Origin of the sequence: Curtobacterium sp. MCBD17_030, from assembly GCF_003224255.1 — a bacterium.
GTDB lineage: Bacteria > Actinomycetota > Actinomycetes > Actinomycetales > Microbacteriaceae > Curtobacterium.
This window is the reverse complement of sequence record NZ_QKLI01000009.1, coordinates 1-56,228: the sequence shown is the minus strand read 5'-3', so window position 1 is coordinate 56,228 and position 56,228 is coordinate 1. Positions and strand designations below refer to the sequence as shown.

General features: G+C 71.9%; 55 protein-coding genes and 1 pseudogene (1 of these 56 running past the window's edge). 32 read left to right on the top strand and 24 right to left on the bottom strand.

From position 1 onward, the window contains the following. Positions 1-1,051 carry the 5' portion of a M81 family metallopeptidase gene (locus DEI89_RS09860; RefSeq protein ID WP_110903879.1) on the bottom strand. Its footprint begins 491 nt before the window's first position, so 1,051 of the gene's 1,542 nt are visible here — the first part of the coding sequence; the start codon lies at positions 1,049-1,051; its stop codon lies beyond the left edge, outside the window. Beyond that, complete coding sequence (locus DEI89_RS09855) at positions 1,044-2,228, bottom strand: ROK family protein (protein ID WP_110903878.1); 1,185 nt, start codon at positions 2,226-2,228, stop codon at positions 1,044-1,046. The genes DEI89_RS09860 and DEI89_RS09855 overlap by 8 nt, the downstream gene beginning before the upstream one ends. A gap of 239 nt (positions 2,229-2,467) precedes the next feature. Between DEI89_RS09855 and DEI89_RS09850 the strand changes: the two genes are divergently transcribed. The 7 genes from DEI89_RS09850 (at position 2,468) to DEI89_RS09820 (ending at position 10,206) form a co-directional block, all read left to right on the top strand. Beyond that, positions 2,468-4,264, top strand: a complete 1,797-nt coding sequence (locus DEI89_RS09850; protein ID WP_110903877.1) for a peptide ABC transporter substrate-binding protein — start codon at positions 2,468-2,470, stop codon at positions 4,262-4,264. A 90-nt stretch (positions 4,265-4,354) separates the two neighbouring features. After that, on the top strand, positions 4,355-5,314 hold the full coding sequence (locus tag DEI89_RS09845) for an ABC transporter permease (protein WP_110903876.1): 960 nt from the start codon (positions 4,355-4,357) through the stop codon (positions 5,312-5,314). Between the two features lie 58 nt (positions 5,315-5,372). Next, entirely contained in the window at positions 5,373-6,269 is an 897-nt protein-coding gene (locus DEI89_RS09840; protein ID WP_110903875.1) for an ABC transporter permease, read from the top strand. Next, positions 6,266-7,981 carry an ABC transporter ATP-binding protein gene (locus tag DEI89_RS09835; RefSeq protein ID WP_110903874.1) on the top strand — a complete coding sequence of 572 codons (1,716 nt, stop codon included), beginning with the start codon at positions 6,266-6,268 and terminating at the stop codon, positions 7,979-7,981. The genes DEI89_RS09840 and DEI89_RS09835 overlap by 4 nt, the downstream gene beginning before the upstream one ends. Next, positions 7,978-8,922 carry an ROK family protein gene (locus DEI89_RS09830; protein WP_110903873.1) on the top strand — a complete coding sequence of 315 codons (945 nt, stop codon included), beginning with the start codon at positions 7,978-7,980 and terminating at the stop codon, positions 8,920-8,922. The genes DEI89_RS09835 and DEI89_RS09830 overlap by 4 nt, the downstream gene beginning before the upstream one ends. A 56-nt stretch (positions 8,923-8,978) precedes the next feature. Beyond that, complete coding sequence (locus DEI89_RS09825) at positions 8,979-9,695, top strand: phosphatase PAP2 family protein (RefSeq protein WP_110903872.1); 717 nt, start codon at positions 8,979-8,981, stop codon at positions 9,693-9,695. Positions 9,696-9,747: 52 nt separating this feature from the next. Then, positions 9,748-10,206, top strand: coding sequence for a MarR family winged helix-turn-helix transcriptional regulator (locus DEI89_RS09820; protein WP_110903871.1), 459 nt, complete (start codon positions 9,748-9,750; stop codon positions 10,204-10,206). On the opposite strand, the gene DEI89_RS09815 is transcribed toward DEI89_RS09820, so the two are convergent. Next, positions 10,184-10,642: an iron chaperone gene (locus DEI89_RS09815; protein ID WP_110903870.1), complete on the bottom strand. Its 459-nt coding sequence runs from the start codon at positions 10,640-10,642 to the stop codon at positions 10,184-10,186. The genes DEI89_RS09820 and DEI89_RS09815 overlap by 23 nt on opposite strands. Before the next feature lie 53 nt (positions 10,643-10,695). On the opposite strand from DEI89_RS09815, the gene mgrA reads away from it, so the two are divergent. The 3 genes from mgrA (at position 10,696) to DEI89_RS09800 (ending at position 14,439) form a co-directional block, all read left to right on the top strand. Next, on the top strand, positions 10,696-11,739 hold the full coding sequence (mgrA, locus tag DEI89_RS09810; RefSeq protein ID WP_110903869.1) for an L-glyceraldehyde 3-phosphate reductase: 1,044 nt from the start codon (positions 10,696-10,698) through the stop codon (positions 11,737-11,739). 99 nt (positions 11,740-11,838) lie between these two features. Then, positions 11,839-13,017, top strand: a complete 1,179-nt coding sequence (locus DEI89_RS09805; RefSeq protein WP_220034523.1) for a Fic family protein — start codon at positions 11,839-11,841, stop codon at positions 13,015-13,017. A 198-nt stretch (positions 13,018-13,215) separates the two neighbouring features. Next, a complete protein-coding gene (locus tag DEI89_RS09800) occupies positions 13,216-14,439 on the top strand; it encodes an MFS transporter (RefSeq protein ID WP_110903868.1) in 1,224 nt (407 codons plus the stop codon). A gap of 92 nt (positions 14,440-14,531) precedes the next feature. Here DEI89_RS09800 and DEI89_RS09795 read toward each other — a convergent pair whose 3' ends face one another. The 12 genes from DEI89_RS09795 to DEI89_RS09740 all read right to left on the bottom strand — a co-directional run bounded on the left by DEI89_RS09795 (position 14,532) and on the right by DEI89_RS09740 (position 27,337). Further along, the gene (locus DEI89_RS09795; RefSeq protein ID WP_110903867.1) at positions 14,532-15,047 is read right to left on the bottom strand and encodes a GNAT family N-acetyltransferase; all 516 of its coding nucleotides are present in this window, start codon (positions 15,045-15,047) and stop codon (positions 14,532-14,534) included. A 49-nt stretch (positions 15,048-15,096) separates the two neighbouring features. Continuing rightward, positions 15,097-15,777 (bottom strand): response regulator transcription factor, encoded by a 681-nt coding sequence (locus tag DEI89_RS09790; RefSeq protein WP_258366460.1) that lies wholly within the window; start codon positions 15,775-15,777, stop codon positions 15,097-15,099. Then, positions 15,774-17,126 carry a sensor histidine kinase gene (locus DEI89_RS09785; protein ID WP_110903865.1) on the bottom strand — a complete coding sequence of 451 codons (1,353 nt, stop codon included), beginning with the start codon at positions 17,124-17,126 and terminating at the stop codon, positions 15,774-15,776. The genes DEI89_RS09790 and DEI89_RS09785 overlap by 4 nt, the downstream gene beginning before the upstream one ends. Before the next feature lie 4 nt (positions 17,127-17,130). After that, positions 17,131-19,068, bottom strand: a complete 1,938-nt coding sequence (locus DEI89_RS09780; protein WP_110903864.1) for an FtsX-like permease family protein — start codon at positions 19,066-19,068, stop codon at positions 17,131-17,133. Further along, the gene (locus DEI89_RS09775) at positions 19,065-19,832 is read right to left on the bottom strand and encodes an ABC transporter ATP-binding protein (protein WP_220033201.1); all 768 of its coding nucleotides are present in this window, start codon (positions 19,830-19,832) and stop codon (positions 19,065-19,067) included. The genes DEI89_RS09780 and DEI89_RS09775 overlap by 4 nt, the downstream gene beginning before the upstream one ends. Positions 19,833-19,957: 125 nt before the next feature. Then, complete coding sequence (mnhG, locus tag DEI89_RS09770) at positions 19,958-20,323, bottom strand: monovalent cation/H(+) antiporter subunit G (RefSeq protein WP_110903862.1); 366 nt, start codon at positions 20,321-20,323, stop codon at positions 19,958-19,960. After that, positions 20,320-20,715 carry a sodium:proton antiporter gene (locus tag DEI89_RS09765; protein WP_181421579.1) on the bottom strand — a complete coding sequence of 132 codons (396 nt, stop codon included), beginning with the start codon at positions 20,713-20,715 and terminating at the stop codon, positions 20,320-20,322. The genes mnhG and DEI89_RS09765 overlap by 4 nt, the downstream gene beginning before the upstream one ends. Next, positions 20,712-21,293: a Na+/H+ antiporter subunit E gene (locus DEI89_RS09760; protein ID WP_110903861.1), complete on the bottom strand. Its 582-nt coding sequence runs from the start codon at positions 21,291-21,293 to the stop codon at positions 20,712-20,714. The genes DEI89_RS09765 and DEI89_RS09760 overlap by 4 nt, the downstream gene beginning before the upstream one ends. Next, positions 21,290-23,023 (bottom strand): Na+/H+ antiporter subunit D, encoded by a 1,734-nt coding sequence (locus tag DEI89_RS09755; RefSeq protein WP_110903860.1) that lies wholly within the window; start codon positions 23,021-23,023, stop codon positions 21,290-21,292. Before DEI89_RS09755 ends, DEI89_RS09760 begins: the two co-directional genes overlap by 4 nt. Continuing rightward, the gene (locus DEI89_RS09750; RefSeq protein WP_110903859.1) at positions 23,020-23,502 is read right to left on the bottom strand and encodes a Na(+)/H(+) antiporter subunit C; all 483 of its coding nucleotides are present in this window, start codon (positions 23,500-23,502) and stop codon (positions 23,020-23,022) included. Before DEI89_RS09750 ends, DEI89_RS09755 begins: the two co-directional genes overlap by 4 nt. Continuing rightward, positions 23,499-26,369, bottom strand: a complete 2,871-nt coding sequence (locus tag DEI89_RS09745; RefSeq protein ID WP_110903858.1) for a Na+/H+ antiporter subunit A — start codon at positions 26,367-26,369, stop codon at positions 23,499-23,501. Before DEI89_RS09745 ends, DEI89_RS09750 begins: the two co-directional genes overlap by 4 nt. A 164-nt stretch (positions 26,370-26,533) precedes the next feature. Next, positions 26,534-27,337 (bottom strand): SDR family NAD(P)-dependent oxidoreductase, encoded by an 804-nt coding sequence (locus DEI89_RS09740; protein WP_110903857.1) that lies wholly within the window; start codon positions 27,335-27,337, stop codon positions 26,534-26,536. A 52-nt stretch (positions 27,338-27,389) separates the two neighbouring features. Between DEI89_RS09740 and DEI89_RS09735 the strand changes: the two genes are divergently transcribed. From DEI89_RS09735 to DEI89_RS09715, 5 genes are all read left to right on the top strand, one after another. Beyond that, positions 27,390-28,010, top strand: a complete 621-nt coding sequence (locus DEI89_RS09735) for an SDR family oxidoreductase (RefSeq protein ID WP_110903856.1) — start codon at positions 27,390-27,392, stop codon at positions 28,008-28,010. Positions 28,011-28,083: 73 nt separating this feature from the next. Beyond that, on the top strand, positions 28,084-28,713 hold the full coding sequence (locus DEI89_RS09730; protein ID WP_110903855.1) for a DedA family protein: 630 nt from the start codon (positions 28,084-28,086) through the stop codon (positions 28,711-28,713). 69 nt (positions 28,714-28,782) lie between these two features. Next, entirely contained in the window at positions 28,783-29,685 is a 903-nt protein-coding gene (locus DEI89_RS09725) for an SMP-30/gluconolactonase/LRE family protein (RefSeq protein WP_258368836.1), read from the top strand. Positions 29,686-29,702: 17 nt separating this feature from the next. Further along, positions 29,703-30,854 (top strand): 23S rRNA (uracil(747)-C(5))-methyltransferase RlmC, encoded by a 1,152-nt coding sequence (gene rlmC, locus DEI89_RS09720; RefSeq protein WP_110903853.1) that lies wholly within the window; start codon positions 29,703-29,705, stop codon positions 30,852-30,854. 335 nt (positions 30,855-31,189) lie between these two features. Next, positions 31,190-31,882 carry a transglycosylase family protein gene (locus DEI89_RS09715; protein ID WP_110903944.1) on the top strand — a complete coding sequence of 231 codons (693 nt, stop codon included), beginning with the start codon at positions 31,190-31,192 and terminating at the stop codon, positions 31,880-31,882. Positions 31,883-32,009: 127 nt separating this feature from the next. Here the strand turns inward: DEI89_RS09715 and DEI89_RS09710 are convergent, their stop codons facing one another. Together DEI89_RS09710 and DEI89_RS09705 are read right to left on the bottom strand one after the other, a co-directional pair. Beyond that, on the bottom strand, positions 32,010-33,029 hold the full coding sequence (locus DEI89_RS09710; protein ID WP_110903852.1) for an LCP family protein: 1,020 nt from the start codon (positions 33,027-33,029) through the stop codon (positions 32,010-32,012). Between the two features lie 76 nt (positions 33,030-33,105). Then, complete coding sequence (locus DEI89_RS09705; RefSeq protein ID WP_110903851.1) at positions 33,106-33,525, bottom strand: MarR family winged helix-turn-helix transcriptional regulator; 420 nt, start codon at positions 33,523-33,525, stop codon at positions 33,106-33,108. Positions 33,526-33,611: 86 nt separating this feature from the next. Here DEI89_RS09705 and DEI89_RS09700 point away from each other — a divergent pair, with 86 nt between their 5' ends. After that, positions 33,612-35,747, top strand: coding sequence for an efflux RND transporter permease subunit (locus DEI89_RS09700; RefSeq protein WP_110903850.1), 2,136 nt, complete (start codon positions 33,612-33,614; stop codon positions 35,745-35,747). 12 nt (positions 35,748-35,759) lie between these two features. Next, complete coding sequence (locus tag DEI89_RS09695; protein WP_110903849.1) at positions 35,760-36,410, top strand: GntR family transcriptional regulator; 651 nt, start codon at positions 35,760-35,762, stop codon at positions 36,408-36,410. Between the two features lie 12 nt (positions 36,411-36,422). Here DEI89_RS09695 and DEI89_RS09690 read toward each other — a convergent pair whose 3' ends face one another. Further along, positions 36,423-37,259 (bottom strand): YdcF family protein, encoded by an 837-nt coding sequence (locus tag DEI89_RS09690; protein WP_181421578.1) that lies wholly within the window; start codon positions 37,257-37,259, stop codon positions 36,423-36,425. Positions 37,260-37,396: 137 nt separating this feature from the next. Between DEI89_RS09690 and DEI89_RS09685 the strand changes: the two genes are divergently transcribed. The 3 genes from DEI89_RS09685 to DEI89_RS09675 are packed head-to-tail and all read left to right on the top strand — an operon-like array spanning position 37,397 to position 40,356. Further along, on the top strand, positions 37,397-38,902 hold the full coding sequence (locus DEI89_RS09685) for an LCP family protein (protein ID WP_258366326.1): 1,506 nt from the start codon (positions 37,397-37,399) through the stop codon (positions 38,900-38,902). Between the two features lie 60 nt (positions 38,903-38,962). After that, positions 38,963-39,577 carry a sigma-70 family RNA polymerase sigma factor gene (locus tag DEI89_RS09680; protein WP_181421576.1) on the top strand — a complete coding sequence of 205 codons (615 nt, stop codon included), beginning with the start codon at positions 38,963-38,965 and terminating at the stop codon, positions 39,575-39,577. Next, a complete protein-coding gene (locus DEI89_RS09675; protein WP_110903845.1) occupies positions 39,574-40,356 on the top strand; it encodes an endonuclease/exonuclease/phosphatase family protein in 783 nt (260 codons plus the stop codon). The genes DEI89_RS09680 and DEI89_RS09675 overlap by 4 nt, the downstream gene beginning before the upstream one ends. Before the next feature lie 3 nt (positions 40,357-40,359). On the opposite strand, the gene DEI89_RS09670 is transcribed toward DEI89_RS09675, so the two are convergent. Then, a complete protein-coding gene (locus DEI89_RS09670; protein WP_146236734.1) occupies positions 40,360-41,103 on the bottom strand; it encodes a hypothetical protein in 744 nt (247 codons plus the stop codon). 136 nt (positions 41,104-41,239) lie between these two features. Between DEI89_RS09670 and DEI89_RS17355 the strand changes: the two genes are divergently transcribed. Together DEI89_RS17355 and DEI89_RS09665 are read left to right on the top strand one after the other, a co-directional pair. Continuing rightward, a complete protein-coding gene (locus DEI89_RS17355) occupies positions 41,240-41,446 on the top strand; it encodes a hypothetical protein (protein WP_146236733.1) in 207 nt (68 codons plus the stop codon). A 99-nt stretch (positions 41,447-41,545) separates the two neighbouring features. Continuing rightward, positions 41,546-42,457: a glucose 1-dehydrogenase gene (locus tag DEI89_RS09665; RefSeq protein WP_110903843.1), complete on the top strand. Its 912-nt coding sequence runs from the start codon at positions 41,546-41,548 to the stop codon at positions 42,455-42,457. A gap of 108 nt (positions 42,458-42,565) precedes the next feature. Here DEI89_RS09665 and DEI89_RS09660 read toward each other — a convergent pair whose 3' ends face one another. Beyond that, positions 42,566-42,886, bottom strand: a complete 321-nt coding sequence (locus tag DEI89_RS09660; RefSeq protein ID WP_110903842.1) for a hypothetical protein — start codon at positions 42,884-42,886, stop codon at positions 42,566-42,568. Positions 42,887-43,089: 203 nt separating this feature from the next. Between DEI89_RS09660 and DEI89_RS09655 the strand changes: the two genes are divergently transcribed. Together DEI89_RS09655 and DEI89_RS09650 are read left to right on the top strand one after the other, a co-directional pair. After that, positions 43,090-43,782 (top strand): TetR/AcrR family transcriptional regulator, encoded by a 693-nt coding sequence (locus DEI89_RS09655; protein WP_110903841.1) that lies wholly within the window; start codon positions 43,090-43,092, stop codon positions 43,780-43,782. Positions 43,783-43,892: 110 nt separating this feature from the next. Beyond that, positions 43,893-44,087 (top strand): DUF2795 domain-containing protein, encoded by a 195-nt coding sequence (locus DEI89_RS09650; RefSeq protein ID WP_110903840.1) that lies wholly within the window; start codon positions 43,893-43,895, stop codon positions 44,085-44,087. A 181-nt stretch (positions 44,088-44,268) separates the two neighbouring features. On the opposite strand, the gene DEI89_RS09645 is transcribed toward DEI89_RS09650, so the two are convergent. Further along, positions 44,269-44,709, bottom strand: a complete 441-nt coding sequence (locus DEI89_RS09645; RefSeq protein WP_110903839.1) for an OsmC family peroxiredoxin — start codon at positions 44,707-44,709, stop codon at positions 44,269-44,271. Between the two features lie 213 nt (positions 44,710-44,922). Further along, positions 44,923-46,739: pseudogene (locus DEI89_RS09640) on the bottom strand (gamma-glutamyltransferase family protein). A gap of 279 nt (positions 46,740-47,018) precedes the next feature. On the opposite strand from DEI89_RS09640, the gene DEI89_RS09635 reads away from it, so the two are divergent. The 5 genes from DEI89_RS09635 to DEI89_RS09615 all read left to right on the top strand — a co-directional run bounded on the left by DEI89_RS09635 (position 47,019) and on the right by DEI89_RS09615 (position 52,102). After that, entirely contained in the window at positions 47,019-48,179 is a 1,161-nt protein-coding gene (locus tag DEI89_RS09635) for a peptidoglycan DD-metalloendopeptidase family protein (RefSeq protein ID WP_110903838.1), read from the top strand. Between the two features lie 42 nt (positions 48,180-48,221). Beyond that, positions 48,222-48,863 carry a DNA alkylation repair protein gene (locus tag DEI89_RS09630; protein ID WP_146236732.1) on the top strand — a complete coding sequence of 214 codons (642 nt, stop codon included), beginning with the start codon at positions 48,222-48,224 and terminating at the stop codon, positions 48,861-48,863. A gap of 79 nt (positions 48,864-48,942) precedes the next feature. Further along, the gene (locus tag DEI89_RS09625; RefSeq protein ID WP_110903836.1) at positions 48,943-49,773 is read left to right on the top strand and encodes a cytochrome c oxidase assembly protein; all 831 of its coding nucleotides are present in this window, start codon (positions 48,943-48,945) and stop codon (positions 49,771-49,773) included. A gap of 101 nt (positions 49,774-49,874) precedes the next feature. Next, the gene (locus DEI89_RS09620) at positions 49,875-51,080 is read left to right on the top strand and encodes a zinc-dependent alcohol dehydrogenase (RefSeq protein ID WP_110903943.1); all 1,206 of its coding nucleotides are present in this window, start codon (positions 49,875-49,877) and stop codon (positions 51,078-51,080) included. Continuing rightward, on the top strand, positions 51,077-52,102 hold the full coding sequence (locus DEI89_RS09615) for an NAD-dependent epimerase/dehydratase family protein (RefSeq protein WP_110903835.1): 1,026 nt from the start codon (positions 51,077-51,079) through the stop codon (positions 52,100-52,102). The genes DEI89_RS09620 and DEI89_RS09615 overlap by 4 nt, the downstream gene beginning before the upstream one ends. 219 nt (positions 52,103-52,321) lie before the next feature. Here DEI89_RS09615 and DEI89_RS09605 read toward each other — a convergent pair whose 3' ends face one another. Continuing rightward, positions 52,322-52,789 carry a MarR family transcriptional regulator gene (locus tag DEI89_RS09605; protein WP_309146518.1) on the bottom strand — a complete coding sequence of 156 codons (468 nt, stop codon included), beginning with the start codon at positions 52,787-52,789 and terminating at the stop codon, positions 52,322-52,324. Positions 52,790-52,986: 197 nt separating this feature from the next. On the opposite strand from DEI89_RS09605, the gene DEI89_RS09600 reads away from it, so the two are divergent. From DEI89_RS09600 to DEI89_RS09590, 3 genes are all read left to right on the top strand, one after another. Beyond that, positions 52,987-53,634 carry a hypothetical protein gene (locus DEI89_RS09600; RefSeq protein ID WP_110903833.1) on the top strand — a complete coding sequence of 216 codons (648 nt, stop codon included), beginning with the start codon at positions 52,987-52,989 and terminating at the stop codon, positions 53,632-53,634. 95 nt (positions 53,635-53,729) lie between these two features. Beyond that, positions 53,730-54,614: a S26 family signal peptidase gene (locus DEI89_RS09595; RefSeq protein ID WP_110903832.1), complete on the top strand. Its 885-nt coding sequence runs from the start codon at positions 53,730-53,732 to the stop codon at positions 54,612-54,614. After that, complete coding sequence (locus tag DEI89_RS09590) at positions 54,611-55,462, top strand: LamG domain-containing protein (protein WP_110903831.1); 852 nt, start codon at positions 54,611-54,613, stop codon at positions 55,460-55,462. Before DEI89_RS09595 ends, DEI89_RS09590 begins: the two co-directional genes overlap by 4 nt. Positions 55,463-55,701: 239 nt before the next feature. Here the strand turns inward: DEI89_RS09590 and DEI89_RS17665 are convergent. After that, on the bottom strand, positions 55,702-56,228 hold a 527-nt coding region (locus DEI89_RS17665), incomplete at its 5' end, for a hypothetical protein (RefSeq protein ID WP_181421574.1).

Genomic DNA, 56,228 nt, shown 5'->3' with positions numbered 1-56,228 from the left:
GGACGCTGGCGTAGAGGACGACCGGGCCGTCGGCGCTCCGGAACTCGTCGCGGGCGAGCAGCTGCGTCAGACCCCAGGTCATGTCGCCCGAGCCGCCGGCGGTCGGGTTGTCGCCGGAGTCGGAGACGAAGTACGGGCGTGCGGCCCCGGGGGCGAGAGCGGCGGCCAGGCACTCGTCGAACGACCCGGTCGGTGCGACGAAGGCGAAGTCCTCGCGGGCGTCCCAGAACGCCCGGGCGAGCCGCTCGGCACCGGCGGCGACGGCGTCGGTGTCCCACCCGGTGACGACGGTGACGGCACGGTTCCGCGGCTGGTCGGCCCAGGCGTACCCGACCCAGATCGCGGCGTCGAGGACGCCCTCGCCTCGCTCGACGTCGGCCACCTGCGCGTAGACGGTGGCCGCGGGCTCGATCCGGGTGGAGGTCTTCTCGCCCGGCAGCAGGACCGGGATCGGGATCCACGCCTTCACCGGGCGCTGTGCCCCGACCGGGCGGGTGGTGAGCACGTCGACGAGGTTGCGGACCGCGCGCTCCTTCGTCTCGAGGGCGTCCTCGTGCGGGGCCATCCGGTAGCAGGTGATGAGGTCGCACTGGTGGGCGAGCTCCCGCGACACGTTGCCGTGCAGGTCCATCGACGCCGAGACGACCACGTCCGGCCCGACGACCGCGCGGATCCGCTCGAGCAGCGTCGCCTCGGCGTCGTCGAGCCCCTCGACCACCATCGCGCCGTGGATGTCATACCACAGGCCGTCGATCGTGGTCTCGGCGGCGATCGCGGACAGCCGGTCGGTGATCTCGGTGCTGAGCTCCTCGAAGGACTCGCGGAGGACCACGCCACCCGGCAGCGCGTGCCCGATCAGCGCACCGCGGAAGTCGGCCCGCTCGGCCATCGGTGCGAGGAAGTCGTAGCGCGCGACCACGTCGTCGCCGCGGTCCGGGTGGAAGGCGGCGGCCGGGGTGCGGGTCGGCGTGAACGTCGACGTCTCGATGGCCAGGCCGGCGACGGCGATGACCGGACGACGGGTGCCGGCGGTGGTTCCGGTGTCAGACACGGGTGCTCCTGTTCCTGGTGGTGCGCAACGGGACGGGGGTGGACAGTTCCTCGAGCGACGCCGCCAGGCCGCGCTGCAGGGCGAACTGGCCGGCCCCGACGAGACCGGCGTCGGCCCCGAGCGAGGCGCGCTCGATGGCGAGGTGCTGCGTCACGAGCGGGTGGCAGCTCTCGTAGAGCTGGCTCCGCACGGCGGCGACGAACGGGTCGAGGGTGGAGAGGATGCCGCCGAGGGAGACGGCGTCCGGGTTGAAGAAGTTGACGTTGGCGGCGAGCACCTCGCCGAGGTACCGCCCGGCCAGGCGGACCGCGCGGGTCGTCTCCGGGTGCGCCTCCGACGCCAGCCGGACCACGTCCTGCGTGGAGCTGACGTCCACGCCGGCTTCGCGGAGGATCCGGACGAGTGCGGCGCCGGACGCCACCGTCTCGAGGCAACCGGTGTTGCCGCACGAGCACGGTGTGTCGCCGGCGGCGTCGATGCGCACGTGCGTGATGTCGCCCGCGGCACCGGTGGAGCCGCGGTAGAGGTGGCCGTCGATGATGATCCCGGCGCCGATCGCCGACCCGGCCTTCACCGTGATCGCCTGGCGTCGGGTGGACGGCTGCACGGTCTGCTCGCCCGCGGCCATGCAGTTCGCGTCGTTGTCGATCGCGGCCGGTACCCCGAAGTGCTCCGTGAGCCACGCGGCGACCGGGAAGCCGTTCCATCCGGGCATCCGGCTCGGCAGGTCGACGACGCCCGCCTCGATGTCGACCGGGCCCGGGAGGCTCAGCCCGACCCCGCGCAGTCCGTCCCGTCCGCGTTCGGTCACCAGGGCGTCGAGGAGCTCCGCGAGAGCCGCCAGGCCGGCGGTCGGACCGTCGGCGAGCGCGAACGGGACGGTCGAGACGGACTCGAGCGCGCCTCCCGGCAGGACGATGCCGATCCGGACGTGACCGCCACCGAGGTCGGCGGCGACCGCGTACTCGTCGGTGCCGCCGATCCGGAGGACCTTGCGGGGCCGGCCGCCGGTGGAGACGTCGGTGCCCTCCTCGGCGAGGATGCCGTGCGTGAGGAGCTGACCGACCACGTGGGACACGGTCGAGGGGGCGGCGCCGAGCACCTGGGCGATCTCGGTGCGGCTCGACGCCTGTCCGCTGGCGATGAGTTCGAGCACGCGCGAGCTGAGGTCCGGCACGACTTTCTCCAATCGGCGTCAACCGGGCGCGGTGACCGCCCGACGTCACCGAGCCTACGGGGCAGAAGTGTCGGTCCGCGCTTTCCGCCGTTCCGCAGAAACAGACTATTTACACGAGAACGTTTGTTTTTCCAACGACTTCGGCCATTGACTGTGCACGTGCCACCGGGGCCTGGTCCTGGTCGCACTCCCGTCCCTCCACCACGCCGACGATGGCGTCCTCGCGCAAGGAGACATGCATGACCAAGCCCCGTCGCTGGGCCCTCCTCACCGGAGCCGCGCTCGCGGTGAGCGCACTGCTCGCCGGGTGCTCCGGGGGCGGTTCCGCCACCACCGGCACGAAGTCCGACGAGATCGACTACGCGCTGCCGGCCAACTTCACGCCGAACTGGATCCTGCCGATCGGCACCGCCGCGCACCTCAACACGAACAACGGCTCCATCGCGCAGTCGCTGTACGAGCGCCTCATCGCCTACGACGGGTCCACCGGCAAGATCGGCTGGGACAAGCCCGGGTCCGTCGCCACCGCGGCCGACTTCGCCTCGGACAGCAAGAGCGTCACGATCACGCTCGGCGACCGGCACTGGTCCGACGGTGAGCCGATCACGAGCCGCGACGTGGAGTTCTGGTTCAACCTGATCAAGGCGAACGCGAAGGACTGGGGCTCGTACTCCGAGGGCAAGGCGCCGGACAACTGGACGTCCTTCACGACCGTCGACGACACGCACTTCACGATCGCGTTCGACAAGGCGTACAACAAGGACTGGATGCTCGCCAACCAGCTGAGCTACATCATCCCGCTGCCCCAGCACGCCTGGGACAAGACCAGCGCCTCCGGCAAGGTGACCGACGCCGACCGCACCGCGACCGGAGCGAAGCAGGTCTGGAAGTTCCTCAACACCGCCGCGGGCAAGATCGCCGACTACGACTCCGACGACCTGTGGAAGACGATCTCCGGCCCCTACGGCCTGTCGTCGTTCACCACCGCCGGCAAGGTCCAGCTCACCGCGAACCCGAAGTACGACGGGGGCGAGAAGGCATCGATCAAGACGGTCAACCTGCTGCCCTTCACCACCGCGGACGCCGAGACGAACGCGCTGCGCTCCGGTGCGGTCGACTACGGCTACATCAACGCCACCGACCTCGACCAGAAGGACTCCTTCACGTCGAAGGGCTACGAGGTCGACCCGTGGACCGGCTGGGCGATCACGTACATGCCGTACAACTTCAACAACCCGGACATGGGCGCCGTCTTCAAGCAGCTGTACGCCCGCCAGGCCGTGCAGATGTCGATCGACCAGGAGTCGCTGTCGAAGGTCGTCTTCAACGGCACCGCCACCTCGACCTACGGGCCGATCCCGCAGGCGCAGGAGTCCGACTACGTCTCCGACGTGCAGAAGGACAACCCGTACCCGTTCAGCACGAAGCAGGCCGCGGCGCTGCTGACGAGTCACGGCTGGACGAAGCAGGGCGGCACCATGGTCTGCACCGACCCGGGCACCTCGTCCAGCCAGTGCGGCGAGGGTGTCGCCGAGGGTACGAAGTTCGCCATGAAGGTGCTCTCGCAGTCCGGCTCGACCGTCACCGACAACATGATGAGCGCCATCCAGTCGTCCCTGGAGAAGACCGGCATCGGCTTCTCGATCAAGACGGCCCCGGTGTCGAGCGTCCTGTCGCAGACCCCGACCTGCACCGCCGACGAGTCCAGCTGTGACTGGGACCTGTCGTTCTTCGGCACCGCCGGCAGCTGGTACTTCCCGGCCTACCCGACCGGTGAGTCCCTGTTCTCCACCGGCGGTTCGGCGAACTTCGGCAGCTACTCGAACAAGCAGGTCGACTCCCTCATCGACGCGACGACGACCTCCACCGACGCGAGCGCCGTGCAGGACTACAGCGCCGCGGTCGCGAAAGACCTGCCCGTGATCTGGCTGCCGAGCCCGGACTACCAGATCTCCGTCAAGAAGAGCGGCCTGACCGGGTTCGACCAGGACTCGCTCGCCAACTTCCACCCCGCGCAGTGGAAGTGGAGCAAGTAGCCCACTGAGCCCCCTCCGGAGGCGCGGTGCGGGTCCGACCCGCACCGCGCCTCCCGGGAGTCCCGTCAGCATCCGACCAACGGAAGCAGCATGACCACTGCCCTCTACCTCACCCGCCGCGTCCTGCAGGCGCTCGCGGTGATCCTCATCGTCACCGTCGTGGTGTTCTGCCTGCTGCACGCGCTGCCCGGCGGACCCGCCCGCGGCGTGCTCGGCGTCTCCGCGACGCCCGCCCAGATCGCCGCGTTCAACCAGGCGCAGGGCCTCGACCAGTCGCTGCCCGTGCAGTACCTCCGGTTCCTCGGACGGTTGCTCACCGGTGACCTCGGCACCTCGTACACGCTCAACGAACCGGTCTCGCAACTGATCCAGGAGCGCATCCCGAAGACCCTGGTCCTCACCGGACTCTCCGCCGTGCTCGGGATCGTCATCGCGATCCCGGTCGGCATGTGGCAGGCAGCCCGACGCAACGGAGCGATCGACTACGCCGCCACCGCACTGGCGTTCGTCTTCTACGCGACGCCCGCGTTCTTCCTCGGCCTCGTGCTCATCATCGTGTTCAGCCAGCAGCTGCCGTGGCTGCCGTCGCAGGCGCCGAGCGGCACCACCCTCGCCGAGGTGTTCCAGCAGCCGGCCGGACTCGTCCTGCCGGTGCTCACCGGCGCCCTCGCGATGATCGCCGTCTTCAGTCGCTACATGCGGGCGGCGACGCTGGAGAACCTGCAGGAGGACTACGTCCGCACCGCCCGAGCCGGCGGTTCGTCGACGGCGACGATCCTGCGCCGGCACGTCTTCCGGAACTCGCTGACGCCGGTCGTGGCGATGCTCGGCTACTACCTGCCGGTGCTCTTCGGTGGGGCGCTCGTCACGGAGCAGCTGTTCAACTACCCCGGCATGGGGCTGCTGTTCTGGAACGCGGCGCAGACGTCGGACTACCCGACGCTGCTCGGCTGCGTGCTCGTGATCTCCATCGCGACGGTGATCGGCACGCTCCTCGCCGACGTCGCACAGTCCCTGATCGATCCGCGAGTGAAGGCAGGCCGCGCATGACCACCGTCCAGTCCCTGATCGACACGTACCGGACGAGCGCCGTGAAGGCAGGCCGCGCATGACCACCGTCCAACTCGCCCCCGAGACGCCCGGCGCCCCCGTCACGGTCGCCGCGACCGGCTTCCGGCTCGCCGCCCGCCGGTTCCGGCACAACACCCTCGCCGTGATCGGCCTGGCCGTGCTCGTCCTCATCGTGCTGTTCTGCTTCGTCGGACCCTTCCTGTACCCGACCGACCAGACCCACACCCTCCTCGAGCAGGCGAACCAGCGCCCGAGCGGCGCCCACCTGCTCGGCACCGACGCGGTCGGCCACGACGTCCTCGGCCGCCTGATGTACGGCGGCAAGGTCTCGCTCATGGTCGGCATCGCCGCCGGGATCCTGGCCACCGTCGTCGGCACACTGTGGGGCTCCGTCGCCGGGTACGTCGGCGGTTGGGTCGACGCCGTGATGATGCGCGTCGTCGACGCCGGCATCGCGATCCCGGCGCTGTTCATCCTGCTCGTCATCTCGGCGATCACCACCCCGGGCGTCTGGGGCCTCATCGTGATCCTCGGGTTCGTGTCCTGGCTCGTGCCCTCCCGGCTCATCCGCGCCGAGACCCTGACGCTGAAGAACCGCGACTTCGTGCTCACCCTCCGCGCCATCGGCGGCTCGCACGCCCGTGCCGTCGGCCGGCACCTGCTGCCGAACTCGGTGTCGACCATCGTCGTGGCCGCGACGTTCCAGGTCGCCGACGCGATCCTCCTCGTCGCCTACGTCTCGTACCTGGGCCTCGGCGTGCAGCCGCCGGCCACGGACTGGGGCGGCATGCTCTCGGCGGGACTCACCGCCGCCTACTCCGGTCGCTGGTGGCTGATCGTGCCGCCGGGACTCGCCGTGATCCTCGTCGTCTGTGCGCTCAACGCCGTCGGCGACGGACTCCGGGACGCATTCGACGTGAAGGGCCGCGGATGACCGCCACCGAACCGATCCTCGCCGTCGACGACCTGGGGGTGCACTTCAGCACCGAGTCCGGCGACGTGCACGCCGTCCAGGGCGTCTCCCTGGCCGTGGCCCCCGGCGAGACCCTCGCCCTCGTCGGCGAGTCCGGCTCCGGAAAGTCCACTGTCGCGCTGGCCGCGATGGGGCTGCTCTCCGGCAACGCGACCGTCACCGGCAGCGCGGTCGTCGACGGCCGCCAGGTCGTCGGTGCGCCGGAACCCGAGCTCCGACGGCTCCGTGGACGAACGGTCTCGATGGTGTTCCAGGAGCCCGCCACCGCCCTCGACCCACTCACCCGCGTCGGGGCGCAGATCGCCGAGGTCATCCGCAACCACCGGCAGGTGTCCGCCGCAGCCGCCGCGACCGAGGCCGTCGACCTGCTCCGCCGCGTCGGCATCCCCGCTCCGGAGGAGCGTGCCAAGGCGTTCCCGTTCCAGCTCTCCGGCGGGCAGCGACAGCGCGTCGTCATCGCGATGGCGATCGCCAACGAGCCGGCGCTCCTCATCGCCGACGAACCGACCACCGCGCTCGACGTCACCGTGCAGGCCGAGATCCTCGAGCTGCTCCGGGCGCTCGCCGTCGACACCGGTACCGGGGTACTGCTCGTCACCCACAACATGGGCGTCGTCGCGGACTTCGCCGACCGGGTCGCCGTGATGCTGCAGGGTTCCATCGTGGAGACCGGCGGCGTCGAGGACGTCCTGCTCCGGCCGCAGCACGAGTACACCGAGCGGCTGCTGGCCGCGGTGCCGCGCCTCCAGACCGCCGCGTCGGTCGCCGACGGCTCGGCCGACGCACGCCCGGCCATCGTGGACCGGCCAACGTCCGCCGACGATGCGGACGGGAGGCCCGGCACGCCCCCGGTGGTCGACCTGCGCGACGTCTCGGTCACCTTCGGTCGCGGCGCCCGCGCGGTGCACGCCCTGCGCGGCATCGACGTCACCGTGCACGCGGGGGAGACCGTCGGCCTGGTCGGCGAGTCCGGCTCGGGGAAGTCCACCGCCGCCCGCGTCGCCCTCGGACTCGTCCGCCCCACCGCCGGCAGCGTCCGGCTCTTCGGCTCGGACCTCCGCCGTACCCGTGGACGGGACCGCCTGGCGCTCCGTTCCGGCATCGGCGTGGTGCTGCAGGACCCGGTGGCGTCCCTCGACCCGCGGATGTCCGTCGGCGAGTGCATCGCCGAACCGCTCGCCATCCACCGGCGGCGGACCTCGGCCGCCGACCGTCGTCGCCGCGTGGACGAGGTCCTGGACGCCGTCCGCCTGCCCCGCACCCTGGCCACCCGGGCTCCCCGGGAACTCTCCGGCGGGCAACGCCAGCGGGTCAGCCTGGCCCGGGCGCTCGTGCTCGACCCCCGGCTGCTCGTCGCCGACGAACCGACCAGCGCGCTCGACGTCAGCGTGCAGGAGGCCGTGCTCGAGGTCCTCACCGACCTGCAGGCCGACCTGGGCTTCGCGTGCCTGTTCGTCTCGCACGACCTCGCCGTCGTGCAGCAGTTCGCCGAACGGGTCGTCGTGATGCGTGCCGGCGCGGTCGAGGAGCAGGGCCCGACCGGCTCGACGCTCCTGCACCCCACCACGGACTACACCCGACGGCTGCTCGCCGCCGTGCCGGTCCCGGACCCGGTGGTGCAACGACAGCGTCGGACCGAGCGCCTGGCCTCCCTCGCCGCGGTGACCCCGTGACCGCGGAGGTCGTCGCCGGCATCGACGTCGGCGGGACGAACACGAAGGTCCTCCTCGCCACCACCGACCTCGAGGTCCTCGACCGCATCGACCTGCCGACGCCTGCGCACGACGGCGGCGACGCGATCCTCGACACGGCCGAGGCGGCGGTGCGGTCCCTGCTCGACCGGCACCGGGCCTCCCTGGCGGGTGTCGGGGTCGGGGCTGCCGGTGTCGTCGACGCGACCACGGGCACGGTGCTCGTCACCGCGAACTCGTTCACCGGCTGGGCCGGGTACGGCGTCACCGACGCCGTCACCGCACGGCTCGGGGTGCCGGCGACGCTCGACAACGACGTCAACGCGTTCCTGCTCGGCGAGGTCGCCACCGGCGCCGTCGCGGGCGAGTCGGACGTGCTCGGCATGACGCTCGGGACCGGCGTGGGCGGTGCGCTCGTCCTGGGTGGCTCGCTGTTCGGCGGACCGCACGGTGCCGCGGGGGAGATCGGCCACGTGCCCGGCTTCGGCGACACCCCCTGCACCTGCGGGCAGCGCGGACACCTCGAGACCGTCGCGGGCGCCCGCGGGATGGCGGACCGCTACGCCGCCAGCACCGGCCGACGACTGGGCACACACCAGGTCGCCGAGGCCGCACGAGCCGGGGACCCGGACGCGCAGGCCGTCTTCGCGACCGCGGGGTGGGGCGTCGCCCGTGCCGTCCTGCTCACGGCGGGGATCCTCGACGTGACGACGGTCGTCATCGGCGGTGGTGTCGCACGGTCGTGGGACCTGCTCGCGCCGGCCGTCGCCGTGGCACTGGCGGACGAGCCGCCGGTCAGCGGGGCGGCCATCCGGGTCGAGCAGTCGGCGCTCGGGTCGGACGCTGTGGCGCTGGGGGCGGCGGCGCAGGTGCGGCGGCTCGTCGTCAGAGGGGCGGTCGAGGCGGGGCTGAGCGCTCTCTGATCTGCCGGGGCCGGACTCTCGGCACGGCAGCAGTGCGCCGGCTGGAGGATGAGCGGATGACCGACGCGCCCGCCCTGACGCCTGCCCGCCGGGAGCGCACGTCGACCGGCATCCTCGTGCGCACGCCGTACCCGCTCGCGACGCTCGCGATCGCCCTCGGCACCGTGATCGTCATCACGATCGTCGGGTTCGTCCTCGGCGACGTCGACTTCGGTCTCGCGCACGCGCTGAACACCCTGCACACCGGGGGGTTCGGGGCGTTCACGTCTGCGGTCTACCACGTGATCAGCCCCGCCCCGGCGATCGGCGTCACGATCATCGTCACCGGGGTGGTCTGGGCCGTGCAGCGCGACGTCCGCCCGGCGGCCGCGTTCGCCGGGACGGTCGCGATCACCTGGGTGCCATCGGACCTCGTCAAGGAACTCGTCCAGCGCCCCCGCCCGGACACGTCGCTGCTGCCGCACCCGTTCGCCACGCAGCCCGACCCCTCGTACCCGAGCGGGCACACCGTCTTCATCGTCGCCATCGTCATCGCCCTGACGTGGGTGCTCCGCGACACCCGATGGCACACCCTCGCGGTGACGCTCGGCACCGTGGTCGTCGTGGTGGTCGTGCTGTCGCTCACCATCGACGCCGTGCACTACCCGACCGACACCGTCGCGTCGGTGGTGTGGGCGCTCGCCGTCGCGCCGGCCGCCCGGCTCGTCTGGGTGGACTGGGCGATGCCGCGCATCGCCGTGCTGCGGCGCCCGGCGCTCACCGCACGGCACTGAGCGCCGTCCGTCGCCCAGCAGGCTGTCCGTCGGCGCGGGTTACGGTGCGGGGATGACCTCCCCGACCTCCGACGACGCGTTGGCCCGGCTTGCGGACGTCGTCCTCAGCGTCGCGCGGGAGCTCGACCCGACCGGGCCGCGCGCGGTCGACGTCGTGCCACTGACCGGTACCGAGGTCCTGGTGATGCGCTGGGTCGACACGAACCCCGGGATGACGCCGAGTGCCACGGCGGACGCGACCGCGCTCCGGCGGAGCAACCTCAGCGTCGCGCTCGGGTCGCTCGTCGCGAAGGGCATGGTCGAACGCCGTAGGCACCCGGACGACGCCCGGACCGCACAGCTGTTCCCGACGGCGCTCGCGGCCGAGAACATCGGTGTGCTGCGGGCCCGGTGGGCGGACGCGCTCCGGACAGCGCTCGGGGCGCAGGGCATCGACGCTGCCGCCGTGGTGTCCGCCGTCGGCCTGCTCGAGCGGATCGAGGCGGGGCTCAGGCCGTCGCGCGACGGATGAGCTCGGCGACGGCCTGCTCGTCGGCGCCGGAGAACTCCGGCGTCACCGCGAACGAGGTCGGCCAGAACGACCCGTCGTCCAGCGTCGCCGGGTCCTGGAACCCGAGCGTCGAGTAGCGCGCCTTGAACTTCCCCGCGTCCTGGAAGAAGAACACGACGGCGCCGTCCTTCGCGTACGCGGGCATGCCGTACCAGAGCTTCGGTGCCAGGTCGGGAGCAGCCTCGAGCGCGATCCGGTGGATCCGTTCGGCCAGACCCCGGTCGGGCTCGGGCATCGCGGCGATCTTGTCGACCACGGCCTGGGCGTCCAGCGCCGCCTTCTCGGCCTTCGTCGTCCCGCGTTTCCGGCTGGCCTTCACCTCGGCCGCGTGCTCGCGCATCGCAGCACGCTCCTCGGCGGTGAAGGTGGTCTCGGGCGCGTCGTCGCGTGCTGCCATGGGTGCTCCCTCCTCGGTGCAGCCCACGGTAGCGCCGTGGCAGGCTCGGGTCCATGACCTACATCGCTGCCGACGACCGCTACGACTCGATGACCTACCGGCGGACCGGGCACTCGGGCCTCGACCTGCCGCTGCTCTCGCTGGGCTACTGGCACAACTTCGGCGACGACGTCCCGTTCGAGACCCAGCGAGCGGTCAGTCGCCGGGCGTTCGACCTCGGCATCACCCACCACGACCTGGCGAACAACTACGGCCCGCCCTACGGTGCCGCGGAGCTGAACTTCGGCAAGCTCATGCGCGAGGACTTCGCGCCGTACCGTGACGAGATGGTGGTCTCGACGAAGGCCGGCTGGGACATGTGGCCCGGCCCCTACGGCCAGGGCGGCGGCTCCCGCAAGTACGTCCTCGCCTCGCTCGACCAGTCCCTCCGCCGTACCGGGCTGGACTACGTCGACGTCTTCTACTCGCACCGCCTCGACGCCTCCACCCCGCTCGAGGAGACCATGGGCGCCCTGCACACGGCCGTCCAGCAGGGCAAGGCGCTCTACGTCGGCATCTCGTCCTACGACGCGGACCGCACCCGTCAGGCCGCCGCGATCCTCCGCGACCTCGGTACGCCGCTCCTCATCCACCAGCCGTCCTACTCGATGCTGAACCGCTGGATCGAGACCGAGGGGCTGCTCGACGCGGCCGGCGAGCTCGGGTTCGGTGTGATCGGGTTCACCGCCCTGGCGCAGGGGCTGCTCACCGGCAAGTACCTCGACGGCGTGCCCGAGGGCTCGCGTGCCGCGGCCGGGAAGTCGCTCGACCCCTCGTCGATCACGCCCGAGGTCGTCGAACACCTCCGTGCGCTCAACGCCGTCGCCGAGTCGCGCGGCCAGACGATGGCGCAGCTCGCCCTGGCCTGGGCCCTGCGGGACGAGCGGGTCACCTCGCTCGTGATGGGTGCCTCCCGCGTGGAGCAGCTCGAGGACAACGTCGCCGCGCTCGCGAACACGACGTTCTCGGACGACGAGCTCCGCATCATCGACGAGCACACGGTCGGCATCACCGACGTCGACCTCTGGGCGGGGGCCCGCTCCGGCGAGGTCTCCTGACCCGAGCCGGCCCGACGGAAGTGTCACCAGCGGGGCACGAGTTCGACACTTGGTAGGCTAAGTGTCGAACTCAAGCCCAAGCAGTGACAGGAGGACGACATGGGATGGCCCGCCGTCGACTCCGAAGAGCTGTGGTTCGAGTCCCGGTACGCCGGATTCGGCGTCGCCGCGAGCCGACGATCCAGCGTCGGGCATGCGTACAGCGCTGCCGTCCCGCCGCTCATCGTCGACCTCGACCCGGTGATGTCGTCCGCGACGGCCGCCGTGGTCGACGATGCGACGGAGGCCCTGGTCCGCTTCGATGCGGGCCTCGGTGGCGAGATCGCTGCGTTCGCGCCGCTCCTGATGCGCTCCGAAGCCGCGGCTTCGTCGCAGATCGAACACCTGACCGCGAGTGCGCGAGCCGTCTTCACCGCTGAGCTCGGCGACACGTCGCGGCAGAACGCTGCACAGATCGTCGCCAACACGCGTGCGATGCAGGCGGCGCTCGACCTGGCGGACGAACTCACGCCGGAGACGGTCCTCGCGATGCACGCCGCGCTCCTCCATGGCGACCCGCACCACGACGCCGGAGCGTGGCGGGACGAACCGGTCTGGATCGGACGGGCCGCGGACAGTCCGCGGGGTGCGGAGTTCGTCGCGCCCCGAGCCGACCGCATCCCGGCGCTGATCGACGACGTCATGCGGTTCGCGCGGCGGTCCGACCTACCACGGCTCGTCCAGATCGCCGTCGCGCACGCGCAGTTCGAAACGATCCACCCGTTCACCGACGGCAACGGCCGGACCGGGCGGGCGCTGATGCAGGCGATGTTCCGCGGAACCGGACTGACGAGGAACGTGACCATCCCCGTCTCCGCCGGCCTGTTGACCAACACCGCTGGGTACCACGCAGCCCTCGACTCGTACCGCGCGGGTGACGTCGAGGCGATCGTCCTCGCCACCGCCGAAGCGTGCTTCCGAGCGGTGCACAACGCCACGGTCCTGGTGGACGAGGTGCACGCGGTGCGTGAGCGCTGGCGGGAGACGGTCCGGTCCCGGAGCGATTCCGCAGTGTGGCGCGTCCTCGAGGTGATCGCCCGTCAGCCGGTCGTCACCGCGGCGACACTGGGAGTCGAGCTCGGGCCGTCCGTGAACGTCTACCGGGCCCTCGACACCCTCATCGCGGCCGGCGTGCTGCAGGCGAAGTCCGAGTACTCGCTGCGTTCGCGGGTCTACCGCAGTGACGATGTCCTCCGCGCCCTCGACGCCTTCGCGGCTCGCGCCGGCCGCCGCGGCTGACGGCTGCGCTCGCTCTGACGGAGGAGCGCCGGACGGGAGGCTCGGTGCCGGACCCTGGGTGAGCCTCCCGTCCGGCAGGTACAGTGGACGGGCAAACCAGTAACAACCGTGTATCTACCGGACGCCGGCACCCCGGCGGACAGCGGCGGCACCCGATGGGTCCGCTCCACACGTGGGCCGAGAAGGCACACCCCCACCATGCTCCAGGCGCGTTCCTCCGGCGCTTCCCTGATCGCCCTCGCCGGGCGGTCCTACTTCCCCATCGCCTTCGTGGCGCGACTGCCGTTCGCGATGATGGTCGTCGGCGTGCTGACGCTCGTCGTCGCCGCGCGCGACTCGGTCGCCCTCGGTGGCATCAACTCGGCCTCGGTCGGCATCGGCTCGGCGTTGTTCGGGCCGCTCGTCGGCGCCGCCGCGGACAAGTACGGGCAGCGCGCCGTGCTCGTGCCCGTCGGCCTGGCCAACGCGGTCCTGCTCGGCGCGCTGCCGTTCGTCGTCCAGAGCAGCGCCCCGGACCTGGCCGTCCTGGCGATGTCGTTCCTCATCGGCGCGAGCGCCCCGCAGGTCGCGCCGATGTCCCGCACCCGGCTCGTCGCCATCATCCGGAACCGGATGGAACCGAAGCGGCACGAGCGGGTCCTCAGCGGCACCATGGCGTACGAGTCCGCCGCGGACGAGACCGTCTTCATCGTCGGACCGTTCCTGGTCGGCGTCCTCGCGAGCGCCATCGCGCCGTGGGTCGCCGTCGCCGGTGCCTCGGTCCTGACGTTCGTGTTCGTCACCGCGTTCGCCCTGCACCCGACCGGTCGCCTGACCCTCGGGCATGCGTCCGACCCGCGTCCGGCGCCGGCCCGGCAGCTCCTGCGGCCCCGACTGGTGGTGGTCGTCGTCGGCATCCTCGGCATCGGGTTCTTCTTCGGGTCGACGCTGACCGCGCTGACCGCGTTCATGGCCGACCACGGCGGGTCGTCGCGAGCCGGGTTGCTCTACGGCCTGATGGGCATCGGCTCGGCCGGGCTCGCGCTCGGCTCGGCGGCGTTCCCGCGGGCCTTCCGGCTCGGTTGGCGGTGGCTGCTCTTCGGCGTCCTGCTGCTCGGGTCGGCGATCGTCTTCGCCACCGCGGACTCCGTGCTGGCGGTCGGGATCGTCCTCGCCGTGATGGGGATCGGCATCGGCCCCACCCTCGTCACCCAGTACAGCCTGGGCTCGGATCGGTCGCCGGTGGGCCGTTCGGCGACGACCATGACGATCCTCGGCTCGGCGGTCATCGTCGGGCAGTCGATCGCGAGTGCGGTCGTCGGTGAGGTCGCCGAGCGTGCCGGCACCCCGGCCGCGATGGCGTTCCCGGCGATCTCGGCCGCGATCGTCGTGCTGGCGGGCTTCGCCAACCTGGTGCTGTCCCGCCGGGAAGCGGTGCGCTGACGACCGCGGCGCCATCGTCGGACGTGCGGCTCAGGGTCGACGCCTCCGGTGGCCGTCCGATGTGCATCGGCGCGGAGACCGTCCATCACGGTTCACTGCAGACTCTTCACGAGCTCCAGTTCCTCGCCGGCGGGCGGCAACGGGTAGGGCAATCGCCGACCGGTCGGCGTGAATCCCCGACGGCGGTAGAAGCCGATGGCTCGCGGGTTGTCCTCGTGCACGTGCAGGAAGAGCTGCTGGCCCCGCTCACGTGCCCAGTCCTCCACCGCGTCGAGGAGCGCGTCCGTGACGCCGACGTCCCGGCCTCGTGAGTCGGGATCCACGAAGACGCCGATCAGGAGGGGCGCTTCGTTCTCGATGCGACCGCCCATGATCCCGGCCCACGTGCCGGTCGACGTGTCGACGGCGACGAACCACGCCGTTCCGTTGTCGGCTCCACCGCCGGCACGTCGACGCCACTCGTCGTCACCGACCTGCTGAGCTCCCTCGAGGGTCTCGAGGAAGGCGAGCGGCGTGTCCGCGAGCATCCGGAGGCGTAGGTCACGGAACTGCTGCCAGTCGCTGCGGCTGCTGCGGACGATCGTGAAGCGTTCGGTCGGTGGAGTCATCCGGGATTCCCTTCGGGCAGCGCTGTGACCTCGTTCGAGGCGTCCTCGTTCACACTCCTCCTGCTCGGAGCCACGCGAGGACGGCGAGCACCCGACGATGCCCGTCGGGGGTCGGCTCGAGATCCAGCTTGGCGAAGATGGAGCCGATGTGCTTCTCGACGGAGGCGATCGCGAGCCCGAGCCGATGCGCGATCGCCTGGTTGGTGTGCCCCTCCGCGATGAGGCGGAGGACGTCCCGTTCGCGCGGAGTCAGGCGTTCGATCGGATCGGTGCGTCGGGTGAAGAGGCGCTGGACGATCTGTGGGTCGAGGACCAGACCGCCACGGGCGACCCGGACGACGTCCGCCTTGAGTTCGTCGATCGAGGAGATGCGGTCCTTCAGGAGGTACCCGATGTGGTGTTCTCCGGTGGCGAGGAGTTCCCGGGCGTAATCCAGTTCTGCGTACTGGCTGAGCAGCAACACGGCCACCTCGGGGTGCTCGGTCCGGATCCGTACCGCAGCCCGGAGACCTTCATCGCGGAACGTGGGTGGCATCCGGACGTCGAGGACGGCAACGTCGGGCCGGACCGTCCCGAGATCGGCGAGGAGGCTGTCCGCGTCCCCGTACGAGCCGGCAACGGCGAACCCGGCCTCTTCGAACAGACGGACGGTGCCTTCCCGGAGCAGGAGCGAGTCTTCCGCGAGGACGAGGCGCAACTGGTGGGGAGGTGGTTCTTGTCCGAGGGTCACGACGCCAGGGTAGGGGTCTCGTCCGGGTCGGCATCCTGCGGGATCGGGATCGTGACGAGGACCTTGGTCGGGCCTCCCGGAGGGCTGCTGATGGAGAGGGCTCCCTGCAGGCCTTCGACGCGAGCACGCAGGCCGCTGAGCCCGTGCCCCTCGTCCATCAGCGCGCCGCCGTGGCCGTCGTCACGGACCTCGAGCTCGAGGTTCCCGTCCGACCCTGCAACTGCTCGGAGCTCCACGGCCCTGGCATCGGCGTGCTTGGCGACGTTGGTGACGAGTTCGGAGAGGATCGCGTACGCGCTCCTCTCGATTGCCCCGAGACCGGGGCCCGCGTCGTCGAGGCGGACCTCGGCTGTCGTCGGTACCACGCTGTCGTCCGCGAGGGACCGGATCGCGGCTGCGAGACCACGGTCTTGGAGGATCGGTGGGGCGAGTCCGCGCGAGAGGTTCCGGATCGTCTCGAGCACCGCTTTCGCGCGTTCGAGCGACTCGGCGACCAGTCGTTCCGCTGCAGGGGTGTCGTCCGGGAGGCGGCGGAGGGCGATGGCGAGGTCGTACTGCAGTCGGAGGAGTTGCTGCTGCGGGCCGTCGTGGATGTCCCGTTCCAGTCGACGGAGTGAGGCGTCCTCGGCCAGGAGGGCAGCACGACGACCGGATTCGGCGCGTTGGGCGCCGCGCAGGAGCCGGGCGTTCTCCCGTTCGCCGAGCAGGAGCGCGGCGAGGCGTAGGTGCGCCGCCGTCAGGACGTGCAGGACGAGGGGGAACGTCACGACGAGGGCGAGCCCCCAGAGGACCATGACGACCGGGCGCACGACGAGCCCCGTCCACTGACCGCTGTCGCCGATGCCGGCAGCCACCCGTGCGAGCCAGACGTCGTCCTGCTGGGTGACCAGCCCGCCCCACGCGGGGAACGTGACAGCACCGATGGCGGTGGCGCCCCACGCGACCGTCGCCACCCATGTGGCGACGGCCAGCGGGAAGGTCGCCAGCGTGTGAGCCGTGTACGCCCAGTTCCGGGTGTCGCCGAGCGGTGCGGTGATGCGCAGCCACGGCCCCGTCGCGGTTCCTCCCCGCGGGGAAGCGGTGCCGATCGTCCAGTCCGGGGGACTCGGAACGGAGCCGACCTGTGCGGCGCGGCGGCGCGCGACGGTCCCCAGGAGCCCGCCGAGCCGGACCGTCTGCGCGAGCAGCGGCAGCCCGACCCACACGATGCTCAGTCCGAGTCCCAGGCACAGCAGCGGTACCACGACAACGAAGCCGACGAGGTCGACCGGGAGCGCCGTGATGAGGTACCAGGCGCGTCGGGGTGCACTCTGCCATTCGCTGACGTACGGCTGTGGTCGGTTCGTCATGCACTCATCCTCGCGCCGACAGGAGTGCGGCGGGCTGCTGCCGGGTTGCGACGGCCGCGGCGACCAGCCCAGCGACTCCGGTCAGGACGAGACCTCCCGCACCCGCCGCGATCACGAGTGGCCACGGGATGTCCAGCGTCGCTGCTCCGGTGGCCTGCGCTGTTCCCATGAGCACGGCGAACACCGTCATCACGCTCGCAGTGAGGGCCAAGCCCACGGCCGATCCGGCGACCAGGAGCGTCTCGAGAGCTGCCGCTGTCAGGACCTGGGCTCGGGTCATGCCGCTCGCTCGCGCAACCGCGAACTCCTGGCGTCGGCCTGACGCGGCGATGGCGACTGCGTTGAGGATGCCGATGACCGCGTACAGGGCACCGACGGCCATGACGACGACCAGGACCTGCGCGTTCTGGTCCTGACCAGCGGAGCCGGTTTCCGTGACCCACGTGCGCATGTCGGTCACCGAGCCGAGGTCAGCGAGCGCAGCACTGACTGCACGACGATCCGCTCCGGACCGGATCTCCACGAAGGTGGTGGCCGGGCTGGCCTCGAGGATGTCCGCCGGCACGAAGTCCCGTCGTACGACGATCCCGACCTGCCCAGCGCTGCCTGCTGGAACCGGAGTGCCGAACCGGACCGACCCGAGGTGACGGTCGCCGATGCTGACCGTTCCTGCATCTCCCAGCCCCAGCCCCGCGGCACCAGGTCCGGGTGCAGCAGCGGTACGGCCGAGGTCCTGGAGTGCCTCCCGAGCTCCGGGATGTGCGGTGGCGAACGTCCCGGGGTCCATCACGAGGGCTTCGGTCGTGATCGGCAGGGCGGTGCCCGCCAGGTCTTCCGGCATGCCCGAGATCGATGACCCGGACGGCTGGATCCGCACCGGCACCGTCCACTCGGTGGACGCGCTCACCACCCCCGGGATCGTCCCCGGGTCTGTCGCGAGCGAGCCGCTGCTCTCCAGCACCAGGTCGGCGTGCGTGCCGCGCGCGATCTGCGCGGTCGCCGCGTCGGTGAAGGACGACATCGCGATCGGCTGGCTCAGGACCAGCGCCAGCAGGACGATGAGAGGTGTGGCCGTGGACGCTGACCTGCTCCGGGCATCCCGGAGGTTCGCGAAGGCGAGGACACCGACGGCCGAGCGAGGGCGGGGGAGGATCGTGGCCACGACCGGCACGAGCGCGGGAGCCGTCATCGTGATCGCGAGGGCGGCGGTGATGCCGGCGGACATGGCCATCGCCTGCCCTCCTGCGAGGCCGCCGGCGGGTGCCAGCACCACCAGGGCGACGGTCGCCGCGGAGAACCCGAGTCCTGCGGTCCATCGTGCTCTCGTCATCGGTCGTGCTGCTGCACCCACCGCCCGGACGGCGTCCAAGGGTTCGATACGGGCGGCGCGGCGTGCAGCGACGGTGACTCCTGCGAACGCGAGACCGACACCGAACGCCACGGACGCGGGGACGATCCACACCTGCCAGACCGGGGCGAACCCCTGCGGCACGAACCCGGCATCGACGAGCATGCGCGTCTCGATCTGCATCAGCCCGACGCCGGCCGGAACACCGATGGCGGCTCCCAGGAGACCGAGGATGAGTGCCTCGCCCCGGAGCATCCGTCGCACTTGCCCGACCTCGGCACCGACGATCCGCAGGAGAGCGAGGTCTCGTCGTCGCTCGTCCACCGAGAAGGCGAACGTGGAGGCGATGATGAAGACAGCCAGGAATGCGGCGAAGCCCAGGGTGACCGAGACCACGGTCACCGCGACGATGGTGCTGCCGTCGAACCGTGCCTGGGTCAGCGCGTCAGCGCCAGCAGGAGGCTGCATGCCGAGGACGGACAGCAGGAGCAGCAAGGACGCCTGGACGAGTCCGACACCGAGCGCAACGGTCACGACCGCGCCGACGTAGGTCTGCCAGCGCTCGCGGAAGCCTCGCAACGCGATCCCGTTCATCGTCCCGTCTCCAGGGACACGAGGCGGCTCGCGATCGCCGATGCGTCGGCGCCCACGAGGGAGTCGACCAAGCGCCCGTCACGGAGGAACACCGTCGAGTCAGCGGCAGCGGCAGCGGCAGGATCGTGGGTGACCATCAGGATGGTCTGTCCCGCGTCGGTCATCTCACGCATCATGGCGAGGACCACCCGCGCGGCACCGGAGTCGAGAGCACCGGTCGGCTCATCCGCGAACAGGACCTCGGGTGCGGTGATCATCGCACGGGCGATCGCGACACGCTGCTGCTGACCTCCGGACAACTCCCGTGGCCGGTGACCCGCTCGCTCGCCGAGGCCGACCCGTGTGAGAGCGTCGCGGATCATCTGCCGCGACGGGCGTCGTCCCGCCAACTCCAGAGGCAGGGCGACGTTCTGTTCGGCTGTGAGTGATGCGATGAGGTTGAACGTCTGGAACACGAAGCCGATGCGGTTCCGGCGCAACAGCGTGCGCTCGTGGTCGTCTGCCTCGGTGATGTCCGTCCCGCCGAGGACCACCCGACCGGAATCGGCCCGGTCGAGGCCGGCGGCGATCTGCAGGAGCGTGGACTTCCCCGAGCCGGAAGGGCCCATGATCGCGGTCCACGTGCCCTTCGGCAGTTCGAGGGTGACGTTCCGCAGTGCGGTGACACTGGCTTCACCGGTGCCGTGTGTGCGTGTGACGTCGAGCAGCGCGAGGGCGGTGTCGCTGTCGACCTGGGGAGGGGCGGTTGCCGTGGTGGTTGTCATGCCCCTCATCACACTCATCGCGAGGGTCCTGGAACAGCGTGCGGGCTGGGCATCGACCCCCTGGCCATCCGGGGGGTGGGACGGACCGCGTCGAGTGGGAGCCGGGAGGCCTTCGACGTGATCTGTCACGTCTCGGTGTCGTCGACCAGCAGGTCCTCGTGCCGGTAGTCGCCCGAGCGCAGTCCAGCGCGGGCGATCATGTGCGTCGACACCGGCACGAGTGCGAGCTGGAACACCATCGCCGGGATCACCATCCACAGCACGGACCAGGTCGACACCGCGACGACGACAGCCGCCAGGCAGCAGGCGAGACCGAGGACCTGCGGCTTCGACATCGCGTGCAGTCGGACCAGCGGGTCGGGGAACCGGACGATGCCGATCGCCGCGCCGAGCGACAGCGCAGCCCCGACGAGCAGCAGCGCGAGGGCGATCCACGCCCGGATGCCGGCGTCGTCGAGGAATGCCTGGAGCATGTCCGTCATCTCGGTCATCGCTGCCCTCCCGCGCTGTGATCGGGCTCGTCCTGACCGCCGACCGCGGCCTCTCCGTCTGCTGCCTGCACGGCGTGCTCCGGGGTGGTCGCGTCCATGCCCTCGTCGTCCGGGTCGGTCGACGGGGTGACCGCGCGCGCGACGGCGACGGTCGCGAAGACGCTCGTCGCGGCGATCACGACGAGCACCGGCACGGCACTCGCGTCCTGGCGGACGACGATCGACGCGGCGATCACGAGCAGGACGGTGGTGAGCACCATGTCGGACCCGATCATCCGGTCGAGGATGGTGGGGCCGCGGACGATCCGGCCGACCGCGAGGACCAGGGTCGCGCCGAGCAACGCCAGGACCAGGGCGATCCCGACCGCCATGACGACGACGGCGGCGCTCACCGGACCACCTCGGGCAGCGGTTCGGACAGCTCGGAGACGTCCTGCGCTGAGCCGATCGCACGGATCACGAGCGCCTCGATCCGGTGCGCTTCACGTCGGGCGGCGTCCACCTGCTCGATGCGCTCGGTGTCGAGCACGTGGAGGAGCAGGCGTCGGCGGCGCAGGTCCTCGTCGATGACGTAGGAGCCGGGGACGAGTGAGATCGCGATGGTGGACAGCGTGAAGGTCATCTCCGACGTGGTGTGCAGTTGGACGAGGACGATCGAGCTCGTCCGGACCCCTCGTGGCCGGACCGCGACCCAGGCGACCCGGAACGACGCGAGCACGACGTACCCCGCCCAGACGAGCAGGAACCAGACGACGTGCACGATCGAGAACCGTGCCGACAGCGGGACCGGCGGCAGCGGCAGCGACTGGGTGACGAGCAGCGCGACGACGACGCCGCAGAGCAACGTGAGCGGTGTCCAGTTCCCCCAGAGCAGCGCCCACAGCACCGTGAGCCCGGTGACGAGCGGCACGTCGTAGCGCCACGCCAGCGCCATCCGGCGGGCGTTCGTGAAGCGTCGGGCGTCGGTCATCGCGCCTCACCCCCGAGCACGGCCTGCACGTAGCGGTCGGGCGACTCGAGGGACTCGGCGGCGCGGGTCGCGTACCCGTAGAGCGGCCCGGCGAGGACGGTGAGGGCGACCGACCCGAGGACGGCGATGGTGGTCACGACGACGAGCATCGGTGGCAGCTTCGCCCGGGCGTGCTCGGTCGACGGTGCGTCGCCGTGGTCGTGGGCGTCCGACCGCGTCGGGTCGTCGAGCGTCGCGACCGAGCCGTCGCCGGCCGGGGCGCGGACGACCGCAGCCGACGCACCGGTGTCGGACGGGCCTCCTGTCCGGCCCTCGGTCTCCGTCTCGGGGACCGTGACCGGCGCGGGTTCCGGCGCACGCAGGTGCTCGTGCGGCTCGGCGACACTGGCGTGCGGGGCGGCGGCCTCGGCGGCGGGCTCGGGGCGCCAGAAGGCCGCATCCCAGACGCGCATCAGCGCGTACAGGGTCAGGAGGCTCGTCACGACCCCGGCGCCGATCGTCACGTACGCGAGTGGCGAGCCGTCCTCGGCCGCGGCCCGGAACAGACCGAGCTTGCCGATGAAGCCGGAGAACGGCGGGATGCCGCCGAGGTTGAACGCCGGGATCAGGTACAGCGCGGCGAGCAGGGGCGCCGCCTTGAGGAGGCCGCCGAGGGAGCGCGTCGAGGTCGTGCCGCCGACCCGCTCCATGAGGCCGGAGACGAGGAACAGGGTGGTCTGCACGACGATGTGGTGCACCGTGTAGAAGACCGCCGCGGCGGTGCCGGCCACCGACCCGAGGCCGATGCCCATCACCATGAAGCCGATGTGGCTGATGAGCGTGAAGGACAGCAGTCGTTTCACGTCGGTCTGCGACACCGCGCCGAGCACCCCGACCACCATCGTCAGCACCGCCACCACGAGCAGGACCGAGTTCAGTTGGGGTCTCGGGAAGATGATCGTCTCGAGTCGGATGATCGCGTAGATGCCGACCTTCGTGAGCAGACCCGCGAACACCGCGGTGACCGGTGCGGGGGCGGTCGGGTACGAATCCGGCAGCCAGAACGCCAGTGGGAACACGGCCGCCTTGATGCCGAACCCGATGAGCAGCATCGTGTGCAGCAGCAGTTGCACGTGCTCCGGCAGGTCGGCCATCCGCTCGCTGATCTGAGCGACGTTCACGGTGCCGGTCGCGCCGTAGACCAGGCCGATGGCGGCGAGGAAGATCGACGACGCGATCAGGCTCGTCACGATGTAGGTGGTTCCGGCGCGGACCCGCTGCACACTGCCGCCGACGGTGATGAGCACGTAGCTCGCCACCAGGAGCATCTCGAACGCCACGTACAGGTTGAACAGGTCGCCGGCGATGAACGAGTCGAGCACACCCGCCGCCAGCACCAGGTAGGTCGGGTAGAAGATCGTGACCGGGGCGTCCTCGTCGTCGTCGGCCAGGCCCTGCCCGATGGAGAACAGCAGGACGACGAGCAGCACCGAACTCGACACCGTCAGGAGCAGGGCGCTCAGCCGGTCGACGACCAGTGAGATGCCGTACGGGGCCTGCCAGCCGCCGACCTGCACGACGATGGTGCCGTGCCGGTCGACCAGGACCATGAGCGTGACGGCGACCGCGACCGCGATGACGAGCACCGCGACCGTGATGGCGCGCTGCAGCTGCTGGTGGCGGAGGAGTCCGAGGGCGACGGCGGCGCCGAGGAGCGGGACGAGGACCAGGAGCGGGACGAGGGAGGTCACGGTGCGGGCCTGCTCTCGGTCGCGTGTGGGGCCGTTTCGTGCGGGTCGTCCGCGTCCTCGGGGGACTTCGGGTCGTACCGTCGGGGGCTGTCGTCCTCGGCGAGCTCGGGGTCGTCGTCGGCGGGGTCGGCGCGGTCGGTGCGGATCGCGACGTCGGCCTCGTCCACCTCGACCTCGTCCGCACGCGACAGCCGCCAGGAGCGGTGGATGAGGGCCAGCAGGAACGCGCTGACCGCGAAGGTGATGACGATCGCGGTGAGGGCGAACGCCTGGGGCAGCGGGTCCGTGATCCCCTCGGCGGACTTGCCGATCGGCGGGTCACCGGCCGCGCCGGACATCGTCAGCAGCAGCAGGTTCAGGGAGTTGCCGAGGAGCAGGAACCCGAGCAGCATCCGGGTCAGGGAGCGTTCGAGGAGCAGGTAGACGCCGCACGAGAACAGCACGGCCATCGCGATGACGAGGACGAGGGTGACGGTCATGCGGGTCCCTCCTGGGTGTCGGCGGTGGGGACGCGTCGGTCCTCGAGGCGCTGTCGGTCGACCTCGGCCCCGAGCGAGCGGAGCACGTCGAGCACGAGTCCGACGACGACCAGGTACACGCCGATGTCGAAGAACGTGGCGGTGACGAACTCGACGTGACCGAGGACCGGGACGGTGGCCTCGAAGAACTCGGAGTACAGGGCGTCCTTGCCGAAGAACATCGGCGTGATCGCGGTGATGCCGGCCGTGGCGACCCCGAGGCCGAGCAGTCGCCCGGCGCGGATCGGTGCCGCGGCCCCGAGTTCCGCCGGGCCCCCGGCCAGGTACCGGGCGGCGAGGGCGACACCGGCGACGAGACCGCCCGCGAAGCCACCACCGGCCGAGTTGTGTCCGGCGAAGAGCAGGTAGACCGACAGCACGACGAGCCCGTGGAACAGCAGGCGGACGACGATGTCGAGCAGTGCCGAGCGTCCGGTCGGGATCGCGGCGCTCGTCGGCAGCCAGGCCCGCGGCTCGCCGTCGGCCCGGTCGTCACCGCTCGCGACCGAGGCCGGCATGTCCCGGAGTCGCGGCAGGGTGTCTTCCCGCGACCGCACGAAGATCAGGCTCGCGACACCGGTCGCCGCGGCCACGACGACGGTCAGCTCGCCCAGGGTGTCCCAGCCGCGCAGGTCGACGAGGGCGACGTTGACGACGTTGAGGCCGTGCCCGAAGGAGCTGGTCAGCGCCGGCAGGTCGGGCCAGAGCGGCTCGGCGGTGCGGGCGGACGCGGCGACGACGACCACGATCGCCAGGGTCAGGCCGGCGAGGGCGGCGAACAGTGCCCGGAGCACCCGGAAACGCGACGGGTTGGCGGTGCCGATGCGCGGGGGCAGGCGACGCAGCACGAGGACGAACGCGATCAGGGTCACGGTCTCGACGACGAGCTGGGTGAGCGCGAGGTCGACGGCGCCGTGCAGCAGGAACAGGATCGCGGTGCCGTACCCGGTCACGCCGACCAGGACGGCTGCGGCGAACCGGGTCTTCGCGGCCAGGACGGCGATCGCGGCCATCGCCATCACGACGACGACGGGCAGCTGGCCCCAGGTGTCGGCGAACCGGATGTGGAAGGCCCAGGGGCCTCCGACGACCAGGTTGGCGAGGGCGCCGGCGACGAACACCGACAGGATCACGGCCAGGTAGTAGGGCAGCGAACCGCGCTGCAGGCTGGCGGTCAGCCAGGTCGCGAACCGGTCGAGCCCGCGCATCATCCGTCGGTAGTTCGCGGACGCCGAGGGTGAGCCGGCCAGGCGGTGTTGCACGGCCTCGACCCGGGCGCGGAGCAGGAACAGGAGGCCACCGCCGACCAGGGTCAGGGCGGAGATGCCGAGCGCCGGCTCGAACCCGTGCCAGAGCGCCAGGTGCGGGACCTCGGCGGTACCGTGCCGCGCGGCCGTGGCGGCGGACTCGAAGCCGTGCGCGACGAACGGGGTCGCGAGCCCGAGGACGAGCCCCGCGACGCCGAGCACCGTGGGAACGACCCAGAGCCCGTGCGGCGCGTGCGGGTCGGTCTGGGCGACCCCGGACTTGCGGGCGAAGGTCCCCCAGAAGAAGCGGCACGAGTAGGCGACGGTCAGGACCGAACCGATCGTGACACCGACGAGTGCGACCCAGCCCCACCCGGCGTCGGTTCCGTGCAGTTCCTCGAGGAAGCCGCCGAGCACGACCTCCTTCGCGACGAAGCCGATGAACGGCGGGATGCCGGCCATCGACGCCAGCGCGAGCACCGCGACGGCGGCGAGCCCGGGCAGACGGCGTCCGACACCGCTGAGCTTCCAGAGGTCCCGGGTCCCGGCGACGTGGTCGACCGTGCCGACGACCAGGAACAGCGTGGACTTGAACGTGGCGTGGGCGACGAGCAGCACCACCCCACCGAGGGCGATCTCCGGTACGCCCCACCCGGCGGCGAGCACCAGGAACCCGAGCTGGGCGACCGTGCCGTACGCGAGCAGCAGCTTGAGGTCGGTCTGCCGGAGCGCCCGGTACCCGCCGACGAGCATGCCGAGCACCCCGAGCACCGTGATCGTCTCGCGCCAGCCGTCGAGCAGCGCGAAGGCCGGGGCCAGCCGGGCGACCAGGTAGATGCCGGCCTTCACCATCGCGGCGGCGTGCAGGTAGGCGCTGACCGGGGTCGGCGCGGCCATCGCGGCGGGCAGCCAGAAGTGGAACGGCACGATCGCCGACTTCGTCAGCGCACCGACCAGGACGAGCATGACGGACACCGAGACGGCGGTGCCGGTCGGGGGAGTGGTGATGATCCCGGACAGTGACGTGGTGCCGGCGGCGACCGAGATCACGACGAGGCCGGCGAGCATCGCGAGCCCACCGGCCGTGGTGACGACGAGGGCCTGCATGGCCGCGGCCCGGCTGGCCCGCTTCACGGAATCGTGCCCGATGAGCAGGTAGGAGAAGACCGTCGTGGCCTCCCACAGGACGAAGAGCACGATGACGTCGTCCGCGATCACCAGGCCGTACATCGACCCGGCGAAGGCGGTGAGGACGCCGGCGAACCGGCCGAGCCCGGGCTCGTCGTCGGAGAAGTACGAGGCGCAGTAGACGAGCACGAGCGCGCCGACCACGCTGACCACGAGGGCGAGCACCCACGACAGGGCGTCCACCCGGAACGCCAGGTCGAGCGCGAGCTGTGGGATCCAGCGCACGCGTTCCATGAGGCCGTCGCCGAGTGCCGGAGCGGTCTGGGTCAGCGTGAGGACCGCGGCCGCGGTGGGAGCGAGGGCGGCGACGAAGAAGACGCGACGCCCCAGCAGGGGAGTGAGTGCGGGGACGACGAGTGCGATGACGCCGAACGCGATGAGGACGGTGAACACAGGGGCACCTCCTCGGGGGTCGGGCTGCAGTCCGGCTCTCTTGGCACCTCACAGCCTACGGAGAGCCGCATGCGCAGATCCTGTGCGACCGGACAGGGTCCGTCACGGTGGTCCAGACTGCCTCCGACTCCGCCCGCTCGCGGAGGCGACCGCCCGGGTCCGGCTCAGCCCTCGTACGCCCGCGACGGGATCTGGGTCGCGAGCTTGCCGCCCGACACGTCGAGCAGCGTCCCCGTGACGTACCCCGCCAGGTCGCTCGCCAGGAAGAGCAGCACGTCCGCCACGTCGTCCGGCGTCTCCCACCGCCGGATCGAGAGCGTGTCGAGCAGCCGGTCCTGTACGGCGGCCGGCATGGTCGCGAAGCCGTTCATCGCGGTCGGCACCATGCCCGGCGCGTACGCGTTGACGGTGATGCCCCACGGCCCCAGCTCGGACGCGAGGACCCGGGTGAACTGCACGACGGCCGCCTTCGACGCCGCGTAGGCCGCGCTCCCCACGCTCGGCACGATCGCCGCGAACGACGCCGCGTTGACGATCCGGCCGCGCCCCGCCCGCTGCATGACGGGCGCCACCGCCTGGCTCATGAGGAAGGTGCCGCCGAGGTTCACGTCCATGCACCGTCGCCAGGCGTCCCACTCCAGGTCCACCACCCGCCCCTCGACGTTGATCCCTGCGTTGTTGACGAGGACGTCGACGGTGCCGTGCCGGGCCACCACCTCGTCCACGGCGTCGCGCACCGACTCCGGGTCGGTGACGTCGCAGGCGAGCACCTCGAGCGGGTGGGCGGCGTCCGGGACGCTGGGCGGGCCTCCCGGCTGGTCGTCCGCCGCGCGGTCCGCGAGCGCCACCGCCAGGTCGAGCGCGACCACGTGCGCGCCCTCGAGGCGGAACCGCTCCGCGATGGTCCGGCCGATCCCGCGGGCGGCGCCGGTGACGACCACCACTCGGTCGCTGAGGTCGAGGTGCATCGGTCGCTCCTTCGGGGCGTCCGTCGACGCCGACGCGTCTACTGTCCCACCCATGACGGACGACGGCACGGCAGACCAGCGCACGACGGACCAGCCGGCGACGGACGACCGCGTCCTGTGGGTCACGGGCGGCGGCAGCGGCATGGGGGCCGCGGTCGCGCAGGTGGCGGCACGGTCGGGCTGGAGGCTCGTCCTCAGCGGGCGTCGCACCGACCGTCTCGACACGGTCGCCGCCGGCATCCGCGCCGCGGGCGGCACCGCGGACGTCCTGCCCCTCGACGCCACCGACCCGGACGCCGTCACCACGGCCCGCGACACCCTCCTCGGACGGCACGGTCGGATCGACGGGCTCGTCCTGTCGGCCGGGCTGAACTCCCCACGGCGGCGGTGGGACGACCAGTCGATGACCGACCTCCGGGCTGTGATCGACACGAACCTGACCGCGGTGGTGCAGGTCGTCGACGCGGCGCATCACGGCGTCCGGGCCACACACCTCTGCCCGGGGGACGTCGCGACGGACTTCCTCGACCAGCGCCCGAGCGTGCCGGACGCCGCGGCACGCGCCGTGATGCTCATGCCCGAGGACGTCGGCCGGGCCGTCGGGTTCGTGCTGTCCGCCCCGGCACACGTGCGGATCGACGAGCTCGTGCTCTCCCCGGTGTCACAGCGCTGAGCGCGCGCGGTCCGGCGCAGGACCTGGGATGATCGACAGCGGTGCGTCCGACTCGTGCCGTGGAGGGTGACCGGTGGACGCAGCAGAACAGGTGGTGCTGCAGCTCGTCGGCACCCCGTGGGCGTTCCTGGTCGTCGGCCTGGTGCTCGCCGTCGGCAGCATCGCGGTCTTCCTGCCGAGCCAGGCGATGGTCGTCGCGATCGGCACGCTCCTGGTCGGCGGTGACGGCGGACTCCTGCCCGTGCTGCTGCTGATCGTCGCGGCCACGATCGGCATGGTGCTCGGCGACCTCGCGCTCTACCAGCTGGCCCGATCGGTCGACCTCGGCTCGAAGTCCTGGTTCGCGCGGCCGAAGGTCAGGAAGGCGCGGGAGGCCATCGACGAGCGCTACCGTGCCGCCCCCGGTCGCATCGCCGTCCTCGGGAGGTTCATCCCGATGGGCCGCCTCACCACGAACCTCGTCGGCGCCGACAGCGGTCTGGACGTCCGGCGCTTCCTGCTCAGCTGCGCGCTCGCCGACGTCGTCTGGGCCGCCTACTGCGTCGGGATCGCTGCGGCGACCGGGCACTGGAGTCGGGACCAGCCGTTCCTCGTGACCGTGCTGGCGGTCGTGGCGTCGATCCTGCTCGGGTTCGGCATCTCCGCGGTCGAGAAGGCCCTGCGGCGACGGAGCGCGGCAGCCGCGGCAGCCGCGGCGGTCTGATCCGTCGGGGTCGCCGGCACCCCGGGGTGCGCGCGCACTAGCGTGGTCGCACCGTTCGAAGGAGAACCCGTGCCGAGCCTCACCGACCTCGTCCCCGACCCCACCGCGCTCGAGACCCTGCACACCGGCAGCACGTGGGCCGAGGGGCCGTGCTGGATCCCGGCCACCCGCACGCTCCGGTGGTCGGACATCCCCGGAGACCGCATCCTGCAGTGGTCCGCCACGGACGGCACGGTGTCGGTGTACGCCGACGGGGTCGAGTTCACCAACGGCCGGACCCTCGACCCCGACGGTTCGGTGGTGCAGTGCTCGCACGGACGCCGGCGCGTCGAGCGTGACCGGGACGGCGTCGTCACAGCGATCACGGCGCGATGGGGTGCGGTCGCGTACAACTCCCCGAACGACGTCGTCGTCGCCCGCGACGGCAGCGTCTGGTTCACCGACCCGGCCTACGGCATCACGCAGCCGCGCGAAGGCCACCCCGGGGAGCGGGAGTACGGCGACCACTGGGTGTTCCGCTGCGGCCCGGTCGGCGAGGACCTGCGCCCGGTCGTCCTCGACGTCGACGAACCGAACGGGCTCGCGTTCTCACCCGACGAGCGGGTCCTGTACGTGGCGAGCTCGGACGGCGACCGCCCGGTGATCCGCGCCTACGACGTCGTCACCGACGCTCCGAGGGCGTCCGGGGTGCCCGGGGTGCGGGTGAAGAACGGCCGCGACCTGGTGCGCTTCGCACCGGGTGAGGGTGTGCCGGACGGTCTCCGCGTCGACGAGGACGGCCGGATCTGGACCTCCGCCGCGGTCGGGGTGTTCGTGTACACGCCGGACGGCACCCGGATCGGCACCGTCCCGGTGCCCGAGGTCGTCGCGAACCTGTGCTTCGGCGGCGACGACGGCCGCGACCTCTTCGTCACCGCGACGACCTCGGTGCACCGCATCCGGACGACCACCCGGGACGCTGCCCGCCGCTGACGTATCCTGACTCGGCCATGCAGTGCGACTACTTCGACCGCGGGGTCTGCCGGTCGTGCACCCTGATGGGTCAGCCATACGGAGACCAGGTCCTCGACAAGGAGCTCCGCACCCGTGAACTCCTGCACGACGCCGTCGACGCCGCGGGTGGCCCGGGGACGGTCGAGTGGCTCCCGGCGATCACCAGCCCCGAGTCCGGCTACCGCAACAAGGCGAAGATGGTCGTCGGCGGCACCGCGCAGCAACCCACCGTCGGGATCCTCGACGAGCGGCAGCGCGGGGTCGACCTGCGGCACTGCGGCATCTGCACGCCGGGCATCCAGCGGGCGCTCCCGGTCCTGGCCGACTTCATCTCCTCCGCCGGACTGATGCCGTACGACGTCCGACAGCGCCGCGGCGAGTTGAAGTACGTGCTCGTCACCGAGTCGCCGGACGGCGAGCTGATGGTCCGGTTCGTCCTCCGGAGCGAGGGGCAGCTGCCACGCCTGCGGGACCGGCTCGGCGACCTCCACCGGGTCCTGCCGCAGGCCGTCGTCGTCACCGCGAACCTGCTGCCCGAGCACAAGGCCGTGACCGAGGGGGACCGGGAGGTCGTCCTCACCGAGCAGCAGACCCTGCCGATGCGCCTCGGGCCGGTGACGATGCACCTGCGCCCGCAGAGCTTCTTCCAGACGAACACCACCGTCGCGACCCAGCTGTACGCGCAGGCGTCGGAGTGGATCGACGAGGTCGGTCCGGCCTCGATGTGGGACCTGTACTGCGGTGTCGGCGGGTTCGCCCTGCACGCAGCACGCCCGGGTCGCGCGGTCACCGGCATCGAGACCAGTCGTGAGGCGATCGTGTCCGCCAAGCAGTCCGCCCGCGAGGCCGGCCTGACCGACGTCCGCTTCGCCGCCGACGACGCGACCGCCCACGCCCTGCGCGCCCGGCCCGGCACCACCCCCGAACTCGTCGTCGTCAACCCGCCCCGACGCGGCATCGGCGCCGAGCTCGCCGGGTGGTTGGAGACGTCCGAGGTCCGGCACGTCGTCTACTCCAGTTGCAACCCCGTGACGCTCGCACGCGACCTCGCGGTGATGCCGTCGTTCCGCCTGCGACGGGTGCGCGTGCTCGACATGTTCCCGCAGACGGGGCACCTCGAGGCCGTCACGCTGCTCTCGCGGGGCTGACGGACGGGAGGCGGCCCGCGGTGCCGCCACGGGCCTCCCGACCGTCCCCGGTCGCCCGGATCCGCGATTGCCAGGGAATTCGGAAGGTCGTGTACCCGGGTACACGCGATCGCCGTGCCCATGGGGATCGGCGCGCACAGGGTCAGCACGGGGTACATAGCACTACTGGGTAGAACCGTTGGTCTCGGTTTGATAACGAGCATGGATTTCCTATGGTGGCCCACCGTGACGCCGGCGCGGAGGCTGCCCCCGGTGACACCATCAGACTGACCGCGATCGGTCGGGGTGGGCAGCCGGCGTCGGGAACGACGATGCGACCCCGGTGGAGCAACGACATGAAGAACCACACCCGAACCCGCGCCCTCGTCGGCGGACTCGCCTTCGCCGGCATCGCCGCCACGGGCGTCGGTCTCGCAGCGGCACCGGCCAGTGCGGCCGACGGCTCGACCTGGGACGCCCTGGCAGCCTGCGAGTCCAGTGGCAACTGGGCCACGAACACCGGCAACGGCTACTACGGCGGACTGCAGTTCTCGCAGAGCACCTGGGCCGCCAACGGTGGCACCGGCAGCCCGGCCGGTGCGAGCCGCGCGACGCAGATCGCCGTGGCCGAGAACGTCCTCGCCTCGCAGGGCTGGGGCGCCTGGCCCGCGTGCTCCGCGAAGCTCGGCCTGAGCGGCACGACCGGCGCGGCCCCCGCCCCGGTCGCCCAGCAGGCGGCTCCGGCACCGGCTCCGGCTCCGCAGGCTGCTGCCCCGGCGGCACCGGCTCGTCAGGCTGCGCCGGCACCGCAGGCGGCGGCCCCGAAGGCCGTCGCGAGCACGCCGGCACCGTCGGCGACCGCGACCAAGCCCGCCGCCGTGCCGACCAGCGGCAAGACGTACAAGGTGGTCTCGGGCGACACGCTCGACACCATCGCGACGAAGCTCGGCGTCGAAGGTGGCTGGAAGCAGCTCTGGGCGGCGAACACGTCGACCGTGGACGACGCGAACCTCATCTACGCGGGACAGACCCTGCAGCTCCCGGCCTGACGCTCAGCGTCTCGCGCCGATCGGAAGCGCCCCACGACCTCGGTCGTGGGGCGTTCCGTCGTCCGGGCGGAGGGGGCACCCGGAGTCATGGGCCGTCTGTGGGTCGTGGGACCCCCGGAGGCGCAGGTCATCCGGACGGGTGCGTCGCGAGCCAGCCCGAGAGGTCGTCGGAGCGCAGCGCGATCGACAGACTGGAGACGGCGGAACGGTCGACCCGCACGTACGACTGACCGTCGTCACTCGTGCCGCCGCCGGCCGACGGCAGTGTCGTGGTGGCCAGGTCACCCGCGCGGAAGTCCCGGAGCGACCACCCGAGTCGGACGAGTGCCGAGAAGTCCAGACCGGGGTCCACGGAGAGGTACTCGCTGGTCGAGGACACGAACTGCCGGATCCTGCCCGGGCTCGTCAGGGTGTCCTCGGACAGGACCCGCTGGACGAGGGCCCGCATGAACGCCTGCTGGTTCCGCGCCCTGGTGCGGTCGGCGTCGGCGAAGGCGGAGCGCTCCCGGACGAAGGCGAGGGCCGCGGCGCCGTCCAGGTGGTTCGGGCCGACCGTGAAGTGGTGCCCCCGGGCGTCGAACGCGGTCGACGAGTCGACGGTGACACCACCCAGTGCGTCGGTCATGCCGGCGAACCCGGCGAAGTCGATCTCGGCGACGTGGTCGATCCGGACATCGAGGAGCTGCTCGACGGTCTGCACGGTGAGTGGGGCGCCTCCCCAGGCGTAGGCGGCGTTGATCTTCGCCTCGCCGTGGCCCGGGACGTCGACCCAGGTGTCGCGGAGGATGGACAGGAGGGTGATGTCCTGCCGATCGGCCGGGATGTGCGCGAGCATCAGTGTGTCGGATCGTCTGCCGGAGACGCGGTCACCGTCAGGGTCCTCGTGTGCACGCGAGTCCGAACCGATGAGCAGGACGTCGACCGCGTCGCCGTGCTCGGACGGGCGTGTGCCACCGGGGAAGGGGTCCTCGAGCACGGTCCGGCCGGCGTCGTACCGCTGCGCGAGGCCGCCGATGAACGTCGCGGCGACGACGGCGAGCACCGCGGCGACTGCGGTGAGCGAGCCGACCGTCACGACGAGGGCGACGAGGAACGGCCGTCGGCGTCGTGCGGAACGTGCGGATCGGGCGGCGCGGCGGCCGGACATGCGGGCTCCCTGGCATCAGGTCGGCCCTGATGCCGACCCTTCCAGCGTGTCACATCCTGCATATCAGACGCAAGTGTCACCGTGCGGGAGGCGCACTCCTCGAGTTGGCGAGGATGACCCCGAGGCGGGCCCGGAGCTCCGGGTCGTCCGGCAGGACGTCGCGCTCGATGTGCCGCGCGGTGTCCCACATCTCCCGCCCGTGATCGGTGACGGTCACGAGTCGCCGGCGGCCGTCCTCCGGGTGCGGGCTGCGCTCGATCATCCCGTCGCGTTCGAGTCGTTCGAGGGTGCGGGACATCGTCTGCGGCTGTACCCGGGCGGTTCGGGCTATGACGTCGGCGCCGGTCGGGCCGTTCCGCAGGGCGATGTCGAGTGCGATGAGGGCGGCGTGCTGCAGTCCGATGGCCCGGAGGCGCTCGTCCCACTCCCGTTCCACCGCGCGGGAAGCGGCGGCGAGCAGGCGTCCGATCGGCCACTGCGCAGACTGGTCCTCCATGGTCCGAGTCTACGGTGGGGCTGACGACGTGACTGGTGCAGCGCAAAAGTGATCAGCATGCTGACGATCGGTGTACGCTCGCCGACGTGTCCCGCTCCCTCCGCATCGTGGTCCCCGCGCTCGTCGTCCTCGTCTGGCTCGTCGTCGCCTCGGTCGGCGGCCCCTTCTTCGGTCGCATCTCCGAGGTCTCCACGAACGACCAGACCTCGTTCCTGCCGGCCTCGGCCGACGCCACCGCGGTGCAGGACCGCAGCAGCGACTTCCGGGACGCCGGCGGGGCGCCGGCCGTCATCGTGTTCGAGCGGGACGGCGGCCTGACGGCGGCCGACACCGCCGCTGCCGGCCGCATCGCAGACGCCCTCGGCGACCGGGACGACGTCGACCAGGTCAGCCCGGTCATCCCGAGCGAGGACGGCGGCGCCGTCGAGATCGTCGCCACGCTGACCGCCTCCGCCGAGACCGGGGACGCGGTCGCCGCCATCCGTGCGGACGTGGACGACGCCCTGCCGGACGGGCTGCGCGGGTACGTCACCGGCCCGGCGGGCTTCACCGCCGACCTGACCGAGGCGTTCGCCGGCATCGACGGCCTGCTGCTCGGGGTCGCGCTGATCGCGGTGCTCGTCATCCTGATCGTCGTCTACCGCTCGCCGCTGCTGCCGTTCCTGGTGCTCGCCACCGCCGTGTTCGCCCTGACCGCGTCGATCCTCGTCGTCTGGGCACTCGCGAAGGCCGGCGTCGTCACCGTGAACGGGCAGGTGCAGGGCATCCTCTCGATCCTGGTGATCGGCGCCGCGACCGACTACGCGCTCCTCTACACGTCCCGGTACCGCGAGGCCCTCCGCGACCACCGGGCCGGATGGGACGCCACCAGGGCCGCGCTCCGCGGCAGCCTCGAGCCGGTCATCGCCTCGGGCGGCACGGTCATCGTCGGCGTGCTGTGCCTGCTGCTCTCGGACCTCAACTCGAACAAGGCGCTCGGCCCGGTGGCCGCGATCGGCATCGCGTTCAGCGTGCTCGCCGCCCTCACCCTGCTGCCCGCGCTGCTCCTCTGCTTCCGCCGGGCCGCGTTCTGGCCGCTCAGGCCGACGTTCGGCAGCGCCCACCCGGTCCTCACCGGCCCGGATGCCCGGGGGCTCTGGGCCCGCGTCGGCCGGCTCGTCGGCCGGCGCTCCCGGACGGTCTGGATCGTGTGCACCGTGGGCCTCCTGGCGATGGGCACGGGCCTGCTCGGCCTCCGGGCGGACGGGGTGCCGCAGAGCGAGCTGGTGATCGGGCAGTCGCAGGCGCGCGATGGTCAGACCGTGCTGGCCGACCACTTCCCCGGCGGTTCCGGCAGCCCCGCCCTCGTGCTCGGCGACGCCGACCGGATCGACGAGCTCGCCGACGCGGTCACGGGTGTGGACGGGGTCGACGGCGTCACCGCGGCGGCCGAGGACTCGCCCTCCGGCACCACGACGGTCGGCGCGGGCGCCACCACGAGCACGACGCCCGGAGCCCCGGCCGCCGACCCCACCGTGTCGCGGGGTCAGGTGCTCCTCGAGGCGACCCTCGCCGACCCGGCGGACTCCGGCGCGGCCGAGCGGACCGTCCGCGAACTCCGCACCGCGGTCGAGCGCGTCGACCCGGGCGCCCGTGTCGGCGGGGTGACCGCGACGGCGATCGACACCGACGACACCGGCATCCGCGACCGGACGCTCATCATCCCCGTCGTGCTCGCGGTGATCCTGCTCATCCTCATGCTGCTGCTCCGGAGCATCGTCACGCCGCTCGTCCTCATCGGCAGCGTCATCGTGTCCTTCGCGGCCGCGCTCGGCGTCGGCGCGCTCGTCTTCGACCACCTGTTCCACTTCCCCGGCGCGGACCCGTCGGTACCGCTGTTCTCGTTCGTGTTCCTGGTGGCGCTCGGCGTGGACTACAACATCTTCCTCATGACCCGGGTGCGCGAGGAGACCCTCCGGCACGGTCCCCGCGAGGGCGTGCTGCGCGGGCTCGGGGCCACCGGCGGGGTGATCACGTCCGCCGGCGTGGTGCTCGCGGCCACCTTCGCGGCCCTCGGCGTGATCCCGATCCTCTTCCTCGTGCAGATGGCCTTCGTCGTCGCGTTCGGCGTGCTGCTCGACACCGTGGTGGTCCGCTCGCTGCTCGTCCCGGCGCTCGTCCTCGACCTCGGCCGCCGGGCCTGGTGGCCGTCGCGCCTCTCGCGCCGACCGCGTGACATGTGACACGCTGACCGCATGCCCGTTCCCGCCACGCAGCCCGCCGCCGAGCGCAAGCTCCTCCGCGACACCGTCCAGGACAAGATCCGCGACGCGATCATGGACGGCACGCTGGAGCCCGGTGAGCGCCTGAACGACGACGACCTGATCGCCTGGCTCGGTGTCTCCCGCACCCCGATCCGTGAAGCGCTCGCCGAACTGGCCCGCGCCGGGCTCATCGAGATGGCGCCGAACCGGTACACCCGGGTCGCGGCACCGACGGCGGCCGAAGTGCTCGACGCGTACCAGACGCTCGGCGTGATCTACGGCGGCGTGGTGCGGCTGGCGGTCCCGCGCTTCACCCACGCCGAGCGCCGCGAGGTCGTGGCGACGCTCGACCAGGTGCTCACCCGTCTGGGCGAGGGTGAGCAGGCCGCGCTGGCGCACGACGGCGCCGACGTCTACGCGATGTGGGCCGACGCATGCGGCAACGCCTCGCTCGCGCAGCTGTGCCGGTCGACGACCGACGGCCTGTCCTACAAGCTCCGCGTGCCCGAGATCGCCGAGGTCGTCCCCGTCGAGGCCGTCACGCCCCACATCGCGGACCTCCGCGACGCCGTGCGCGCTGGTGACCCGATCGCCGCCGAGCTCGCCATGGAGGCCGTGCACCTGCTGCCCGGACGCGACTGAGCCCCTGGCGCGTCAGGCCGGCAGCATCCCCGTCGCCAGCCCCGCGCCCCACAGCACCACGATCGCGGCCAGCGCTCCGAGGTGCCACCAGCCGTGCATCACGAGCACGGCCGCGAACTCGCGGAGGAACGCGCTCGGCACCGACTGCCGCGCGGTCGGCGCCCCGAGCACCCGGGCGTCCAAGCCCGTACGACGCGCCGTCATCGCCGTGCGCATCACGTGGTAGTCGTTCGTGACGACGAGCGTCCGGCCGTCGACCCCGGCGTCGCGCAGGACCTCGTGCGAGAAGCGGAGGTTCTCGCGGGTGTTCGTCGACCGGGTCTCGCGGCGCACGAGCTCCGCCGGCACACCGTGGGCGACGAGGTACTCCGCCATCGCGTCGGCTTCGGTGCGGTCCTCGTCGTCACCCTGTCCGCCGGAGGGCACCACGATCGGGGTGCGGCCAGCGGCGACGGACCGGTGGAACACCTCGAGCGTCCGGTCCAACCGCGAACGCAGCATCGGCGAGACCGCGCCGTGCACGAGCCCGCAGCCGAGGACGACGAGCGATTCGGCCTCCTCCGTGACCCGGACGTGGCCGTAGGTCAGGGCGGCGCCGAGGAAGACGAGGAACACCAGTGCCAGGTAGCCCGCCAGCGCCAGCACCAGGACGAGCAGGGCGGTGCTCACCGTCGTGCCGACCGCCGCGAGCACCGCGACGAGGACCCCGAGCGCCAGGACGGCGAGGCCGGCGACCAGCGCGAGGAGGCGGGTCAGGCTCCGCGCACCCCGTCGGAAGGCCCGGACGCCGTTCACCAGCAGAGGCACCGCCACGGCGGCGCAGCAGACGGCGGCGACGGTCAGGAACACCCGACCGACAGTACGGGGCATCCATGGGTGGACGGCGGCGGGTGCGCCGGCCCGCCTCCGGGCCTCCCGGCCGGTGCGTACAGGTCGTCCAGGCGGAATCCATGTCATCCGTGCGCTCCACGGTTATGGTTCTCCCCGTGACGAACGCACCCGAGGAGACCAGGCCGCGCCGGGCCGATCGCGCCGTGCCGCCCCGCCACGGACGCCGCAAGCGCCACTGGGGAGTCGTCTTCCCCGCGCTCGCCGGGGTCCTCACCATGGCCGTGCTGCTGAGCGGCGGGTACGCCGCGTACGCGTACAACCGCCTGGCCAGCAGCGTCACGAAGGTCGACGCCATCGGCAGTGCACCGCCCGCGAAGGACGACGTCGACGGCCGAGCGATGAACATCCTGCTGGTCGGCGACGACCACCGGCCGGACAACGCGACGCCGGAGGAGATGGCGGAGCTCAACACCCAGTCCGACGGTGGGGCGACGAACACCGACACGATGATCGTGCTGCACATCGCCGCGGACGGTCGGAGCGCGACGATGATCTCGTTCCCACGTGACTCGTACGTCGACATCCCGGGCGTCGGCAAGGGCAAGCTCAACAGCGCGTTCTCGTACGGCACCATGAACGGCGGCGGCGACACCGGCGGTGCGAAGAAGCTCATCGCGACCATCCAGGGCCTCAGCGGGCTGACGATCGACCACTACGTCCGTGTCTCGCTGCTCGGGTTCTACGAGATCGTCAAGCAACTCGGGCCGGTGAACGTCTGCCTGAACCAGGCCGTCCAGGACGACTACTCGGGCGTGGACCTGCCGGCCGGTGTCTCGGAGCTCGACGCCTCGCAGGCCCTGTCGTTCGTCCGGCAGCGCCACGGTCTGCCGAACGGCGACCTGGACCGTCAGGTCCGGCAGCAGTACTTCCTGTCGCAGGAGGCGCGGAAGATCCTGTCCGCCGGCACCCTGCTGAACCCGGTGAAGACCACGAACATCATCGACGCGATCGGCAGCTCGGTGGAGACCGACCAGGGGCTCGACATGCTGACCCTGGCGCGGCAGATGAGCAACCTGCGCCCGTCGAACATCAAGTCGGCGACCATCCCGATCCTCGGCACCCCGACCATCTACCCGAACGGTTCGGCGCTGTCGATCGTCGAGGTCGACACCGCCGGCATGCCCGCGTTCGTCCAGGGGCTCGTCGGGGAACCGCCGGCGTACACGACGGCGACGGCGGCTGCCGCCGGCTCCGTCACGGTGACGGTCTCGAACGGCAGCGGTGTCACCGGTGCCGCGGCGGCCGCCTCGACGGTCCTCGCCGGCCGGGGCTTCCAGGTCGGTGCCCCCGGTTCCTCGGCCACGACGGCGGCGACGATGGTGCAGTACCCGGCCGGCATGGAGGCGCAGGCCAAGGCACTGGTCGCCGTCGTGCCCGGCGCGGTGCCGGTCCAGAGCACCGCCGTGCAGGGGGTCACCCTGGTGCTCGGCACGGACGGCAAGACCCCGCAGGCGGCCGCGCAGCCGGGTACCGAGACACCTGCCCCCGCCGAGCCGTCGAAGGAGGCCACGGCCCCGAAGCCGACGAAGGAGGCCACGGAGCCGAGCCCGTCGTCGACCGCCGTGCACGAGTACGGCCAAGAGGGCGTCTGCATCAACTGAGCGGCGTGACGTGCCGGGTCGTCCCGCTGCTGTCCAGACTGGCATGTCACATTGCACGGTGTGGACGAGGAGTTGCGCCGACGACGGGACGAGGAACGCGCGCTGCTGCTGCGGGTCGCCGCGGGGGACCGGGAGGCCTTCCGCCGGATCGACGAACGGTTCCGACCGCTCGTGCTGCAGGTCGTCCGTCGGCAGCTGCGCGACGACTGGCTGGCCGAGGACGTCACGCAGGACGTGATGCTCGAGGTCTGGCGACTCGCACCGCGGTACGACCCGGCACACCCGGCGATCGCCTGGATCCGGACCATCGCGACCCGGCGGGCGGTCGACCGGGTCCGGAAGGCCCAGGCGGACCGCGACCGGGACCGGCGCGTGGGGATCCGCGACCACGAGGACGTCGACCACGGTGCTCTCGACCGCGCCGAGTCGGTGCTCGACCGGATGGCCCTGCGTCGGGCGCTCGAGGCGCTGCCGGAGCGACAGCGCCACGCGGTGGCCCTCCGCTACCTGGCCGACCTGACCGGGCCCGAGCTCGGTCGGGTGCTCGGCGTCCCCACCGGCACGGCGAAGTCCCGGGCCCGCGACGGCGTGCTGACGCTCCGGCGGACGCTGGTCGGTCCGGCAGGCGAAGGCAGCGGAGGCTCCGGGGGCCGCGCGGGTAGGTTCGACGGGTGACCAGCACCGCACGCCCGATCACCCTCATGACCTACAACATCAAGAACCCGGACCCGGTGCACGACTGGCCTGCCCGACTGCCGGTGGTCCTCGACGTCATCCGCCGTCACGATCCTGACCTGCTCTGCGTGCAGGAGGCCTTCGACCACCAGATGGACGCCCTCCGCGCGGGCCTGCCGGACCACGACGCCGTCGGCCAGGGGCGCGAGGGCGGCACCGCGGGCGAGCACGCCGCAGTGTTCTACCGACGCGACCGGTTCCGGCCCGTCGAGTCCGGCTCGTTCTGGCTGTCGGACACCCCCGACGAGCCCGTCTCGAACACCTGGGACAGCCTGTACCCGCGGATCGCGAACCACGCGCGGTTCCTCGATGCCGAGGGCCCTGCCTTCACCCTGCTGACGACCCACATGGACCACGAGCAGGGCCCGCACGGCGACGAGGTCCGCCGACTCAGCGCATCGCTCATCGTGCAGCGACTGTCCGTGGTCGACGGTCCGGTGCTCTTCGCGGGGGACTGCAACGAGCCGGCGGGGTCCGGTGCGGCCTCGCAGGTGTTCGCGGACGCCGGGTACACCGACGCATGGACGGTGGCGGGGGACCCGGACGACCACACGGCGTCCTACAACGACTGGCAGCCTCCGGTGGCGACCGAGGAGCGCATCGACTGGGTGTTCACGCGTGACGTCGCCGGAGTCGATCGGGTGCAGATCGACCACGACGGGCCGGAGACCTGGTTCGCGAGCGACCACTTCCCGGTGATCGCGACGATCCGGGTCTGAGACTCAGCAGCCGCGGGCGGGGCGGATCGGCATCGGCGAGCCGATCACGGTGACGGTGGATTCGTCGGTCAGGACCGAGACCCCGTTGGCGCCGTGGCCCGAGCGTTCGTCGTCGTCGGACCAGCCGCGCTCGAGCAGCAGCTGCCACGCCTGGGCGTCGTCCGACCCGAGCGACTCACGCTCGCTCTTCGACGCGTCGTCGATCTGCTGGGAGACGTCGTCGCCGACCCGGACCCCGTGCGGGCCGGAGAGCTCGATGACGGCGCCGAGACGGGACCGGACGTGGTCGCGGAGCACCCGGACCTCGACCCGGTTGCCGGCCCTGCCGGGCTGGGACAGGGCGGCGACGCGGATCGCACCGCCCCACGTCGAGGTCGTGCTGGCCGGGACGCACCGGCCGGCGTCGCCGACGGCGGTCTGCGTCCGGGCGGGGGTGCCGAGGATGCGGTTGAGTACCCCGACGGTGTGCTTGGCGTCCCGCATGGAGACGGTGGTGACGGTGCGGTCGTCGGCACGGAGGACGATCGACTCGGCGCGGAGCTCGACCGCGTCGACGGACTTCAGGGCAGCGGCGGACACCGGGCGCCACGTGGGCACTGGATCGGCCGTGCGGGTCGCCGACCCACTGGGCTCAGCGGCCGCGGCACGGTCGGCGTCCTGGCCGGACCAGTGGTCGACCGCAGCGCCGTTGCCCACCACGAGGGCGAGCGCCACGGCGCTGATCGTCAACACGGTCCTGGGAGTCACTCGCTCGACCGTAGCCGCACCTCCTGCAGCGGGCGACAGGTGTTACCGAAACGGTTCCGCACCGTCACCGGACCGTGACATTCCCGGAACGCGGGTCCGGGGCCGGTACGGGGTCGCCCCGGGTAGCGTCGGCCCCATGGCGGAGTACGTGGTGGACAGTAGCGGAGACAGCGTGGCGCACGGCGTCGACCTGATCGACGGCGACGAACCGGCTGTGCGGATGATCGTCCACGGCGACCTGCCGTCGACGATCGACCACGACGGCCGGACCTGGGCCCGCACCGGCGATGCCGAGGACCAGGGCGAGGACGCCCCGCCGATCGCGGTCTACCGACCGGTCTGAGCGGTCGTCCGGACCGGTCCACGCAGCATCAGCCGGACTGCGCGGCGGGGGACGGCCCCCTGAACGGCAGCGGGTGACCCGGTGCGTAGCGTCGCACGCATGACGGACCAGCGGATCGACCAGTACACCATGCAGGACCCGACGAAGCTCTACGCCGACAAGAAGCCGGACGAGCAGTACCTCAAGGGTGCCGGCACCGACGCCGAGATGGCGGAGAACGTCCCCGCCGACCACGGCGAGGACACCTACCGGGGCTCCGGCCGCCTCGAGGGCCGTAAGGCGCTCATCACCGGCGGCGACTCGGGCATCGGCGCGGCCGTCGCCATCGCCTACGCCCGTGAGGGTGCCGACGTCGCCATCGGCTACCTCCCCGAGGAGCAGGAGGACGCCGACCGCATCATCGCCCTCATCGAGGCCGCGGGTCGCAAGGCCGTCGCGCTCCCGGGTGACATCACCTCGCTCGCGTTCTGCGAGGAGCTCGTCGCCTCCGCGGTGGAGCAGCTCGGCGGGCTCGACATCCTGGTGAACAACGCCGGCAAGCAGCAGAACGTCGACGCGATCACGGACATCTCCGACGAGGAGTTCGACGAGACCTTCAAGACCAACGTGTACGCGACGTTCCGCATCACGAAGGCCGCCGTGCCGCACCTCGCGCCGGGCTCGACGATCATCAACACGACGTCGATCCAGGCCTACGCGCCGTCGCCGAACCTCGTGCACTACGCCGCGACGAAGGCGACCGTGAACAACCTCGCGAAGGGCCTCGCCGCACAGCTCGCGCCGAAGGGCATCCGCGTCAACGCCGTCGCACCGGGTCCGATCTGGACGCCGCTGCAGCCGGCAGGCGGACAGCCCGCCGAGGACCTGCCGTCGGTGGGCGAGGAGACCTACCTCGGCCGCTGGGGCCAGCCCGCCGAGCTCGCGCCGGCCTACGTGTTCCTCGCCAGCGGCGAGTCGTCCTTCGTCGTGGGCGAGACGCTGCACGTCGACGGTGGCATGCCGACGCCGTAGTCGTCACACCGGCGGTGACGCCGGATGCGCACCCACGCGGTGACGCCGGACCGGACGGGAGGCCCGTGGCTGCGTAGCCACGGGCCTCCCGTCCGTCGTACGGTCCGGTCAGCGCGTCCCGCAGGTGCGCGCCATCGACTCGAGCAGTTCGCGCGCCGCGAGGGCGGCGGCCAACTCGACCTCGACGGGGTTGATGCCGACGGCCTGCTCGAACTCCCGGCGTCGGGCCTGCAGGGCAACCGGGACCTCGGGCCGTTGCGGCAGGACGGCGATCGCCTGGGCGGCGGCCTCGAACGCACCCTCGGGGCGACCGAGGTGCTCCCACATGGTGCGGACGTCGTGCGCCACCTGCTCCGGGGTGCTCGCGAACTCGAACCCGGCGGACGCCATGGTGGCCAGGCCCTGTGCGGTGGAGTCGTTCGGAGACATCCCGGCATCGTCACACACCCGGCATCGGACACGCCCAGGCAGTGGCCGCTGAGCGCCGTCGCTTGTCCCCCATGTTGCCGACCCCCGTACCGGGGATGCGCGTCACCCGTGATCTACGCCAGGATCGTCATGCGGACAGGACGTCCGCACCCCCGGACGCGACGGCCACGACCTGACCGCGAGTCCCGGACACGGAGGGCACGATGCTCGAGGACACCAGCGCCGACACGGTGGCTGCCGCTGCGGCTGCGGCCACCCTGCACCTGCGGATCAGGATCGTGGGTGCCACGGTCGACCTGCTCCGTGACGTGCCCTTCCACGAGGCACGCGTCGAGCACGTCGCCGAGCGGCTGGACGTCTCGACGTACGAGCTCCAGCAGCACTTCCCGTCGTGGGACGGACTCGTCCTGGCCGCGGTCGACCGCTGGAACGGTGCCCGGATGGACGAGGTCACGCGCGAGGTCGGCAACGGCAGCACGGTCGAGCTGCTCCGTGCGATCGTCGCCTCGAACGCGGACGACCCGGCCCTGATGCGCCTGCTCGTCGCCCTGCTCAGCGTCGCCGGCAACCCCGAGCACGCCATGTCGACGTACCTGCGCTCGCGGTACCAGCTGTTCTTCTCGCAGGTGAAGCGCGGGTTGGAGCACGACATCGCGGTCGGCCGCGCCCCGCACACCATGGACCCCCGCCGCGGGGCCGAGCAGCTCATCGCACTGTACGAGGGGCTGCAGCTGCAGGCCCTCCTGCGCAGTGACCTGGACCTGGTCGCGGCGTTCGACCGTGCCGTCGCCCGTCTCGAGCGCGGCTGGATGGAACGGTACGAGGCGACCGCGCAGCGACGTCTGTCGACCTGGGGCGACGTGTCCTGGTCCGACGACGAGACCTGGTCGGTCTGACGGGAGGCGCGGGCCGGCTCGTGCCGTCCGTGCTGGCCGCCGACCGCATCCGCTGGGTCGTCGCCGAGGGGAGCCCGGGTACGCCGGGAAGCCCAACGGAAGGAACGATCGTGGCAGCACCGAACCCCATCCAGATCCAGAAGTACCTGAGCGGCATCGACTACCCCGCCTCGAAGGACGACGTCGTGTCGACCGCCGAGAAGGAGAACGCCCCCGACGACGTGCTCGAGGCGCTCCGTGCGATCCCGGACGGCGAGTACGACGCCCCGACCGCCGTTTCCAGCGCGGTCTCGGACGCGAGCTAGGAACCGTCTCCTGCGCGGGGCGGCTGCGGCCGCGCGGGTCGCCGCCGGAGTCGGGTGACGATCTGGTTCACCCAGGCCGGTCGCCCGCCGTCCTCGTGCGCAGCCCTGGTGCCTGTGCACGACTGACGGGAGGCTGCCCACCGGTCCGGTGGGCAGCCTCCCGTCAGCGCGTGGCTCGGTGTTACTGCTCGAACGTGGCGTGCAGTTCGATGTCGACACCGGTGAGGGCCTTGCTGACCGGGCAGGTCGCCTTGGCCTCGTCGGCGGCCTTGAGGAAGGTCGCCTCGTCGATGCCGGTGACCTCGCCGTGCACGGTGAGGACGATGCCGGTGAGCTTGAAGCCGCCGGCCGAGTCCGGACCGAGCGAGACGTCGGCCTTGACGTCGAGGGACTCGACGGTGCCGCCGGCCTCGCCGAGGATCGCCGAGAACTGCATGGCGTAGCAGGACGAGTGCGCTGCGGCGATGAGCTCTTCGGGGCTGGTCGTGCCGCCGGCATCGTCAGCGGCGCGCTTCGGGAAGGACACGTCGTAGGTGCCGACCTTCGAGCTGGAGAGTTCGACCTGGCCGGAACCGTCGTTGAGGCCGCCGTTCCAGGCGGTGCGTGCGGTGCGTGTGGGCATGGCCGCTCCTTTCGTTCGGGTGTGTGGGCCGGGTGCGACCCTCGGTGCCGAGTCAATCGGAGAACGATCGTTCTCGCAACCGGTTCCCGGGGAAGACGCAGGCTCGCGGTCCCGGCCGCTCCGGTACCGCGGCCCCAGGAGTCACCCTTTCGCATCGCGGACACGGACACGGAAGCCGTCGCGGCCGCCTGACCGGCGGCACCGCGAGCGCGCTCAGCGCCCCGCCGCGTACCCCTGCGCGCCTCGCGGGTTCGCGGCCGCACCGACCACCCCGGTCTCCGGATCCCGGGTGACGCACGTGAGCCGGCCCAGGCTCCAGTCGCCCGCGCGCGTGACGACGTGACCACGGGCCTCCAGTCCGGCGATCACCGTGTCGCCGAGCCGGTCCTCGACGACCAGGCCCGCCGGCTCCCACGTCCGCGGCCAGAACGACCCCGGGAACGACGTCGTGTGCAGGGCCGGGGCGTCGATGGCCTGCTGCGGCGTGTACCCGCCGACGATCCAGCGGAGCAGGAACAGCAGCTGCCACTGGTCCTGCTGGTGCCGCCGGGGGAACCGAGCGCCATGACCGGCACGCCGTCGCGCAGGACGAGCGTCGGGGTGAGTGTGGTGCGCGGGCGCTCGCCGGGGCGCAGGGTCGACGCGGTGCCCTCCTCGAGCCAGGTCATCTGCAGCCGCGTGCCCAGGCAGAAGCCGAGCTCGGGGATCGTCGGCGACGACTGCAGCCAGCCGCCGGAGGGCGTGGCGCTGACGATGTTGCCCCAGCGGTCCACGACGTCGATGTGGCAGGTGTCACCGCGGGTGTCGCCGTCGGGCGCGACGAACGGTTCGCCGCGGTCCTCGACCGGGACCTCCGCGCGCGCGTCGACCGGTCCACGCCGGGCGCCGGGCACGGTGGGCTCCCCGACCCCGGCCGCGCCGGTCACGTCGTACGAGGTGCGGAGCGGCGGCAGGACCGGGTCGACGCCCGGCACGTCGCCCGGGCGGAACTCGGCCGAGGCGGTGTCCGCGATGAGCGCCCGACGTGCAGCGACGGTGGCGTCGGCGAGCAGGACGTCGAGCGGGACCGTGCCGTCGCCGTAGAACGCCTCGCGGTCGGCGAGGGCGAGCTTCAACGCCTCGACCACCGTGTGGGCGCCGAGCTCGGTCGACGGGTCCAGGCGCTCGTCGTCCAGCGGCTCGAGCATCCGCAGGGTCTGCAGGAGCGCCGGCCCCTGCCCCCACGGCCCGGTCTTCGCGATGGTGTGGCCGCGGAACTCCGCGGTCGTCGCCGGTTCGGTGGTCGCCCGGAACGCGGCCAGGTCCCCGGCCCGGAGGACGCCGGCGTGGTCGGTGCCGGACGAGTGCCGGTGCGGCTGCCGGACGAAGGCGTCGATCGTCGTCGCGACGAACCCCTCGGCCCACTCCCGGCGGGCGGCGTCGATCCGGGAGGCCCGTCCACCGTCCGCCCCGCTGCCGTCCGTGTCCGCGCCGGCCGCGACCAGCCGGTCGAACACCGAGGCGAGCGCCTCGTTCCGCACCAGGTCCCCGGTGACGGGAGGCGCGCCTCCCGTCAGCCACCGCTCGGCGGAGGTGGGCCAGTGGTCGCGGAACAGGTCCGCGACCGCCGTGATCGTGCGGACCACGCCGGCGCTCACCGGGTGGCCGTCGCGGGCGTAGCCGGTGGCGGGGGCGAGCACGTCCGCGAGCTCCCAGGTGCCGTGGTCGCGGAGCAGCAGGAGCCAGGCGTCGACCGCTCCCGGCACGGCCGCGGCGAGGGCGCCGGCGCCGGGGACCAGGTCGAGCCCCTCGGTGCGGAAGTGCTCCGGGGTCGCCCCGGCCGGAGCCGGACCCTGGCCGACGAGGACCACGGGGGTCGGGTCCTCCGCGGTCGCGTACACCGCGGTCAGGTCCCCGCCCGGGCCGTTGAGGTGTGGCTCGACCACGTGCAGGACGAACGCGCCCGCGACCACCGCGTCGAAGGCGTTGCCGCCGCGCTCCAGGACCGACTGGGCGGACGCCGTGGCGAGCCAGTGCGTCGAGGCCGTCATCCCGAACGTGCCCTGCAGGTCCGGACGGGTGCGTTCCGCGCCCGGACGGACGAAGGCGGGGTTCGGCTGAGCGGGCATGGGTCCCATCCTGTCCCCGGAACGCCGCGAGCACACGGACACGCGTCGCGCAACGCCCCCGGACCGGGGGATGGCCCTGATCGGTTCCGCCTGCGAACCTTGACCGTCGAGTCGTACAGGGACGCCTCGACACCGGACACGCACCGCGCTGGCGCTCGGCCGCCCGCGGTGGGCCTCACCACGAGCAGGGACGACCACCACATGATCAGGGCACGAGCACGCTTCGCCGCGGCCGTCACCGCTGTCGCGATCGCGGCCGCGGGACTCGTCGCGGTCGCCGCACCGGCGCACGCAGCGACCACCTACACCGGCACCGCCCCGGCGGGCACCTGGCTCCGGGCCGGCGACCAGGTGACCTCGCCGAACGGGCAGTTCCGCCTGGTCATGCAGGGTGACGGCAACCTCGTCGAGTACGGCATCGGGAACGTGGTGCTCTGGGCGTCGAACACCTCGAACCAGTCCGGCGCCGCCGCGGTCGTCCAGAAGGAGGGACCGCTGTCGATCATCAAGAACGGCAAGCTGCTGGCGCAGTGGGGCCCGAAGAGCTCCCCGACGAAGAGCCTGGGCGTGAACGGCGACGGCACCCTCCTCCTGCTGAACACGGCGAACGCGACCACCTGGAAGCTGCAGACGTTCCAGAACCGGGTGCCGGCCGGGACGACGATCCTGCCCGGCACGGTGCTGCGCTCCGGTGCCGGTCGTGACCAGACCTTCACGATGCAGACCGACGGCAACCTCGTCCAGTACGTGAACGGCGCCGCGGCCTGGTCGTCGAAGACCTTCCGGCACCCCGGCGCGACCGCCGCGGTGCAGACCGACGGCAACCTCGTCGTCTACCCGAAGGGCGGCGGGACGGCGCTCTGGGCCTCGAACACCTCGCGCAAGGGCGGCGGAGCGCTGCTGGTGCAGCTCGACGGCAACGTCGTCCTCTACGGGAAGGCGGACACCCGTTCCTGGTCGACGAAGAAGGTCACCGGACTGCAGTGGCCGGTCGCCGGCACGACGATCACCGGTCGCTACGGCGACGACCGCGGCGCAGGCCACGTGCCGCGCTACCACCAGGGCACCGACTCGCCGGTGAAGATCGGTACCCCGGTGTACGCCTCGGGGACCGGGCGGGTGACGACGGTGGTCCGCAACAACGCCAGCTACGGCAACTACGTCGTCGTGACCTACGGCCTGACCACGGTGCTGACGGCGCACATGAGCTCGATCGCGGTCAGCAAGGACCAGGTCGTCTCGCTGAGCACACAGCTCGGCAAGTCCGGCAACACCGGGCAGTCCACCGGCCCACACGTGCACGTCGAGACCCGGGTCAACGGGACGCTCAAGGACCCGCTGACGATCCTCGCGTTCCGCTGACGACCGGCCGGCGTGCCGCACCCCGGCCGTAGGGTGGAGGGGATGTCACGTCCCACCGCCGAGGACGTCCTCGTCGCGTTCGCCCGGACGCCGGGGGACGTCGGCGCCGCACGCCGGGTCGCCCGACGCTTCGCGGACCTGGACCCGGGGGAGCGGTCGGCGCTGCTCTGGAGCGAGGACCCGGGCGGCCGCCTCGTCGCCGTGGTGCTGCTCCTGCAGGCCGCCCGCGAGCGGCAGGCCGAGCACCGCGGCCCGGATCCGGACCTGACCGACGAGTACCTGTCCGCGCTGCGGGCCGAGCGGCTCGACGACCCGGTACTGGTCGACCTGGCCGCCGAGGACCTGGTCGGCACCCCGCTGCTCGGCGGCTCGACCGGGCCGCTGTTCGCCCTCGCGAAGTCCGACGTGGCGCTCGTCCGTCGGGCCGCGGTCGTGGCGACCCTGGCGTTCGCGAAGCAGGGCGACGCCGAGGTCCCGCTCGCCGTGGTCGGTCGCCTCGTCCGGGAGCGCGGCGACGTCGTGCAGTCGGCCCTCGGCCGGGTGCTGCGCGAGGTCGGCAAGCGGGCGTCCGAGGTCGAGCTCGTCGCGTTCCTCGAGCGGCAGGGCCGGTTCCTCAGCCGCGCGGCCCTCGAGACCGCGACCGAACACCTGCCGCCGGGAGAACGGGACCGATTGCGCGGCTGACCAGTCGCGGGACCCCGTCGCGCCGAACACCGCGTACCGGTCTCCGACAGGATGGTCGGACGACGACAGGAGCTCATCAGTGCACTCTCACGGCGGCACGCTCGGGACCTTCACCCTCATCGCCCTCACCGTGGCGGGTGCGGTGTACATCGTCGGGTCGTCCGGACAGCGGCGCCGCGGGCACGCCGCCTGGCCCCCGGCACGGACGGTCTCCTGGATCGCCGGACTGCTGGCCGTCGCCGCGGTGCTCGTCGGGCCGCTCGGCCACGCCGGTGGGCACGACCTCACCACACACGTCCTCGGCCACGTCGTCATCGGCATGGTCGCCCCGGTGCTGCTGGTCCTCGGCTCGCCGGTGACACTCGCCCGCCGCACGCTCGAACCCGTCCCGCTGCAGCGCCTCGGTCGCCTGGCCGGCAACCCGCTGACGCGGGCACTCGCGTTCCCGGTGGTCGCCGCGGTCCTGGCCGTCGGCGGGTCCTGGCTGCTCTACACCGGCACCACTGCGGCCGACTCGACCCGCGACCCGGCCCTGCACTCGGTCGTGATGATCGGGTTCCTGCTCGCCGGACTGCTCCTGACCGCGAGCGTGGTCGGAGTCTCGGCCGGCATCCGTCGCAGCCCGCGCTGGCTGCGGGTGACCGTCCTGGTGCTCTCGACCGCCGTGCTCTGCGCCGAGTCCGCGCTGATGGCCGCGGCCGGGGTGCCGGACATCCCCGCCGACCAGGTGCCGTCCGCCTCGGCAGCACTCTGGATCGGTGCGGTGCTGTACGCCGTCGCGCTCGGTGTCGTGGTCGCCGGGGAGCGTGCCCGCGACGAGCGCACCGCACGCGACGACCAGGTGGCCGCAGACGTCCGGGAGGCGCGCCCCGCGCCCGCCGCACCCGTCGCCTCCGACCCGGTGCGCTGACCGGCCCACGCTGGGAGGCTCCGCGAGGCGGAGGCGTACCGATGGGACGACGCGTGCCGGGCCTCCCGTCCGGCCGCGACCGCGACGAGAGGAGCGCACGCATGCGCGCACTGACCTGGCAGGGCACCGAGAAGGTGTCCCTCGAGACCGTTCCCGACCCGACCATCCAGGAGCCGACGGACGCGATCGTCCGGATCACCTCCACGGCGATCTGCGGCTCCGACCTGCACCTGTACCGCGTCCTCGGCCCGTACATCGACAAGGGTGACGTCCTCGGCCACGAGCCGATGGGAATCGTGGAGGAGGTCGGCTCGGCCGTCACGAACCTCGCGGTCGGCGACCGTGTCGTCGTCCCCTTCAACATCTCCTGCGGGCACTGCTACATGTGCCAGCGTGGGCTGCAGTCCCAGTGCGAGACCACCCAGGTGACCGCGTACGGCAGCGGAGCCGCCCTCTTCGGCTACACCAAGATGTACGGCCAGGTCCCCGGTGGTCAGGCCGAGTACCTGCGTGTGCCGCACGCCGACTACGGTCCCATCAAGGTGCCCGACACCGGTGCCGACGACCAGTGGCTGTTCCTGAGCGACATCCTGCCGACCGCGTGGCAGGCCGTGCAGTACGCCGACGTCCCCGAGGGCGGCACGCTCGCGGTCCTCGGACTCGGCCCGGTGGGGCAGTTCGCCGCCCGCATCGGCAAGCACCTGGGCTACCGCGTGCTCGCCGTCGAGCCGGAGCAGGTCCGTCGTGACCTCGCGGCGAAGTACGACATCGAGACGTTCGACCTGTCGAAGGACCTCGTCGCCGAGCTCGTCGACCTGACCGACGGCCGTGGCCCGGACGCCGTCGTCGACGGAGTCGGCATGGAGGCGCACGGCAACCCCGTCGCCGGGTTCGCCCAGCGCGCCGCCGGCCTGCTGCCCGACAAGCTCGCGCAGAAGGCCATCGAGACCGCCGGTGTCGACCGCCTGGACGCCGTGCACACCGCGATCGACCTGGTCCGTCGCGGCGGCACCGTCTCGCTGAGCGGTGTCTACGGCGGCATGGCCGATCCGATGCCGATGATGACGCTGTTCGACAAGCAGATCACCATCCGCGAAGGCCAGTGCAACGTGAAGCGTTGGATCGACGACATCATGCCGCTCGTCGAGGACCCGTCCGACCCGCTCGGCACCCTCGACCTGACGACCCACCGGGTCTCGCTCGAGGACGCCCCGCACATGTACGAGGTCTTCCAGAAGAAGGAGGACGACTGCATCAAGGTCGTCCTCGACCCCGCACTGCCCGCAGGTACCCCGGCCGCGGCATGACCAGGATCGTCGTCGTCGGCGCCACCGGGAACGTCGGGACCGCGCTGCTCCGCCGCTTCCGGGACGCCGGCGCCGACGTCGTCGGGGTCGCGCGCCGACGGCCGGACCTGCGCGCCCAGCCGTACGACAGCGCGCTCTGGCACACCGTCGACGTCGGCGCCCCGGACGCGATCGACCGGCTGACGGCGGTCTTCCGCGGCGCCGACGCCGTCGTCCACCTGGCGTGGGCGCTGCAGCCGACGCACGACATCCCGGCCCAGCACCGCACCGACGTGACCGGCACCGCGAACGTCCTGGCCGCCGTCGCGGCCGCGGGCGTGCCGCAGGTCGTCGTCGCGTCCTCGGTCGGCGCCTACCGCGGGGTCGACGCCGACGGCAAGCGCACCCCGGTGGACGAGACCTGGCCCGCCGACGGCATCCCGACCGCCACCTACTCGATCCACAAGGCCGAGAACGAGCGCGCGATGGACGTCTTCGAGCGCGAGCACCCGGACGTCGTCGTGACCCGACTGCGTCCCGGCCTGGTGTTCCAGCGCGACGCCGCAGCCGAGATCCGTGGCCTCTTCCTCGGGCACCTCGTGCCGATGCGGATCGTCCGCTGGATCCGCTGGGCCGTGCTGCCGCTGCCGTACCCGTTCGTGTTCCAGGCCGTCCATGCCGACGACCTCGCCGACGCGTACTGGCGGGCGATCGACCGGAAGGCCCGGGGAGCGTTCAACATCGCCGCCACACCCGTGCTCACTCCGCCGCGGATGGCGCGGGTGTTCGGGATGCTCGGAGCGGTCCGCGTGCCACTCGGCCTGGTCCGCGGGCTCGTCACGCTGACCTGGCGGCTGCGCCTGCAGCCCACCGATGCCGGCTGGGTGGACATCGCGGCCGGCGTGCCGATCATGCGCACCGACCGGGCGCGCGAGGTGCTCGGTTGGGAGGCACGGCACAGTGCCGAGGACGCGATGCGTGACCTGGTGGCCGGGTTCGCGGACGAGCACGGTGTGGCGGCGTCGCCGCCGTTGCGGGGCTGAGGCGTCCGTGTCCCTGACCGAGGCGAGCACCGACGCGTTCGGAGGCCGGGCCCAGCACGTGACGGGCGTCTCGGGGGCCTCGAACCACGGCGACTCGGGCGGGCCGCTCATCGTCAACGGCAAGGTCGTCGCCACGTGCTCCACCGGCGACAGCGCCGACCCGGGCGCGAACACCCGCGCGGGGTCGAACCAGGCCCTGCTGGCGCAGGCGTCGTTCGTTCAGCTCGCGGAGGCCGGTGTCGCCGGGTCGGCGGTCGCGGCCTGCTGGAACAGGCCGGTCGCCAGGTCGTTGAGGACCGCGTGCAGGTCCCCGCGGTGGCCGGAGTCGACCGCGCGCAGCATGGCGGCGTAGCGCTCCCGGTAGTCCGCGACGACGTCCTCGCCGGCGGGCCGCAGACGCAGCAGCGACCCGCGCCGGTCGGACGGGTTCGGTGTGCGCTCGAGCAGCCCTGCGGCGGACAGCCGGTCGACCATGTTCGTCACCGCGCCTGAGGTCAACCCGAGGAACCCGGCGACCTCGGTGGGGGTGGAGTAGCCGGTGTCACTGATGAGCACGAGGGCGCGGAGACCACTCTCGTGCACGCCGGCGCGGGCGCTGAGCTGCGCGACCAGGCTCGCGTTGGCGCGGACGACGGCGTCGAACGCGGCCGTCAGGTCCGTCGCGTCGTGCTCGTCCTGCTCACTCACGGGCTGGTCTCCAGATCTCTCTCGTTGCGGGAGATTACCGGTGCGCCGGGCGTCGATGCGCCTCCCGTCCGCGGTGTCCCCCGCTCTGGGGGCCTTGCGGCGGTTCCATGTTGTTGAACCGATGACTATCTTAATCATTGAGCAATCGGCCGAACGGAGATTGCGAAAGAGACCATCCACGAACATCGAGGTACCCCGTGTCCAACCAGCTCCGCACCTCCCCGCTGAAGCGCATCCGTTTCGCACCCGTGGCGCTCCTCGCGGGCATCTTCGCCGCCGTGCTCCTCTCCCTCTCGCTCACCGGCACCCTCTCCGGGTTCGCCGCGAGCATCACCAACAGCAGCAACACCGCCGCCAGCGGCACGTTGATCATGCAGGAGCAGAACGCCAACGCGTCCGTCACCTGCCTCAGCACCGACGGCGGCTCGGTCTCGACCAACGCCGCGACCTGCTCGACCATCAACAAGTTCGGTGGCAGCACGACGATGACCCCGGGCAACACGGTCAACACCCCGATCACCATCAAGAACACCGGTACCGCCGCCGCCAGCACCTTCACGCTGACCCCGGGCGCCACCTGCACGCAGAGCGCCAACGGCACGTCGAACGGCACCGCGACCGACCTCTGCGCGAAGATGAACCTCGTGGTCACCTCCGGCTCCACCACCGTCTTCTCCGGCACCCTCGCCAGCTTCAAGGGCGGCGCCGCGATCACGCTGCCCACCGCTCCCGCCGCCGGTGCGAGCGTCCCCTTCAACTTCGCGGTCACCCTCGACTCCTCGGCCGGCAACACCTACCAGGGCCTCGCCGCCTCGGTGCCGATGACCTGGACCTTCACCGCCTGATCCGACCAACCTCAGACCGGCGACGCTCGACCGACCCCCCTACGGTCGAGCGTCGCCATTCCCCTTGACCACCACCGACCAGGACGGAGCAGCACATGAGCCTCACCTCGGCCATCCCGCTCAGCGGGACCCTCCCGCGGCCGCTCCTCGGCGGACGTGCGGTCAGCCGCTCCGAGACCGTCCTCGCCTGGTCGGTCGCCGCGATCGCGGCGCTCCTCCTCACCGCCGCGGTCCTGTTCCTCACCAACGGCGGCCGCTGGTTCGTCGTCGAGACCCCGTCGATGGGTGAAGCCGCCCCGGTCGGCACGCTCGTCCTCGACATGCCGGTGCAGGCGTCGTCCCTCCGGGTCGGCGACATCGTGTCCTACCGGACTGCCGCGAACCCCGACGTCACCTACACGCACCGCATCGTCGCGATCGACCCCGACGGCGGCATCCACGCCCGCGGCGACGTCAACGGCGCTCAGGACCCGTGGACGCTCACGCAGGAGAACCTGGTCGGCGCCCCGGTCCTGCTCGTCCCGCACCTGGGCTGGCTCTTCCGGGCCGCCCCGATCCTCCTGGTCGGCACGCTCCTCATCTGGGCCCTGACCAGCGTCTTCACCGACCGGGTCACCCGCGGCAGCCTGCGCATCGCCGGCAGCTCCCTCACCGTCTCGTACGCGGCGTTCGTGCTCAAGCCGTTCGTCAACGTCACGACGATCTCGAACACGTCGGCGAAGGGCAGCGTCGAGGCGACCGTGGTGTCCTCGGGCATGTTCCCCGTCCGCATCGACGCGGTCGGCGGCAACACCGTGCACCTGGTCGACGGCGAAGTGGGCCGCATCACCATCCACGAGCTCACCCACAACGGGCAGTACCAGCTCATGTCGAACATCGACCTCGACCCGATCGGCTGGGCCGCGCTCATCGCCGCCTGCCTGCTGCCGCTGCTGTTCTGCCTGGCGATCGGCCGCGTCGAGACGGTGCGTGCCGCGTGAACCTGCACCGACTCCGTGACGGCAAGGTCGTCGCCGTCCTGCTGGTCGTCGCCCTGGCCGTCGTCATCGTGCTCAACCAGTTCGCGCCGACCCGGTCCGCGTTCACCGCGAAGGTGACCAACGGGTCCAACAGTGCCGGCACCGCCAGCTACTTCACCTGCGCGAGTGCCGTCGACGCGGAGAACGCCAACGCCCTGTTCACCTACCAGCTCGCCGAGGCCGCCGGCGCGAAGACCGCCGTCGACGACTCCGGCAAGGGCGCGAACGGCACCTACCAGGGATCGATGGCCTCGACGACGGCGACCCCGAAGGCCTGCCCTCGCGACGCCGGCGGCGCGTACGTCCTGGACGGGTCGACCAGCTTCGTCTCCACTCCGACGATGTACCGCAACCCGACCACCTTCAGCGAAGAGGTGTGGTTCCGCACCACCGTCGCCGGCGGACTGCTCATCGGCTTCGGCAGCAACCAGGTCGCCGCCTCCGGGCAGCACGACCGCCAGGTGTACCTCAACACCAGCGGGCAGCTCGTCTTCGGCTCGTACAACAACACCACGCAGGTCGTCACGTCGCCCAAGGCCTACAGCGACGGCGCATGGCACCACGTCGTCGCCACGATGTCGGCCACGACCGGGATGCGGCTGTACGCCGACGGGGCCCTGGTGGCCTCGAACGCTGCCTTCACCGCCCCGGAGAACGCGAGCGGGTACTTCCGCGTCGGCTACGACACGATCACCGGGTGGCCGGGTGCCGGCAACTACTACTTCGCCGGCTCGATGCGGTTCGCTGCCGTGTACAGCTCGGTGCTCTCCGCCACGCAGGTCACGGGCCACTACAACGCCGGGCGCTGAGTCGACTCACTGACGGATCTGCCGGTGTTCGGGACCCCTGGGAACCCGCGCTCCCGGCTGCCACGACGACGACCGGCACCGCGTCGTTCCCATGACCTCCGCCACGACCGGCATCCCCGGGACGGCGGCGGCGCACTCGTGGCGTCGAACGCGGATCCCGGCCGCCGCAGGACCGCACCGGTACCTGAGGTGGGCCGGACACGGCGGATGCCGTCGCCGACCGCCGATGGTCCGTGCGGTCAGCGGGCGCAGGAGGTGCGGCCGAGTCCGAACAGGCGGATCGTGGTGATCCGCACGGTGGACGACGACGTGGCCGTCCACGTGTCGGTGAGGTCGGTGCGCACGCTGATGGTCGAAGTCTTCCAGACGAAGAAGTCCGATGCGCCGAGCGTGACGTCCCGCGCGCGGGCCGCGGTGCTGATCCCGCTCGCGGCCCCGTCGACCAGGACCGTGAAGCGTTCGGGTGCGACCCCGGAGTAGGCCCACCCCACGTCGACCGCGGCGTTGCCGACGTTCACGCAGGTGAGCCCGGTCACCGGGGTGGCGACCGCGGTGGTGATCGAGCTGGTCCCGGTGGTCGTGGCCGCTGCGAAGGCCGCTGCCGCTGCGGGTGCGGGCAGCGCGACCCCGACGACGGCGCACACCGTCGCCGCGACCACGACGGTCCGGGCGCGGGCGCGGGCGCGGGGGCGGGTGAGGTGCTGCTCTTCCCGGACCCAGACCACGCCGGGGTGCTGCGCCTGCACCGGCTCCAGGACGTGGACGC

Excerpts from the sequence above, each read along its gene's own strand:
- mgrA (WP_110903869.1), top strand. The coding sequence starts at position 10,696 with ATGACCTACATCGCTGCCGACGACCGCTACGACTCGATGACCTACCGG.
- DEI89_RS09840 (WP_110903875.1), top strand. The coding sequence starts at position 5,373 with ATGACCACCGTCCAACTCGCCCCCGAGACGCCCGGCGCCCCCGTCACG.
- DEI89_RS09635 (WP_110903838.1), top strand. The coding sequence starts at position 47,019 with ATGATCAGGGCACGAGCACGCTTCGCCGCGGCCGTCACCGCTGTCGCG.
- DEI89_RS09820 (WP_110903871.1), top strand. The coding sequence starts at position 9,748 with ATGACCTCCCCGACCTCCGACGACGCGTTGGCCCGGCTTGCGGACGTC.
- DEI89_RS09800 (WP_110903868.1), top strand. The coding sequence starts at position 13,216 with ATGCTCCAGGCGCGTTCCTCCGGCGCTTCCCTGATCGCCCTCGCCGGG.
- DEI89_RS09645 (WP_110903839.1), bottom strand. The coding sequence starts at position 44,709 with ATGCCCACACGCACCGCACGCACCGCCTGGAACGGCGGCCTCAACGAC.
- rlmC (WP_110903853.1), top strand. The coding sequence starts at position 29,703 with ATGCAGTGCGACTACTTCGACCGCGGGGTCTGCCGGTCGTGCACCCTG.
- DEI89_RS09710 (WP_110903852.1), bottom strand. The coding sequence starts at position 33,029 with ATGTCCGGCCGCCGCGCCGCCCGATCCGCACGTTCCGCACGACGCCGA.
- DEI89_RS09620 (WP_110903943.1), top strand. The coding sequence starts at position 49,875 with ATGCGCGCACTGACCTGGCAGGGCACCGAGAAGGTGTCCCTCGAGACC.
- DEI89_RS09665 (WP_110903843.1), top strand. The coding sequence starts at position 41,546 with ATGACGGACCAGCGGATCGACCAGTACACCATGCAGGACCCGACGAAG.
- DEI89_RS09850 (WP_110903877.1), top strand. The coding sequence starts at position 2,468 with ATGACCAAGCCCCGTCGCTGGGCCCTCCTCACCGGAGCCGCGCTCGCG.
- DEI89_RS09750 (WP_110903859.1), bottom strand. The coding sequence starts at position 23,502 with ATGACCGTCACCCTCGTCCTCGTCATCGCGATGGCCGTGCTGTTCTCG.
- DEI89_RS09795 (WP_110903867.1), bottom strand. The coding sequence starts at position 15,047 with ATGACTCCACCGACCGAACGCTTCACGATCGTCCGCAGCAGCCGCAGC.
- DEI89_RS09735 (WP_110903856.1), top strand. The coding sequence starts at position 27,390 with ATGACGGACGACGGCACGGCAGACCAGCGCACGACGGACCAGCCGGCG.
- DEI89_RS09815 (WP_110903870.1), bottom strand. The coding sequence starts at position 10,642 with ATGGCAGCACGCGACGACGCGCCCGAGACCACCTTCACCGCCGAGGAG.
- DEI89_RS09615 (WP_110903835.1), top strand. The coding sequence starts at position 51,077 with ATGACCAGGATCGTCGTCGTCGGCGCCACCGGGAACGTCGGGACCGCG.
- DEI89_RS09835 (WP_110903874.1), top strand. The coding sequence starts at position 6,266 with ATGACCGCCACCGAACCGATCCTCGCCGTCGACGACCTGGGGGTGCAC.
- DEI89_RS09630 (WP_146236732.1), top strand. The coding sequence starts at position 48,222 with ATGTCACGTCCCACCGCCGAGGACGTCCTCGTCGCGTTCGCCCGGACG.
- DEI89_RS09655 (WP_110903841.1), top strand. The coding sequence starts at position 43,090 with ATGCTCGAGGACACCAGCGCCGACACGGTGGCTGCCGCTGCGGCTGCG.
- mnhG (WP_110903862.1), bottom strand. The coding sequence starts at position 20,323 with ATGACCGAGATGACGGACATGCTCCAGGCATTCCTCGACGACGCCGGC.
- DEI89_RS09660 (WP_110903842.1), bottom strand. The coding sequence starts at position 42,886 with ATGTCTCCGAACGACTCCACCGCACAGGGCCTGGCCACCATGGCGTCC.
- DEI89_RS09595 (WP_110903832.1), top strand. The coding sequence starts at position 53,730 with ATGAGCCTCACCTCGGCCATCCCGCTCAGCGGGACCCTCCCGCGGCCG.
- DEI89_RS09715 (WP_110903944.1), top strand. The coding sequence starts at position 31,190 with ATGAAGAACCACACCCGAACCCGCGCCCTCGTCGGCGGACTCGCCTTC.
- DEI89_RS09780 (WP_110903864.1), bottom strand. The coding sequence starts at position 19,068 with ATGAACGGGATCGCGTTGCGAGGCTTCCGCGAGCGCTGGCAGACCTAC.
- DEI89_RS09805 (WP_220034523.1), top strand. The coding sequence starts at position 11,839 with ATGGGATGGCCCGCCGTCGACTCCGAAGAGCTGTGGTTCGAGTCCCGG.
- DEI89_RS09825 (WP_110903872.1), top strand. The coding sequence starts at position 8,979 with ATGACCGACGCGCCCGCCCTGACGCCTGCCCGCCGGGAGCGCACGTCG.
- DEI89_RS09845 (WP_110903876.1), top strand. The coding sequence starts at position 4,355 with ATGACCACTGCCCTCTACCTCACCCGCCGCGTCCTGCAGGCGCTCGCG.
- DEI89_RS09760 (WP_110903861.1), bottom strand. The coding sequence starts at position 21,293 with ATGACCGACGCCCGACGCTTCACGAACGCCCGCCGGATGGCGCTGGCG.
- DEI89_RS09785 (WP_110903865.1), bottom strand. The coding sequence starts at position 17,126 with ATGACGAACCGACCACAGCCGTACGTCAGCGAATGGCAGAGTGCACCC.
- DEI89_RS09775 (WP_220033201.1), bottom strand. The coding sequence starts at position 19,832 with ATGACAACCACCACGGCAACCGCCCCTCCCCAGGTCGACAGCGACACC.
- DEI89_RS09740 (WP_110903857.1), bottom strand. The coding sequence starts at position 27,337 with ATGCACCTCGACCTCAGCGACCGAGTGGTGGTCGTCACCGGCGCCGCC.
- DEI89_RS09695 (WP_110903849.1), top strand. The coding sequence starts at position 35,760 with ATGCCCGTTCCCGCCACGCAGCCCGCCGCCGAGCGCAAGCTCCTCCGC.
- DEI89_RS17355 (WP_146236733.1), top strand. The coding sequence starts at position 41,240 with ATGGCGGAGTACGTGGTGGACAGTAGCGGAGACAGCGTGGCGCACGGC.
- DEI89_RS09705 (WP_110903851.1), bottom strand. The coding sequence starts at position 33,525 with ATGGAGGACCAGTCTGCGCAGTGGCCGATCGGACGCCTGCTCGCCGCC.